Consider the following 56,090-nt stretch of genomic DNA (forward strand, 5'->3'; position numbering starts at 1 on the left):
CCGCCTCGCCGGGGGGGGGGGGGGGGGGCCCCCCCCCCGGGGGGGGGGGGGGGGGGGGGGGGGGCCCCCCCCCCCCCCCCCCCCGGGGGGGGGGGGGGGGCCCCCCCCCCGGGGGGGGGGGGCCCCACGGACGTGAGGCTAGCCCCACTTTAACGCAGTGAACTCGGGGTGGCGTTCACCCCCACCCGCCGCTCCGCGGCGACCTCCCCCCTCAAGGGGGAGGTGGAACTCCCCTCACCCCTCGCCAATCGCAATCAGGCTCGCGTTCCCGCCGGCAGCCGCCGTATTCACCGAGATCACCTGCTCCACCGCAAAGCGGCTGAGATAGGCAGGACCGCCGGCCTTGAAGCCCGTGCCGGACATGCCCGAGCCACCGAAGGGCTGGGTGCCGACGACGGCGCCGATCATGTTGCGGTTGACATAGATATTGCCGGTGTCGAGCGCTTCCGTGACGGTGCGGATCGTGGATTCGATGCGGCTGTGCACGCCGAGCGTCAACCCGTAGCCGGTGGCATCGATCGAGGCGATGACCTGGTCAAGCGCCTTGGCCTTCCAGCGCACGACATGCAGAACGGGGCCAAAGATCTCCTTCGTCAGGGCGTCTGAACGATCGAGCTCGACGATATGCGGGGCGAAGAAGTTGCCGGTCGCGGGCACCTTGCCGGCGTAACGCACCTTCTGGCTCCGCTTCATCTCGGCGATATGAGCCTCCAGCATCACCTTCTGCTTCTCGTCGATGACAGGGCCGATATCGGTGGTGATATCAAGCGGATTGCCGAGATTGAGCTCGCGTGCAGCACCCTCGATCATCTCGAGCATGCCATCGGCAATGTCTTCCTGCAGATAGAGAATGCGCAGCGCCGAGCAGCGCTGGCCGGCAGACCGAAACGCCGAGAGCACGACATCGTCGGCCACCTGTTCGGCAAGCGCGGTCGCATCGACGATCATGGCGTTCAGGCCACCGGTTTCGGCAATCAGCGGCACGATCGGGCCGTCCTTGGCGGCCAGCGTCCGGTTGATCGCCTGGGCTGTCGCCGTCGAGCCGGTAAAGGCGATGCCGGCAAGCTTCGGATGGGCGGCGATCGCAGCCCCAACGTCGCCTGCACCGGGCAGCAGCATCAGCACGTCTTGCGGAACACCCGCCTGGTGGAAGAGCTTGACGGCCTCAAAGGCGATCAGCGGTGTCTGCGGGGCCGGCTTGGCGATCACGGCATTGCCGGCGACGAGGGCGGCGGAGACCTGACCGAGGAAGATTGCCAGCGGAAAATTCCACGGTGAGATGCAGGCAAAGACGCCGCGACCACGCCAGGACAGACGGTTGAGTTCTCCCGTCGGGCCGGGCATCACCTCGGCCTCGCCGAACTGCTTGCGGGCTTGGGTTGCATAATAGCGGCAGAAATCGACGGCCTCGCGGATTTCGGCCACGCCGTCGTCCAGCGTCTTTCCGGCTTCGAGCGCCAGCAGCGACAGGAGCCGGTCGCGATCGGCCTCCATCAGGTCGGCCATCTTGTCGAGGGTTGCGGCACGCTCCTCGATGGGCAGCCGCGACCAGCGGGCAAAGCCCTGGCGACCGGCGGCAAAGGCGCTGTTGACATCGGCGGGCGTCGCGTTGCGCACGGTGCCGACCTTGCGGGAGCGATCGGCCGGCGACAACACGGCCTCCTCGCGCGTCGCACCACTCGCCCCCGGCACCAGCGGATGAGCCGCAATCTCGGCCAGCGGCTGGCCGATACGGGCCATCAGCCTTTCGAGATTGTCACGATGGCCGAATTCGAAGCCGGCGCTGTTTTTGCGGTCGCCGTAGAGACCCGAGGGCATCGGTATCTGGCTGTGGCGGGCGCTCTGGCCATTGCCAAGGCCGAGCTTTTCGGTCGGTCGCTCCAGAAGTGCCGTGACCGGGATATTCTTATCGCCGGCAACGGCGACGAAGGAGGAGTTCGCGCCATTTTCGAGCAGACGACGGACGAGATAGGCAAGCAGGTCGCGGTAGCCACCGACGGGCGCATAGATGCGGCAGGCGATGCGATCATTGCCGGACAGCAACGTATCGTAAAGCGCCTCGCCCATGCCATGCAGGCGCTGGAATTCGAAGCCCGAGCGGTCAGTGCCGGCAAGCTCGATGATCGTCGAGACGGTCAGCGCATTGTGAGTTGCAAATTGCGGGAAGATACGGGCGCGCTTTTCCATCAACTTCGCCGCACAATGCAGGTAGGACAGATCGGTCGCGGGTTTGCGGGTCCAGACCGGGTAGTCGTCGAGACCACGCTCCTGGGCGCGCTTCACTTCCGTATCCCAATAGGCGCCCTTGACCAGACGCACCATCATGCGGCGGCCATATTGCTGGCAGAGGCTGTCGATATAGTCGATCACCTGCGGGGCGCGCTTCTGATAGGCCTGGATGGCGAGACCGAACCCGTCCCAGCCGGCAAGCGACGGATCGGCAAAGACGGCGGCGATCACGTCGAGCGAGAGTTCGAGACGGTCGGCCTCCTCCGCATCGACGGTGAAATTGAGCTGATGCGCTTTGGCCATCTGCGCAAGCTTCAGGAGATCCGGCACCAGTTCACGCATCACCCGGTCACGATGGGTCGCGAGATAACGCGGATGCAGCGCCGAGAGCTTGACCGAGATGCCCATGCGGTTCGGCAGCTGCTGGCTCTTGCCGAACTTGGCCATATGCGCGCCGATCGCCTCGATCGCCATGGCATAGGACTGGAAATAGCGCTTGGCATCTTCGGCGGTGCGGGCGCCCTCGCCCAGCATGTCGAAGGAATGGCGATAGCCCTTCTCTTCGCTTTTGGCCGCACGCGACAGGGCGTCCTTGATGGTTTCACCCAGCACGAAGTGATGGCCGAGGAAACGCATCGCCTGCTTGGTGGCGGAGCGGACGGTGGGCAACCCAAGGCGCTTCACGAGACCACGCATGACGCCTTCAGGCGTCTCGCCCGGACGGATGACGCGGGCAGACAGACCAAGCGCCCAGGCCGAGGCCGAGACGAACCAGCTGTCGCCATGCGCCTCGTGTTCGCTCCAGCCGCCCTCTTTCAGCTTGTCCTCGATCAGGCGGTCCTGGGTCAGCGCATCCGGCACGCGCAGCAGTGCCTCTGCCAGCACCATCAGCGCCAGACCTTCACGGGTCGACAGCCCGTATTCGCGCAAGAAATCCTCAACGCCGCCGATCGAACCCGAGTTGTCTCTGATGGCCTCGATATAGGTGGTGGCGCGGCGGTCGATGGCGCCGTTCTGGCTCTCCGACAGCGTCAGACGTGACGCAAAGTGGCGCATGAACTGGTCGTCGTCGCCGGCATAGGGGGCTTCGAAACGCGGAAAATCTGTCGTGGCTGGCTTGATCATTGTCACCTCCGTGGTATCCGCAACATATCTTCCGGTTTGCAGAATTTCTCGCTATTCTTCATTCAATTTTCTGGCATATTCACTACGGAACTGGAGCTTCGTAGAGAATGAGCAAGGAAATCGACCGCCTCGACCGCAAGATCCTGCGCGCCTTGCAAGCCGAGGGTCGGTTGACCAATATTGAACTCGCCGAACGGGTGAACCTCTCGCCCACGGCGACCGCCGAACGGGTTCGTCGGCTGACGCGGGAAGGCTACATCACCGGCTACATGGCGATGCTCTCACCGCAGAAGCTCGGACGCAATCTGCTGGTCTTTATCGAGGTGAAGCTGGACCGCACCACGGCTGACGTCTTCGATACCTTCGCCGCAGCCGTGAAACGGTCGGATGACGTTATGGAATGCCACATGGTCGCCGGCGGCTTCGACTATCTGGTCAAGGCGCGCGTGGCAGGCATGGAAGCCTACCGGCAATTCCTCTCGGAGGTCATCCTGCCGCTACCCGGCGTGCGTGAAACACACACCTATGCCGTGATGGAAGAAGTGAAGGCCGGCTCTGCTTTGCCGGTGTAAAGATCGCCATAAGAGGCCAACATCATTTTGATCGGCAGCGGTCAGAAATTAGTCATATTAATAGTGACAACGCCCGAAAAATCGCTAGCTTTTCGTCCGGACTGATATATTGGTCATTAACTTCCACTTTGTTATCAACTTTCGAAATTGATAAAATGTTGCCAGAACGACAGACGCTCTTGAGTGAAGACATCGGGAGCTGTCAGAACCGCGCCGATTTGATGGACAGCTGGTCACGGGCGGCACGTGAATACGACCTCCACTACGTCACGCTGGCGACAGCCCCTACAGCACAGGACAGGCTGCTTGGTCCGCTGGTTCGCGAGTCGACGCTGCCGATCGACTACTGCCGTGAGTTCGACCGGCTGGAATTCCTGCGCAATTGCCCGACAGTGCCGCATATCAGCCGCTCCATCATGCACAACGCCTGGACGATCGGGCAGGATGGCAAAAGCGCGTCCTTCGATTGCCCTCCCGAATTTGCAGCACTGATGCACAAGTATCGGCTGATTTCCGGTGTCCTGTTCTCGGTAAATTCTGTCGATGGCAGCCGTTTCGTCGTTCGCTACGACGGCGATCGCGCCTCACTGACCATGCCGGAAATCAACGAATTGTCGATGTTGAGCATTCAGGCATTCGACGTCTTCGACCGGCTGCGTCGCACGGTTGGCAACATCACGGTCCTCTCGGCGCGCGAATTGGAAGTGGTCCGCTGGACCGCCCAGGGCAAGACCTCGCTGGAGATTGGCCAGATCCTGTCGCTCTCGGATCACACGGTGAATGCCTACATGACCAACGCCATCCGCAAGCTGGATTGTGTCAACCGCACCCAGCTGGTCGCCAAGGCGATCCGGATGAAGATCATCAGCTGACAGCGCCAAGCCTCGGAAAGAACGAAAGGCCCGGTCTCGCGACCGGGCCTTTGTCGTCGTGTGCCTGCGCTAGCGCATTTCCGGCGAAAGCGGAGTCGCCTTCAATGCTCTATCTCTTCGTCTCGACGCAACTCCGTTCGCAAAACCGCTCCGTACCTTGGCCGGAATTGCCCTGGTGAAAATCAGCGATCGAGGATCGCCTGGATCTCGACCATGTTGGAGCGCACCCGCAGGATATAAAAGCCCATGGTTGCGAGATGGGTCGGCATGATCCAGCCAGCCTCGCTGCCGTTGGAGATGATCGCCGGCTGGATACGCAAGGCAGCCTGCAACTGAGTTTCCATACCGGCCCAGATCACGGTGAGATTGCGTTCCCGGATCACGCCGCTGAAATCGGCGCGGGTTGCCTGCAACAGAGCATATTGCGCATAGAGCTGCCCATAGGCGAACCAGAAACGGTCGTCGGCACGGGTATCGAACCAGCCGGCGTTGAACTCCTCGGAACGGCGTCGCAGGATATCGGAGGTATTGCCGAGATCGCTCGCCATACCGTCGAGCAGTTGCAGCAGATTGTCGGAGCGCGCGTCGAAGACTGATTCACAGGTGGCAAGCGACGCGTTGAACCGTGTCCAGCTTTCCACCGCCGCCCGATAATAGCTCGGAGTCGGTGTCTTGAAGCCGAAGGGATCCGTGCCGAAATACCAGGTGCTCTCGTCGAACTGGAGATTGCCGCGCGCATCCTGCAGGTCGTTGTTGATACCAGAGGTTCCGCGCACGCGACCGAGATTGTCGGCGAGCTGGATGCCGGTCCGGCGCACAACCTGGTTCACGCCGCGCTGGAACGAGGCCTTATTGTCCATATAGGGCGTGTTGTCCCAATCGAGCCCGAAGAGCCCGAGCTTGTAGAGAAGCGTGGACGAAATCCAGCTGTTCTGGTTGACGTTCTGGTCGGTCAGGGCAGCAGCCGTCGTCACGACAGCCGAATCCTGGCAACGATTGGCCTCGCCGGGCAGCGGCGCCCCCGCAGACACGGTGCGCTCGTCGAACTTGTAGGCCTGAACAAAGGCCGGATCGAAGCCATGCCAGACCTGCGTGCGATAGATGAACTGGCCATAGACGACCACCAAGAGGAAGAGGACCGCAAGGATCGGCCCCTTGATGACCCAGGTCCGATCCCGATACCAGCCATGGGCGGCGAGAAACGGCCAGAGCAGCCAGGCGACCACCATGCCAATGCCGCGACCGATCGCGGCGAAGACGCGCTGGAAAAACGCGATGATCGGGTCAAGCATGGTCATCTCCTAGTCCGTAGAGGCGTTTGCGGAAAGCAGCCTTGTCCTTCAGATAAGTGTCGGACAAGCGGGATACAACATAGTCGCGATAGGGTTCAGGGTATTGCTCGTAAGTGCGGTAGAAGCCCTGCTTGTCGAAGACGAAACGCGAGACGAAATCCTCTGCCGTCAGATGCGCGATCAGCCGGTTGGTCAGCCACTGGTCCGGATGATCGGGCAGGGAGCGCACCAGCCAGAGCCGCAGCTTCGGATCGACATCCGCCATCCTCAGCGCGCCGGTGCGCGATAGCGTCCTTGAGGCCTCCTGGAGCAGCGGATAGACGCCTCGCTCGTTGATCACCTTCGCATTGCGGTGCAGGAAGGTCTGCATCCAGACCGCGTCGATACGGCTCAGATCCGGCACCGGATCAAGCGAGGCAGCAACGGAGAGCAGCGCCATCTCGGCACGATGCGCAAAGAGCCCGGAGCTTTCGACCCAGCTCGCCCGCGGCAGTTCGAGCCGGTTGGTGCGTGCGAGGAATTCGGCCACCTGCGCCGTGTCTCGGATCGAGATGTAGCTGACCTGCCACGGCCGCGATCGACGGAAGCCCGGGGCCTCCGGATCGCAGATAACAGTGGTCAGCTTTTCGTCGACGAAGACGAAGACCCCGCCGAAATGATCCGCCCAGAAGGCGTCGTGGCGGAAGACGAGTTTATCAGGCACCAGCGTGTTCTGGCGGATGTCGCCGGTCTCTTTCGCAAGCGACACCATGCGCTCCAGCATCGTATCATCCCGCCAGGCATCGGGGCTCGTGATCAGCGCATCGCAGAGCTGCCGAAGCTGGCCCGCCTTGCCGAGCAGATCTTCCGCCGAGAGCACCTTGAACTTCACCTCGTTGATCGACAGTAGATCGTCGAGCGTCTTCACCTCGGAGACGCTGTCCTCGATCTCGCCATAGAGCGTGTCCTTCAGCGTGATCGCATGGATCGCCCGCGCATTGGCCGAATAGAACTCGTGCATCAGGCCGGCTGTGTTGGAAAAGCTCGTATGCACCACCGGCAGGCTGTCCTGCTCCGGGGTGAGAATGATGAAGCGCCGGTTGACCTTCAGCGGGTCGAGATAGTCGGGATCGCCGAGCTCAGCCGCCACCTGCGGCGAAAAACCGGTGATGTCGATGTTGAATTCGGTGAGCTTGGTAGGCGGCAGCCCGAAGGCGACGAGCGCCTTGTTGTAGCGCGCGACGAGATGCGGCTCGCGGATGGGAAGTAGGCGGCCATAGATGAGTTCGGCTTCGAGGAGGCGGTTCATGCCAGTCGCTCCGCCGGAAGGTAGACAAGGTCGCGGCTGAGAACAGCTTCGCCAACCCTGCCATCGAGGATGGCGATCAAGGTGTCGAGCACGGCTGTGCGTTCTCGCAGCACCTCTGCATTCCAGAACCTGACCACTGACCACCCATTGGCATTCATAAATGCATTCCGTTTCGCATCATATTCACTGTCAGCATGCTGACTGCCATCAACTTCCACGACCAAGAGAGCCTCGCGGCAGGCAAAGTCAGCGAAGTACGGTCCGATCGGAAGCTGGCGCACGAATTTGTGCCCCGCCCGACGCCGTGCCCGCAATTCGCTCCACAATGCGGCTTCGGCATCATTCTCGACCTTTTCTAAGACTTCTCGCCCTTGCTGTCCTTTTCTGGTTCGCACCCCGCATCTGTGCCCCCTTGACCACATCGCGATCTGCAAATGCCCCTCACCCTACCCTCTCCCCGCAAGCGGGGAGAGGGGGAGCGCGACGCTAGCGGCGAGGCCTTCTCCCCGTTTACGGGGAGAAGGTGCCCGAAGGGCGGATGAGGGGCAAGCGCAGCGCTCAATCACCAATTCCCCTCCCCCTTCATCCGCTCGATCTCGCCGATCGCCCGCTCGCGCTGGCGCTCACGTCGGATGATCTCCGTCACAGCCGCATCATCCGACTTGTCGGCATAGCGGAATTCCGAGTCGGCGTAGCGGTTGATCTCCTGCAGGATCATCTCCATCGTCACGGGGCCGCGCAGCTCCGATATCATCGCCTTCTTCTCGTCGTAGCTCTTGTGGACGAAAGCATCAGGCTTTTCGAACCAGGCGTCGGGCAGTTCGACATCCATCGCCCGCATCTTGATTGCATCGGTGATGTTTTTGATGGCGCGGCCCGTGAAGCGCGGTTCGGCGAGCTTGATCGCGTGCAGATAGGCGCCGACATCGGCCAGCGTCTCGATCTTGCCTTCGCTTTTCTCATAGCGTTCCCACACGGCGACCAGCCCATCCTCCTTCGGACGATCATGCTCACCATAGGAGCGGCTGACGGCCTTCTGGATCTCCTGGCCGGCGAACAAGGCGTGCTCGCCCTGCGGGATCTGATGGTTCTTGCCGACGAGCAGCGAGAAGATGTCGATATAGTCCTCGCGCGTCTGCGGCCCATCGACCAGCCAGCGGGCGCCGGCGCGCTGACGCAGCGCATCGTCGACATTCTCAGGGTAGTTGGAGAACATGCCGAAGGTCGCATTGCCGCGCACCACGGTCGAGGCACCAGCAAAGCTTTCCATCAGGACGGCTGTCACCTCATGCTGGCCGGCAGAGGCACGGTCGTCGGAGCGCTTGGCGGTGACCTGGTCGACATCGTCGATCGTGCCGAAGCCGATGACGCGCGGGTTGAGCACGTTGTTGACGAAGCTCTTGCAGTTCTGGCCCGACTTGCCCTGATAGGACGAGATCTGGTCGACACCGAAATTCTCGTAATGGAAGGCATAACCCGCCATCTTGCAGTAGTCGTTGAGCAGCCCTGCCAGCATCTGGATCAGGATCGTCTTGCCCGTGCCCGGCATGCCGTCGCCGATGAAAGTGAAGAGGAAGCCGCCGAGATCGACGAAGGGGTTCATCTGCCGATCGAAGTCATAGGCCATCAGCATCTTGGCGAGCTTCAGCGCCTGATACTTGGCAATGTGGTTGCCGATGATCTCTTCGGGCTTCTTGAAGCTCATCGAAAGCGGCTTCGACTTAACGCCCGGCACGCCGTCGAAACCGTCGAGGGTAAAATCGTCCTGATCGACGCGGATAAGGGCGTTTTCGAAGACGCCGAGATGCTCGAAGCGCGCCTTACGGGTGAGAAGCCCGTCGAGCGCAAGATCGGCGAGGCCACGGACCCGGCCGATCAGCGTCGCGTCATCACCCGCCCCCTTCACCGCCGTATCGATGCCGGCGACCATGCTTTTGAGCGCATCCTGGGCGGTGTCGAAGAGGAAATCCGGCTCGCGGATGCCGTCGAGCTGTTCGCCCTCGCCCGCGACCGTGGACTTGAGGTAAGCAGCAAAGGCAAAGGCCGCGACATAGGCCTGCGAGGCGAGCAGCGCCTTGAAGCGCGCAGCCTCCTCGCCCTGCAGGGGTGCAGAGATATTCCGGGCCTGCAAAGGCTCCAGCTCGCTCTGCCGGGCAAAGACATCCGATATGGCCAGCGCCACCTGCGCGCCGCGCCTGACACGATAAAGCACGGTGTGCTGGGCAGGAGTCAGAAGCGGATCGGCAGAACCGGTCGCCTGGATGGTCTTCGAAAGCTCGACCTCGCGGGTCCGGCGCACCGAGCCGGTCGAGACCGTCGAGACAAATCGCCGTCCGGTGCCGGCGATTGGGGCACCCGAGGCGCCCTCGCCCTGGTCGAGCACCACGACACGTGTGACCAGCCCCTGGGCGACAGCCAGATGCTTGGCGATGTCTTCTTCTCTGAGCGTGGTCAGGCCTGCAGTCAGTTCGCTCATGTTCAGACCTCGCTCACAATCTGGTTGCCGGAAATCACATGCACCTTGAAATTGCCGAAGATCGCCTTGACCTCGTTCGCCGCATAAAGCGCCTGATAGGCGTCATGCGGCACCAGCGCGTGCTTCTCATAGGTCGAGACACCCATGCGCGCGGCTTCGAGATCATGCGTCTCTATGTGGAATTCCTGGGAAGCGGGCGTCGACGAGAAGAAGCCCTTCACCGCCGGCTGCTCGCGCTTGGAAAACACCTCCTGCACGGTCCAGGTCATCACCCAGGCTTTCTCAGGCTTGCGCACCCGGTCGAGGATCTCGGTGACCCGGCCGGAATTCTGGGTAAGCCCCGTCGAATAAAGCGGGCCGAGCACGACGCGGCGCACCGATTTAGGATGCAGCGTCGGAAAATCGCGGTCCATATTGGTTGCGATCGTCGCCGGCGTCAGCGAATAGGCCGAATTCCTGGCGCAGAAATCGTCGAATGTGCGGGCGAGTTCCGGATTGAGCAGTCCGCCGACCGGAAGCGGGATCTCCACCTCTTCATTCAGTCTGCCGTCCTCGGTCACCAGGACCTTGGTGACGTTTTCCGAGGAATCCTCGATCGTCGCCAGATAGATCATCGGCAGCGTGCTCACGCCGTCGAAGGCAGCCCAGCTGACGAGATAGGACGGCCGGCGTGACTGCGGATTGACGCTGACGGCAACAGTGGTCGGCAGGACGAAGGGCGAGAAGATTTCACCGGCCTGAACCTGTTCGAGATAGAGCCGCTCGGCGATCTGCTGCTGCAAGGCGGTCGGAAATTCCTTCTGCCGCAGGATGAAATCAACCATTTCCGTGCGCAGCTTGCCGACATCAGGGATGGTGGAAAGCCTGGATGCGGCTCCCGCCCGGTCGTTTTCCAGCTCCAGCACGTTCTGGAAGATCGGAAACCCGCTCTCCGCCTGCGCGATCTTGAACTGGCCGGTAAAGCCGATGCGGTTCTGCCACGAGGTAAAGGAGTTCCGCAGGCGATCAAGATAGGGCAGCAGATGCAGTGTCGGCGGTCCCGTCTCGCCGAAGCGGCGATCGGACTGGCCGAAGAACTGCTCGAGGCCTGAAAGCGCCGAAGCCATGGTGGTGAAATAGTGCGTGACTGCACTGTTGCGATCGACGACGTTCATGCCCCTCCCCCCATCGACACGACCGCGCACCGCAAGAGCGGCACGCGACCGGATGGCCGCGTCCACGTCATGGGCATGATCAAGGCTTCACGTAGTTGGCCGCATTGTGCTTGTCGAGAACCGACTGGAAGCGCCGGGCGAAAGCGTCGTCGGCGAGCTTCTTGCGGCGCTGGATATCCTGCGTCGAGAGCATGTTCTTCTCGTGCAGTTCCAAGAGATCGCCGATATGCCGCTGGGCAGCCGCGCCAATGCCGGCCATCGTCTCTTCGGCCGCCGTATCGACTTGGCTGCCGAGGGTGTTGATCCGGTGCGCGACATCCTGCTGGGCAGCCGTCTTCAGCGAATCTTCGAGCGCCTTGTAGAGGACGATGCGCTGTTCGGTGTCGATGGTCAGCTTGTTGATCAACGTGTTCTGCGCCGCGATCTGGTTGTTCAAGCTGTCGACAAAGGTCTGGAACATTGAGGTATAGCGTTCCAGCGTCTGGCTCTCGGCCAGCAGCTCCTGCTCGCGGGCCTGCGCCTGATTGTAGTCGGTCGCAAGCTTCGAGCGTTCGGCTTCGAGATCCGTACGTTCCGACGTATCAGTGGAAGCGGCGATCTTGTTTTCAATGTCGAGCAGCGCCGGATTGAGCGTTTCAATGCGCTTCTGCGTCTCTTCCAGATTGGCGATCGTCTGCTTGCGGCGCTCGATCACCTGCACGAGGCTCGCCTCTGACGTCTTGTAGCGCTCTTCGAGAACCGTCTTCTGTTCCTTCAGGATGCCGACAATGCTGTCCGACTTGGCGAGCAGTTCCTGCAGATTGCCGGCGAGCGACATGTTGCGGACGCGCTCGGTGCGCATGCTCTGCGCCTTCTGCTTGGAAAAGATGCCGATGAACTTTTCCATGCCGGAAAGGCTCTTCATGCTTTCGAACTCGGCACCAAAGACATTGGTCGCGTCTTCCAGGCCGATGATCAGGTCGGCGATGTTCGCCTCCATCACCTTCTGCTGGTTGAGCACATCTGAGATCCGGGCGTTTTCGATATCGAAATCCTGGCCGGTGAGCTTGGAATCGCTCTTGGCAAACGTGTCCAGCACCACGCCGGACTGCTCGATCTTGCCGCGCATCTCCGACACGATCTTGCGCGTCTTCTCGATTTCGCTGTCGAAGGATTGCAAAGTCGCCATGTTGTCTCCCTGTCCCCTTGCCGGCGACGCGCCGGATTCGTTGCCTACCACCATAGCGCGTTTCCCGGTGCGGGAAAGTATCGCAGCGCACAGGAGCAATCGCCATCATCCGATATGGATGGTCGCGAGCCCCACACAAGAGGCGCTATCAGAGAAATGCGACAGCCCTGAAACGGCTGCCGCATCGGGGAGTTGTGTCGGGATCACTGGCCGCCGGCAGCGGGATCCTTGAGATAGGCGATGATGTTGGCGAGATCATCATCCTTCTTGACGCCGGCATAAGCCATCTTGGTTCCCTTCACGACGGCCTTGGGTGCCTTCAGATAGGCAGAGAGGGTTGCGTCGTCCCAGACCTTGCCCTGACCATATTCGACCATCGCGGGGGAGTATTTGTATTCGGCGATCGAGGCGACCGGGCGGCCGACGATGCCCTGCAAATGCGGGCCGACCTTGTTCTTGGCCTCGGTCGCGACATGACAGGCCTGACAGGCCTTGAAAGCCTTGGCGCCGGCGACCGGATCACCATCGGCGAAGGCTGGGAGCGGTGCGAGAGCGACCGCGAGCAGCATGAGCATGGAAGACGTTTTCATCGGAACTCCTGTATCGATCAATTCGGCGCGCTTGCGCCGCAGTGCCATCGGATCATCTGTTGGCATGACGGGCAAGTCGATGCTTTGACGGTTATCAAGCCTCGAATATTTTTCCAATGCCCCCCGCTCCCTGAGAAGAAAGGCGAGCAGGTCGCAAACAGGGGCGCTGCTGCGACGCAAACGCACGGGCATCCTTGCAATTCTCCGGTATTGAATGTTGACTTGGGAACATTAAAAAAACCGGGAGCCTGCCAATGACGTACTCTTCCATCTCTCGCCGCACACTCGTGGCCGCCGTTTCGCTCATCGCCATCTCGGCGATGCCCCTCGCAGCAGCCGCAGCCGAAGCCGAAAGCTGCTCCACCGTGCGTTTCTCGGACGTAGGCTGGACCGACATCACCGCGACCACCGCGACCGCATCCGTCATCCTGAAGGCACTCGGCTATGAGCCGACGACCACCGTGCTCTCTGTCCCGGTCACCTACTCCTCGCTGAAGAACAAGGACATCGACGTCTTCCTCGGCAACTGGATGCCGACCATGGAAGCCGACATCGCGCCTTACCGCGAAGACAAGTCCGTCGAGATCTTCGGACCCAACCTCGAAGGCGCGAAATACACGCTCGCCACGAATGCCAAGGGTGCAGAACTCGGCATCAAGGACTTCGCCGATATTGCCAAGAATGCCGAGGCACTTGAAGGCAAGATCTACGGCATCGAGCCGGGCAATGACGGCAACCGCCTGATCCTCGACATGATCGACGCCGACAAGTTCGGCCTCGGCGCCTTCGAAGTGGTCGAATCCTCCGAGCAGGGCATGCTGGCCCAGGTCGCCCGCGCCGAAAAGGACGGCACGCCGGTCGTCTTCCTCGGCTGGGAGCCGCATCCGATGAACGCCAACTTCAAGCTGACCTACCTGTCGGGTGGCGATGAGGTCTTCGGCCCGAACTTCGGCGGCGCGACGATCTTCACCAACACCCGCGCCGGCTACACGACCGAATGCCCGAATGTCGGCAAGTTCGTCACAAACCTCAAGTTCTCGCTCGCCATGGAGAACGAGATCATGGGCAAGATCCTGAATGACGGCCAGGACGCCGAAGTGGCAGCAAGCGAATGGCTGAAGGCCAATCCGACTGCCGTCGAGCCCTGGCTCGCTGGCGTGACAACCAAGGATGGCGGCGACGGCCTCGGCGCGGTGAAGACGGCCCTCGGCCTCTGATCCCTGTCCATCGATCGTGGAACCGCGCGGCAGGAAGGGGATCCGGCCGCGCGGCCTCCCAGGCATTGAACCTGTGGCCATTCGGGGACAAACATGGATTTTCTGACCGACAACAAGCTGCCCATCGGGCCCTTGTCGAAAAGTTTCGTCGATTGGCTGACGGCCAATGTCGATTTTGTATTCGATTTCATCGCGACCATATTGAGCGCATCCATCAACGCCATGCTCTTTGTGCTGCAGGCGCCCTTTCTCAAGGGAACTGCACTCGAAGCCTTCTATCCGCTGCTCATGATCGGCGTGTCTTCTCTGGTCGCCTGGGTGATGCGTCGCTCTCTGGGCGTCACCGTCTTCACCTTCCTCGGTTTGCTCCTGATCTATAACCAGGGCTACTGGAAGGAAACGATGGAGACGCTGGCCCTCGTGCTGGCTGCGACCGGTGTCTGCATGGTCATCGGCGTGCCGATCGGCATTGCCTGCGCCCGTCGCCCCTGGCTCTACGCCGCAGTCCGACCGGTGCTCGACCTGATGCAGACGATCCCCACCTTCGTCTATCTCATTCCGGCCCTGATCCTCTTCGGCCTCGGCATGGTGCCCGGCCTGATCGCCACCGTGATCTTTGCGATTGCAGCCCCGATCCGCCTCACCCGCCTCGGCATCATCTCCACACCGCCCTCGCTGGTGGAAGCGGCTGTCGCCTTTGGCGCAACCCCGATGCAGGTGCTGCGCAAGGTCGAACTGCCGTTCGCCACGCCGCAGATCATGGCCGGCCTCACGCAGACGATCATGCTCTCGCTGTCGATGGTCGTGATCGCGGCACTGGTCGGCGCAAGCGGCCTCGGCGTGCCGGTCGTGCGCGCACTCAATACCGTCAACATCGCCCGGGGCTTCGAGGCAGGGCTCTGCATCGTGATCCTCGCCATCATCCTTGACCGGATCTTCCGCATTCCCGGAGAAGACACATGACCGACGCCGTCATCTTCGACAATGTCGACATCGTCTTCGGCGACAACCCGCAGCGGGCGCTTGACATGGTCGACCAAGGCAAGACCCGCGACGAGATCGGAGCCGAAACCGGCCTCGTCCTCGGCGTTGCCAAAGCCTCGCTTGCGGTCAAGGAAGGCGAGATCCTTGTCCTCATGGGCCTTTCCGGCTCCGGCAAGTCGACGCTCCTGCGCGCCGTCAATGCGCTCGCCCCTGTCGTTCGCGGCAATGTCAGCGTTCGCACTGAGACCGGCTATGTCGATCCCTACAAGGCCTCCGCTCAGGTGCTGCGCGACTTGCGCATGCACACCGTCTCCATGGTCTTCCAGCAATTCGGCCTCCTGCCCTGGCGCACGGTTGCCGACAATGTCGGCTTCGGGCTCGAGCTGGCAGGTGTTCCGGAACCCGAGCGCAAGGAACGGGTGGCGGCCCAGCTCGAACTCGTCAATCTGTCGAAATGGGCGGAGCGCCGGGTCAACGAGCTCTCGGGCGGCATGCAGCAACGCGTCGGCCTTGCCCGCGCCTTTGCGACCGGCGCCCCGATCCTTCTGATGGACGAGCCTTTCTCGGCGCTCGACCCACTGATCCGCACACGCCTGCAGGACGAGCTGCTTGAATTCCAGGCGCGGCTGAAGAAGACCATCCTCTTCGTCAGCCACGATCTCGACGAAGCCTTCCGAATCGGCAATCGCATCGCCATCATGGAAGGCGGGCGCATCATCCAGTGCGGCACCCCGCAGGAGATCGTCCAGAACCCGACGAACCAGTATGTCGCGGATTTCGTCCAGAACATGAACCCGATCAACATGCTGATCGCCTCCGACGTGATGCGCGCCGGCGTCTCCGGTGATCAGCATGCGGTGACCGGGACAACTGCCCCGCGCACGCCGCTGGTCGACGTCCTGGATGCCCTGGCGCGGCAGCCCGGAACGATCGGCGTCGTTGACAACGGCGTCATCATCGGCACGATCGACGCCCAGGATGTGGTAAGCGGACTGACCAAGCACCGCCGCAAGGGATGACCTCCCTGCCCGCACCGAAGACAGACGCATGCGGGAGACGGCAATGAACGACAAGCCCCAGGTTATCAGGGACACCGACGACGATGCGCGCCGCCAGGCGCGCATTCTCTTGCGCGGAGCACGCTTCGCCGCGATCGGCGTGATCGATCCGCAGACCGGCTTCCCCTTCGTCAGCCGCGTGCTTCTCGGCATGGACAAGGACGGCGCGCCCGTGATCCTCGTCTCGGCCCTCTCTGCCCACACCACGGCTCTCAACGCCGATGCACGCGCCTCGCTCCTGACCGGCGAACCGGCCAAGGGCGACCCGCTCGCCCATCCGCGACTGACCCTGCAATGCATGGCCGAACGCGTCGCGCGCGACAGCGACACACATGGCCAGCTAAGGGCCCGTTTTCTGGCACGACACCCCAAGTCGCAGCTTTATATCGATTTTCCCGACTTCTGCTTTTTCCGTCTGGTGCCCGAACGGGCAAGCCTGAATGGCGGCTTTGGTCGTGCCTATCATTTGAGCAGCGACGATTTTCATATACCGAAAATGAACGATGATTTGTATGCCGACGAAGACGCAGTACTGCGAGAATTAGGGGGGGCATATCCAGACCTGGCCGCGCAGATCGCTGTGAATGTGCATGGCGCCCCGGACGGGGACTGGCGCATCTCGGCGCTCGATTCTCACGGTTTAGACCTTAGTTTCAAAGACTTACTGATTCGCCACGAATTTGTGACGCCAATCACACATTATAAAGAATTGCTATTAGAGTTACCTAATTCAGTATACACAGTACCTTAAATTTAGGCATATACAATTTTGACGACGCTGGTAGAGTTTGGCTTCCAGTTAAGTCATGGATTTTTCAACGACTGCCACTCCCCCCAAGGGCACTCGACCAAGGAAAGTTGAACTGAGATGAAAACAAAAGCTTTGTCCGAACAATCGACTGTCGCTGCCGGTTTGCTTTCCGCCATGGCAAATCCCAAGCGACTGATGATCCTCTGCAGCCTCGTCGAGGGCGAGGTTCCCGTCGGTGTTCTGGCGACCCAGGTAGGCCTGAGCCAGTCGGCTCTGTCGCAGCACCTGTCAAAGCTGCGTGCGCAGAAGCTCGTCAAGACCCGCCGCGACGCCCAGACGATCTACTACTCCTCGACATCCGAATCGGTGATCAAGATTCTGTCGACGCTGGAAAGCATCTACTGCCCGCCCGTTGCAGCGAGCAAAACTGCTGCTTGATGACAGCGCTGCCAGGATAGCGCTGGTTTAGGTGGGAGGAGATCGGCGCATCACCCGTTCAATCGGGTGACATCCTCGGCAACTGAGATTTCGAAGCCCCGGACGGCATCTGCCGCCGGGGCTTTTTCTATGTTCGGCCCCGACTGCGGCCACACAGATGCAGCCGGTTCGCAGACAGGCTTCCGGCAGGCGCCTTCCATCACCCGAATTCAGCGATCCATGACCTTTGTTGATGCCCTCGGGACAGTGGCTTGACGGTGTCTCGCCGCCTGCTAACGTGCTGGCGCAATCAACAGATTTCGGCGTTTCGCCGACAGCCGGGCCAGTGGCCGCCCATGAACAAGAAGGCCATGGAGAACATTATGTCTAACCGCCTGAATTCCACGCCGAACGACCTGCGCGCCTTCTGGATGCCGTTCACCGCGAACCGCCAGTACAAGAAGGAGCCGCGCCTTTTCGTCGGCGCCAAGGACATGCACTACACCACCCATGACGGCCGCCAGGTGCTCGACGGCACCGCCGGTCTCTGGTGTGTGAACGCCGGCCACTGCCGCCCGCTGATTACCGAAGCGATCCGCGAACAGGCCGGCGAGCTCGATTATGCCCCGGCCTTCCAGCTCGGCCATCCCAAGGCGTTTGAACTCGCCAACCGCCTGATCGACATCGCGCCTGATAACATGGCCCATGTGCTCTACACCAATTCCGGCTCGGAATCGGTTGAGACGGCGCTGAAGGTGGCGCTCGCTTACCAGCGCGTGAAGGGTCAGGGGTCCCGCACCCGCCTGATCGGTCGCGAGCGCGGCTATCACGGCGTCAATTTCGGCGGCATCTCGGTCGGCGGCATCGTCTCCAACCGCAAGATGTTCGGCACGCTGCTGACCGGCGTCGATCACATGCCGCACACCCATCTGCCGGCCAAGAACGCCTTCACCAAAGGCATGCCCGAGCATGGCGGCGATCTGGCCGACGAGCTGGAACGCATTGTTACCCTGCATGACGCATCCACCATCGCCGCCGTCATCGTCGAACCGGTCTCCGGCTCCACCGGCGTTCTGATCCCGCCGAAGGGCTATCTGCAGCGCCTGCGCGAGATCTGCACCAAGCACGGCATCCTGTTGATCTTCGATGAAGTCATCACCGGTTTCGGCCGCCTCGGCGCGCCCTTCGCCTCGCAGTATTTCGATGTGAAGCCCGACATCATGGTCACCGCCAAGGGCCTGACCAATGGCGTCATCCCGATGGGTGCGGTCTTCGTTACCGCCGAGATCCACGACGCCTTCATGCAGGGACCCGAGCACATGATCGAGTTCTTCCATGGCTACACCTATTCCGGCAACCCGATAGCCTCTGCCGCCGCACTCGGCACCCTCGACACCTATCGTGACGAGAACCTGCTGACGCGTGCGGCCGAAATCGCGCCCTACTGGGAAGAGAAGCTTCACTCTCTGCGCGATTGCCCTAATGTCATCGACATCCGCAATCTCGGCCTGATCGGCGCGATCGAACTGAAACCGATCGACGGCGAACCGACCAAGCGCGCCTTCAACGCCTTCCTCGAGGCCTATAATGACGGTCTCTTGATCCGCACGACGGGCGATATCATCGCGCTCTCGCCGCCGCTGATCATCACGACCGAGCAGATCGACGAACTCTTCGACAAGCTGCGCAAGGTGCTCGAGCGCAACATCTGAGGCAGACCTCGGATCGACATCGAAAAGCGGCCCGTGGGGCCGCTTTTTTTGTGGCTTGTCTGGGGCTGACCTCGCGACCGCCCTCCTCCTTGTCGGTCGCGAAGCCATCCCGTATTGTCATGAGAATCGCACGTTCGATCCCGACGCAGATGATAGCGACACGGACGACCGACGACAGCAGCATCCCCGGGATCTTCATCGCCGACATCAGGTCGGGGGTGACCGTGCCGGGCCAGGTCCCGGGAGGCTATCCGTGGTCGACCTCTTCAAGCGCATGTTCGGTAAAGACGCGTCCCCCGCAATCGCACCTCAACCATCCGCAGAGCCGGCAGCAAACGCCGCCGTCCGCGCCGACGAGGCTCGGCTCGCTGCACGCCGCGCCCAGATCAGCAACGATCTCTTCGAACTGCAGCAGATCGCCATGGCGGAACTTGCCCTGCGTCGAGAGCAGGATGCCGCCGCAGCCAAGGCCGGCTTCGAGGCGGAAGATGGCGGCAGCGGACGCGTGCTGACCGTCTGATCCCGGCTTCGGCAACCGGCTTTCACCTCCTGCCCCGGACAAAGCTGTGGCGTCTTCGCACACCACGGCTTCAGATCTTTTGTCACCCATCGTTTTTGTCTAAAGCGATCATGGGGAGCAACAAAAGAACCCGAATGGCGCTGAAACCGACAGAGATCGGTCGCGCCGACCCAAGGAGCAGGACATGAAATTTCAACTTCTCGCCAGTGCGGCCCTTGCAGCACTGATCGCCACAGCACCAGCTGCCCGTGCCGAAATCGTGCTCGGCCTGATGGCGCCGCTGACCGGCCCGCTGGCCGCCGTCGGCGCGCAGATCAAGAATGGCGCCGAAACCGCCGTTGAAGAAATCAACAAGAAGGGTGGCATCAACGGCGAACAGGTGAGCCTGAAGATCGCCGATGACGCAGGCGAACCGAAGCAGGGCGTTTCCGCCGCCAACCAGCTCGTCGGTGAAGGCGTGCGCTTCGTCGTCGGCCCGGTCACCTCGGGCGTTGCCGTCCCCGCCTCCAGCGTTTTCGCCGAAAACGGCGTGCTGATGGTGACCCCGACCGCGACGGCCCCCGATCTCACCGCCCGCGGCCTGACGACCGTGCTGCGCACCTGCGGCCGCGACGACCAGCAGGCCGATGTGGCCGCCAAGTTCGTGCTGGCGACATACAAGGACAAGAAGATCGCCATCCTTGACGACAAGGGCCAGTACGGCAAGGGTCTCGCGGACGCCTTCAAGGCAGCCCTCAACGCCGGCGGCGTCACCGAAGTCTTCAAGGATTCGCTGACCGCAGGCGAAAAGGATTTTGGCGCGCTCGTCACCCGCCTGAAGGCTGATGGCGTGGACGTGATCTATTTTGGCGGCTACCACCCGGAAGCCGGCCTTCTGGTGCGCCAGATGCAGGATGCTGGCCTCAAGGCTCAAGTGATCGCCGGTGATGGCCTGTCGAACAACGAATACGTGACGATCGGTGGTGAAGCCGCCGAAGGCACAATCTTCACCAACGCTGCCGATGCGCTGAAAAACGAAGACAGCAAGGCCGCTGTCGATGCACTCGCCGCAAAGTCCATTCCGGCGGAAGCCTTCACGCTGAACACCTATGCCGCTGTCGAAGTTATCGCTGCCGGCATTGCCAAGGCCGGGAGCGTCGACGACGCCGAAGCGGTTGCCGCGAGCCTCAAGGACGGCTCCGAAATCCCGACCGCCATCGGCAAACTGACCTATGGCGAAACCGGCGACCTCACCTCCCAGAGCTTCGCCGTCTACAAGTGGGAAGCCGGCAAGACGGTGGCTGCCGAGTAAGGCTTCAATCGCTCCGGAACAGGAAGGCGGCTCGCAAGGGCCGCCTTTTTTGGTGGAGGTATCAAAGAGTGCGAGGGTCAGTCCTCATCCTGAGGCGGGAGCGAAGCGACCCTCGAAGGACGAGGACGGGTGGCTTTGGCTGCGGCCTCGATCCTTCGAGGCATGCTCCCGCATGCACCTCAGGATGAGGGGGAAGGTTTCGTGCGCGACCTCGCGTCCAAGCGGAGGTTGGCCGTAGCCGTTTTACCGCGTGGCACCCCCCTCTGTCGGCTGCGCCGACATCTCCCCCACACGGGGGGAGAGTGGGCCACCGGCGCTGCGGCGCGGCTTCGCAACAGCCGATATATGAACGAGAGGTCGGCGGTTTTACGCTCTCCCCCCGTGTGAGGGAGATGTCACGCAGTTACAGAGGGGGGTAACCACACGACAGGCATCAGCCGAAGTCCGCCCTCCGCGAAGATACTCCCGCCCACCCCTCACAAAATCCGATCGCGGAACTCCGGTGCCGGCAGCCAGCAGCTGTCGCGCTTGCCGAAGATCCGGTAGCGGTTGCGGGCGATCATCCGGTAGAGTGGGTCGCGAATGAAGCGCGGCACGGCTTTGAAGATAGAAAGCGCCTTCCAGGGCCAGCCGAGCCCGGCATAAATCGCCAGCACCGCATCGCTGTCGCGCAGCATATGATCGCCGTCGACGACGATGATGCTGTCGGGATTGGTGGGATCGATGCCGAAGCGGCGGTAGAGGGCTGCACCCACCGGCCCTTGCATCGAGGCAAGGCGAAAACGCTTCTGGCGGTCGTTCGAGAGCACGAGCTGCGCATTGGCCGAGCACAGTATGCACTCGGCATCAAAGAGGATGATCGGGCCGCCGGCGTCGGTTGTGGTATTCATGACCCTCAAGCTAGGCCAACTCGCCGACGGCGTCCATGCGACAGGAGGTCCTCTGAAACAGGAGGCCGTGACAGGCGCGCCAACGCCGCTAGAATGGCCGCAAGGCGCGAGATCGATGACGCAGCGACGAGGATGACGATGAAGAAGGGTTACAAGGACTTGCTGGCGGAAGCCGGGGCTTTGGTCGAGGCGGTGGATGCATCCGAGGCGGCCCGTCTGCATGGCCGCGACAACGTTGTCTTCGTCGACCTGCGCGATCCCCGCGAGCGTGAACGGGAGGGCACGATCCCGGATGCCTTCGCCTGCCCACGTGGTATGCTGGAATTCTGGATCGATCCGGAAAGCCCCTATCACAAGCCCGTCTTCGCCGAGGACAAGCTCTTCCTCTTCTTCTGCGCCAGCGGCTGGCGCTCGGCGCTAGCGACCAAAACGGCGCTGGAAATGGGCCTGGAAAACGTCTGCCACCTCGAAGGCGGCTTCACCGCCTGGCGGGACAAGGGTTCGCCGGTGGCGGCGGTGGTGGCGAAGGTGAAGGGCTGAGTGGCAGCATTGAGTCGCGACCTGCCCAGCGCCTGTGGTGCCCCCCTCTGCCCTCCTGAGCTTGTCGAAGGGCGGGCATCTCCCCCTCAAGGGGGGAGATTGGCGCGCGGTATCGCGTTGCCCACTAAACCCCGAGGTTAAAACGTCCAACCTGCGGCTGCCTTGAGGAAGCAGATGGCCAAACGGCAATCTCCCCCCTTGAGGGGGAGATGTCGGCGTAGCCGACAGAGGGGGGTATCGGAGCACGAGGGAGAGGCTGCAGCGACAGCGACCCTCGAAGGACGAGGTTCGCAAGCAATGCCCATTTCCTCGTCGCGCTCCCCGCGCGATCGCCCTAAGATGGTCAAGACCATTCAGAGGAGTGCCCATGTCCGAGACGATTCGCATTGCCAATTCAGAGCTTGCCGTCGAGATCTCCTCGCTCGGCGCCGAGATGCAGTCGCTGCAGGCGGCGGATGGCCGGGACTTTCTGTGGAACGGCGATGCCGCCTGGTGGACAGGGCGCTCGCCGATCCTCTTTCCGATCGTCGGCAAGGCGCCCGGCGATGTCTTGGCCGTCAATGGCACGACCTATCCGATGGCACAGCACGGGATTGCGCGCCGCCGCGAATTCGCAATGGTCGAGCAGACGGAAACGGCCTGTCGCCATGAACTGGTCTCCACGCCCGAGACCCGCGCGGTCTATCCCTTCGACTTCCGCCTGACGCTCGAGCATCGCCTTGAGGGCCGAACGCTTTCGGTGACGGCAACAGTGGAAAACACCGGCGGCAAACTGCTCCCCTTCGGCATCGGCTTCCACCCGGCCTTTCTCTGGCCGCTGCCGGGCGCGGACGGCAAACAGCATTCGGTGATCCTCGACAATGGCGCAGAACCCGGCGTCATCCAGCTCGAAGACGGACTGATCGGCAAGACGCTGCCGACCTCGCCCTTCAAGGCAGGCCGGCTCGAACTCGCCCATACGTTGTTTGACAACGACGCCCTGATCTTCCCCGAAGGTGCCGGCACCGGCCTCTCCTTCGCCGCAGACGGCGGGCCATCGCTGCATTTCACCTTCGAAAACCTGCCCAATATCGCGCTGTGGCAAAAGCCAGGCGCCCCCTTCCTCTGCGTGGAACCCTGGCACGGCATGGCGGCCCATGCCGGCGGCACGGCGGAGCTCGTGGAGCGACCCTACACAGTGGCGCTGGCAGCCGGAGACGCCATGCGGTTTGGGTTTACGGTCGAGATCAGAGGCTAAGCGGCCATTTCCCCGCAGGCAGCAAGGCGATAGACTACTGCACTGCACACAGAATCGGAGAGCCCGCATGACCGACCTCGAACGCCGCATCGACCAGGGCACCGGCCGCGAGCCGGCGGACATCGTTCTGAAGGGTGGGCGCTTCTTCGATCTGGTCACCGGCGAACTGGTCGCATCAGACATTGCCATCTGCGGCGAGACCATCATCGGCACCGTCGAGACTTACGAGGGCCGCGAAGTCATCGATATCTCAGGCAAGATCGTCGTGCCCGGCTTCATCGACACCCATCTGCATATCGAGAGTTCGCTGGTCACCCCGCATGAATTCGACCGATGCGTGCTTCCTTATGGCGTAACGACAGTCATCTGCGATCCGCACGAGATTGCCAATGTGCTCGGCACCGAGGGCATCCAGTTCTTCCTTGATTCCGCCGAAGAGACGATCATGGACATCCGTGTCCAGCTCTCCTCCTGCGTGCCGGCCACGCATCTGGAAACCTCCGGCGCGGATCTGCCGATCGAGCGGCTGCTACCGTTCCGCAGCCACCCCAAGGTCATAGGCCTTGCCGAATTCATGAATTTTCCGGGCGTGATCCACAAGGATCCGATCTGTTTGGCGAAGCTCGAGGCCTTCCAGGACGGCCATATCGATGGCCATTCGCCGCTGCTGTCGGGCCGGGACCTGAACGGCTATCTCTCCGCCCGCATCCGCACCGACCATGAATGCACCACAGCCGAAGAGGCGATGGAGAAGATCCGCAAGGGCATGCACATCCTCGTGCGCGAGGGCTCGGTGTCCAAGGACCTGCACGCGCTGATGCCGATCCTGACCGAGCGGCTTTCGCCTTTCCTCGCGCTCTGCACCGACGACCGCAACCCGCTCGACATCGCCGAACAGGGTCATCTCGACTACATGATCCGCGAGGCAATCAGAAATGGCGTCGAGCCGCTGGCCGTCTACCGCGCCGCCTCGATTTCGGCGGCCCGCGCCTTTGGCCTCCGCGACCGCGGCCTTGTCGCCCCCGGCTGGCGCGCCGATCTGGTGGTCGTGGACAGTCTTGAAAACTGCAAGGCCGAGATGGTCTTTGCCGCCGGTCGCCACGTGACCGACGCGCTCTTCGCCACCCGCAAACCCGTCGCCCCCGTCGGGCTCGACAGCGTCAAGGCCAGGGTCGTTAAGGCGGCCGATTTCGGCGTTCCGGTTGCGGAAGGCGAAACGCCCGTGATCGGCGTGATGCCCGGCAAGATCATCACCGAACACCGCCGCTTTCGCCTGCCGACCTCGGGAAACCAGACCTCCGTCGATCTCGCAAACGACGTCATCAAGGTCGCCGTCATCGAGCGGCACGGCAAGAACGGCAACCATGCCAATGGCTTCGTCCAGGGGTTCGGCCTGAAGAAGGGCGCGATCGCCTCAACTGTTGGCCATGACAGCCACAATATCTGCGTTGTCGGCGTCTCCGAAGAGGACATGGCGCTTGCCGCCAACCGGCTGGGCGAAATCAAGGGTGGTTTCGTCGTGGTCGAAGACGGCAAGGTGACCGGCGAGATCCCGCTCCCCGTCGCCGGCCTGATGAGCTTAGAGCCCTATGAGAGCGTCCGCGATACGCTGCATCACCTGAGACAAGCCGCCTATGCGCTCGGCACCACGCTGGAAGAACCCTTCCTCCAGGTCGCCTTCCTGCCGCTGCCGGTCATCCCGCATCTGAAGATTTCAGACAAGGGCATGGTCGATGTCGACAAGTTCTGCCTGATCGGGTGAGGATTGGCAGCGGACGGCAGAAGTCCTATGATCGGGTGGAGGATGAAGCGATGACCCGTCTCGAACGACTTGTGGAAATGGTGCGTGAACTGTCGCCGGAGGAATTCGACACCTTCGCCGCGTCTGTTGAAGACTTGCGTGCCGAGCGCTGGGATCGCGAGATCAAACAGGACACAGCGGAAGGCCGTCTCGACACGCTCATTGAGGGGGCCGTCGAGATCATCAGGCGGGACAAGTCCTCGGCTGTGCTGATGGGCAAGGATGAATATGACAGCCTCATCGAAACCGTCCACCTGCTATCCTCGCCGGCCAATGCGGCACGCCTGCTCAAGGCAAAGGACGACCTTGCAGCGGGTCGCTTCACGGAACGATCTCTGATCGCGGATCTGGACCGCTGAACTATGCGGATCGCCTTCGCGCCGGATGGATGGGCTGACTACATTCACTGGCAAGAAGCCGATCGAAAGATACTGGCACGGATCAACGAACTGATCCGCGACATGGTAAGGCACCCCTTCGAGGGCATCGGCAAACCAGAACCTCTAAAGGGCACGCTGAAGGGTATGTGGTCCCGCCGGATCACTCGGGAACATCGGATTGTCTACGCCGTTGTCGGCATGGGTGAGGATCAGACGCTCGTCATCCTCCAATGCCGCTATCACTATTAACGAGGCTCCATGGCGTCCGATATCGAGAACCGCCAGCCCACTCCCCTCCGCCAGCATCTGGCGCGCCTTTATGACGGCCGCGACACGGCTGCCATCCGCTTCCAGTTCGCGCTGATGGTGATCGATCTCGCGATCATCGGCTTTTTCCTCGCCGGGCCCTATATCCGAGACCGGCCGAGCTATCTCATTCTGGATTACGCCATAGCCGCCTGGATCGCGATCGAGATGCTGGCCCAGTGGGGGGCGTCACGCACGACGCGGGGTTTTCTGCTGCGGCCGATGACCTGGATCGACCTCTTCGTGCTCGGCACGCTGCTCTTCCCGCATCTTCTGTTCAACTTCGCCTTCCTGCGCGTCGCCCGCATCTGGGCTGTCGCCCAACGTCCGGTTTTCAAGCTGATGCTGAACCGGCTGGGGCTGAAGGAACAGACGGATGTCGTTACCGCCTTCCTCAACCTCTTCGTCTTCCTCTTTCTGGTGACCGGCTTCGTCTACACCTTCTTCTTCTATGCCGAGGATGCAGGCAGCGGCTTCATCGACGCGCTCTATTTCACCGTCGCCACGGTCACGACGACGGGTTTCGGCGACATCACGCTTCCCGGCACCTTCGGCAAGCTGACCTCGATCGTCACCATGATCATCGGCATCTCGCTCTTCGTCCGGCTCGCCCAGGCCATCGTCAGGCCCTACAAGGTCACCTTCCCCTGCCCCGAATGCGGATTGCAGCGGCATGATGCGGATGCCGTACACTGCAAGGCCTGCGGCCATGTGCTGAACATTCCCGATGAGGGGATGTGATCACAGCCGCGCGCAGAAGCCATCAAGCGGCCCGAGATGGATTTCCGTCGCGACATGCCGACCGGACAAGCCCGGGACGGCAACCGCCTCCTTGACCTTGATGCCAGCGGGAATGCCAATTTCCTGCGGGCCGCGCCGGAGATTGAAGACGAACAACAGCCGTTCCTCACCCTTGGACCGGGTAAAGGCCAACACATCCTCATTGGTCGCCAGGAACTCCATGTCGCCATCGATCAGCGCCGGATGGCTCTTGCGGAAGGCAAGCGTCGCCCGGTAATGGGCAAGCACCGAAGCCGCGTCGCTTTCCTGCGTATCCACGGCCAGCGCCTGATGTTCCGCCGAGACCGGCAGCCAGGGCTTTGCGGTCGAGAAACCGGCCTGGCTCTTGGTCTTGTCCCAGACCATCGGTGTGCGGCACCCGTCACGGCCCTTGAAAGCCGGCCAGAACCGAATGCCATAGGGGTCGCGCAGATCCTCGAAGGAAAGCTCAGCCTCGGGCAGGCCAAGCTCCTCGCCCTGGTAGAGGCAGATCGAACCGCGCAGCGTGGCGAGCACCGAGGCCGCGATCTTCGCCACCGTCTCACGCTCACCCGCGTCCTGCACGAAACGGCTGACATGCCGCGTCACGTCATGGTTGGAAAAGGCCCAGCAGACCCAGCCGTCCTTCACCTGCTTCTGGAAACTGTCGACGCAGTGGCGGATATGGCTGGGCGTGAAGTCCGGCCCCAGCAGATCGAAGGTGTAGCACATGTGCAGCTTGTCGCCGCCGGAGGTATAGGCAGCCACAGTCTTGAGCGAGCGTGCGCCGTCACCGACTTCGCCCACCGTCGTACGATCCGGATACTGGTCGAGCAGTGCCCGGAAGCGCTTGAGAAACTCGATATTCTCCGGCTGGGTCTTGTCATAGAGATGGCTCTGCATGCCGTAAGGATTGACGTCGGGCGCATCGAGCCCGGCCTCCTCGCTGTCTGGCGCATGGGGCGGATTGTCCCTCAGCTCCTTGTCATGGAAATAGTAGTTGACCGTATCGAGGCGGAAACCGTCGACACCGCGCTCCAGCCAGAACTTCACGGCATCCAGCACCGCGTCCTGGACCTCGCGATTGTGGAAGTTGAGATCCGGCTGCGAGGCGAGGAAGTTGTGCATGTAGTATTGCTTGCGCACCCCATCCCATTCCCAGGCGGGGCCGCCGAAGACGGAGAGCCAGTTGTTCGGTGCCGTGCCATCGGGCTTGGCGGCGGCCCAGACGAACCAGTCCGCCTTGGAATTGTCGCGGCTCGCCCGGCTTTCCTTGAACCAGGGATGTTGATCCGAGGTGTGAGAGATCACCTGGTCGATGATGACCTTCAGCCCGAGCCGCTTTGCCTCCGTCATCATCTGGTCGAAATCGGCGAGCGTGCCGAACATCGGGTCGACATCGCAATAATCCGAGACGTCATAGCCCATGTCGGCCTGCGGCGAGGTGAAGAAGGGCGACAGCCAGATCGCATCCACCCCAAGCGCCGCGATGTAAGGCAGCCGCTCGATGATGCCCTTGATGTCGCCGATGCCATCGCCATCCGTGTCCTGGAAGGAACGCGGATAGACCTGATAGATCACGGCCCCGCGCCACCAGTCGGCAGAATGGGAACGGGCGGTCTTGGCGGGAGACTTGGTCATGGGCAGGTCCTTCGGCGGGAATCGACGGGTCGCCCCTCAAGCAATCGGGTTCGGCGCCCAATGTCAAACGACCCGTCTCAGGGCTGACATCAAGCTGTAATGTTCCCCTCCCATAAGGCGTGGCAGAGCTTGTGAAGCAGAATCGCCGCTTTCGCGGCCGTTCGGATGAGGGCGGGCGCGCCATGCCGAAACTGACCATCGTGACCGATGCCTGGCACCCGCAGGTGAACGGGGTCGTCCGATCCATCGAGACCACCAATCGCGAGCTGAAGAAGCTGGGCGTCGAGGTCTCGATGATCACGCCCGAGCCCTTCCGCAGCATTCCCATGCCAACCTATCCGGAGATCCGGCTGTCCCTCGCCTCGCCCCGCCGCATCGGCCGCATGATCGAAGCACAGCAGCCGGACTATGTGCATATCGCGACAGAAGGCCCGCTCGGCCTGATGGCGCGCCACTGGTGCATCCGCAACAAGCGTCCCTTCTCGACAACCTATCACACGCGCTTTCCGGAATATGTGGCGGCCCGCCTGCCTGTACCACTCTCCTGGCTCTATGCCTTTGTCCGCTGGTTCCACAATCGCGGCGGCGCCTGCATGGTGGCAACCGAAAGCCTGCGCCGGGAGCTTTCAGCGCGTGGCATCAACAATCTCTGCCTCTGGAGCCGCGGCATCGACACCGCTAATTTCCACCCGCGCGAAAAGTCGGAGAAACCCTTCGGCTTGCCCCGTCCGATCTTCATGACGGTCGGCCGTGTGGCGGTCGAAAAGAACCTGCCGGCCTTTCTCGATCTTGATCTGCCCGGCTCGAAGGTGGTGGTGGGGGATGGTCCGGCTCGTGCCGACCTGCAAGCGCGCTATCCGGATGTGCTGTTCACTGGTGTCAAGCATGGCGAAGATCTCGCCCGCGCCTATGCAGAAGCCGATGTCTTCGTCTTCCCATCGAAAACCGACACTTTCGGCAATACGATCCTGGAAGCACTCGCTTCCGGCGTTCCCGTCGCTGGCTACCCGGTCACTGGGCCGATCGACATCATTCCGGCAGGCTCCAATGCCGGAGTACTCGACCACGATCTGCAGATCGCCTGCATCGCAGCGCTGCAAGCATCGCCGGCGTCGGCCCGCAGGTTGGCCGAAACCTATTCCTGGGAAGCGGCGACCGAGCAGTTCTTCGACAATGTCGTGGAAGCCAAGGAGCAGCGCCGCAAGCGGGGCCTCAGGCAGCGCTTCGGAACTCGCCCGGCAGAGCTGGACGCCCACGGACGTCCTGCCACCGAGTAAGCCGCTGAAATCAGCGGCGTCTCTTGCGACCCTCGAACGGGTTTTCGCCCGCCTTGAAATGGATGCGGATCGGCACGCCCGGCATGTCGAAATCGGCGCGCAGACCATTGGTCAGATAGCGCACATAGCTTTCCGGCAGCGCATCGGGACGCGTGCAAGAAATCATGAAGGCTGGCGGACGGGCCTTGACCTGCGTCATGTATTTCAGCTTCAGGCGACGGCCGGAGACCGCCGGTGGCGGATGCTGGGTCGTGACGGCATCGAGCCAGCGATTGAGCTTGGCAGTCGAGATGCGCTTGTTCCACACCTTATCGGTGTCGATGATGTTCTGCATGAGCTTTTCCAGCCCATAGCCCGTCTGGCCCGACATCGGCACGGCGCGAATCCCGCGCGCCTGCGGCAGCAGCCGTTCGGTCTTCTCGCGGAGTTCCGTCAACAAGGCCTGCGGGTCGTCGACCAGATCCCACTTGTTGAAGGCAAGCACCGCGGCGCGGCCCTCGCGCAGGCAGAGGTCGACAATCTGCAGATCCTGCTTTTCGAAGGGGATGGTCGCATCGAAGACGATGACCACGGTTTCGGCAAAGCGGATAGCACGCAGCGCATCGGCGACGGAGAGCTTTTCGAGCTTCTCCTGCACGCGCGCCTTCTTGCGCATGCCGGCGGTGTCGAACATCTTGATGGTGCGGCCGCGCCAGTCCCACTCGACAGAGATCGAATCGCGCGTGATACCGGCTTCGGGGCCGGTCAGCAGACGATCTTCGCCAAGGAAGCGGTTGATGAGCGTCGACTTGCCGGCATTCGGGCGACCGACGATCGCCACGCGCAGCGGCTTGGTCTCGTCATATTCCGGTTCGGCCTCGTCTTCTTCGCCTTCCAGGTCACCGTCCTCGGGAAGAAGGACATCCGTCTCGGCAACGTCCTCTTCCTCGGGAAAGGCCCGCTCCTCGCCGATGGCCTCGACGATCGCGTCGCGCAGGTCGATCATGCCCTGGCCGTGTTCAGCCGAGATCGGCACCGGCTCGCCAAGACCCAGCGTATAGGCATCGTAAAAGCCGGCATCCGAGCCACGTGCTTCCGACTTGTTGGCGACCAGCACCACAGGCCGGCCACGACGGCGCAGCATTTCGGCAAGCGTCTGATCGACGGGCGTCAGGCCGAACTTGGCGTCGACGACGAAGAGCGTCAGATCCGCCTCGTCGATCGCCATCTCCGTCTGGGCGCGCATGCGGCCCTGCAACGTCTCAGGCCCTGCCTCTTCGAGACCAGCGGTATCGATGATGGTGAAGCGCAGGTCCACGAGCTTGGCATCGCCCGGTCGACGGTCGCGGGTAACCCCCGGGGTATCGTCGACAAGCGCCAGCTTCTTTCCGACCAGACGGTTGAAAAGCGTGGACTTGCCGACATTCGGGCGCCCGACGATGGCGACTGTGAAACTCATGGGAACGCTAGCTTTCCGGCCTTGATGGCCTTGTTGTTACGGAGCCTTGCCGGAGGCCTTGATGTTGTCGAGCAGCATCTGGGCGCGGTTGGCAACATTGCGCGGTGCTTCCGCGTCTTCGACGATCTGCTCGAACCACTCGCGGGCACGGGTCATGTCGCCGGCCTTGTAGGCGGCGAGACCCAGCGCTTCACGGGCGGCATGGCGCATGGCATTAGTCGGCGTCGCCATGGCCTCGACCATGGCAGAAACTTCATCATAGGTGCCGGTATCAACCAGCAGCCATGCGGCGCGCACCTTGGCAGTGTTGCGCACGGCATCCGGGATCGACGCATCATCGCCGATCGTCTTGAACGAGGCAACGGCGCCAGCCGGATCGCCCTTTTCGGCGAGAACCGAGGCCGCACGGAAACGGGCGAGGATGCCATAGGCGCCGTAGCCGTCCTGTTCGAGCGCCTGCAATGCGGCTTCCGCCTCATCGCGCTTGCCCTGATCGGCCAGCGTCAGTGCTGCAAGGAACTTGTCGCCGGCATCCGAGGCCTGGGTGGAGTCCCAATGGGTCCAGAGGCGATGGCCAGCCGTGCCGAGGACGATGACCACGGCAGCACCTATGATGATGCGGCTGTAGCGCTTCCAGGCGTTGCGCACCTGGTCGGAGCGGAGCTCCTCGTTCACTTCGCGGATAAAGCTGTCGTTCTGATCAACCATTCATATCCCCGGACGATGCCGGCCTTTCGATGCAGTCTCATGCGTGAGCGGCCTTCTAGCCGATTTTTGCCCGCTTGTAAGGGGAAAACCGCCAACAGGCTTAAGCCGTCACATGGCAAGCGGTGCAACCCCGATCAACAGTTTGTGCAGCCACATGGTGATGACGGCCCAAACGACGATGCCGCCGACAACGGCAATCGCATCCCAGCGTGCCGATACGAAGGGCTTGAGCACAAGCTCGCCCGCCCGCACACGGCGCTTGTAGCTGATGCGCAGGACCACACCCCAGGCCAGAAGCGCCACGAACAACAGCACCGAGGCGAGGTCGCCATTGGCGAGCAGGTGGGCGGCAGCCCAGATCTTGATCGACAGCACGATCGGATGCTTGGTCTTGGTGGCGATATGCCCGGCCGGCAGGAAGCCGGCGACCAGACAGATCATGGCAAACAGCATCAGCGTCGTCGTCAGATGGTTCATGCCCATGGGCGGGAACCAGAGATTGATGACGGGTGCCGTGGCATAGCCCCAGATCAGGACCACCAGTGACACGAGGCTCATCACCGAATTGATGACCCGCCAGCCGGTCTCGCCGAAGCGGCCGATCATCGAGACCCGAAAACCGGGCGCGACGACGCGGATCAGATGCGTGGCCAGAAACAGGATGATACCAAGAATGAGAAGTGTCATGAGTGAGAACCTTTCGGGTCGAGTTGCCCAAAGCCTTACTGGTCTGACGTTCGAATATCCAGCCTGTTCAAAGCTTCGCCGCATTTGGATGGGAGGCAACACACCGAATTGATTGCCGGGTGTTTGCTGATGTTTCGTTCTTTGATTGCCGTTTCCCTTGCCCTTTCCGCGACGACTGCGACAGCGCAACAGCCCGCTCCTGCGGCAAAAAGCGCTGACGGCACAAAGCCGAGCCAGATCCTGATGATCTCCTTCGACGGTGCGCATGATGTGAGGCTCTGGGCGCGAAGCCGCGCCATCGCCGAGCGTGCAGATGCGCATTTCACCTATTTCCTCTCCTGCACCACCCTGATCCCGCGCGCCCGCGCTAGCGACTACAAGGCGCCGGGCATCAAGGCCGGCCGCTCGAACATCGGTTTCGCGACGGATGCGAACGAGGTTGCGGTCAGGCTCGACCACATCTGGAACGCCAGAAACGAAGGTCACGAAATCGCCAGCCACACCTGCGGACACTTCGACGGCAAGGACTGGACAAAGGCCGAGTGGCTGACGGAATTCGAGACCTTCGATCGGGTTCTCTTGAACGCCTGGAAGGACAATGGCCTTAGCGATCGCGAGCCAAAGGACTGGGCGAACTTCGTGAAAAACGGCATCACAGGCTTTCGCGCGCCTTATCTCTCCGCCCCCGACAGCCTGTTCCAGGCCGAGCGCGAGCATGGCTTCCGCTACGATGCGAGCGTGGTGACCCATGACCCGGTGCTACCGGTCAGGAAAGGCGGACTTGCCCGCTTCGGCCTGCCGCTGATCCCGGAGGGGCCGGAGGCACGACGCATCATCGCCATGGACTACAATCTCTTCATCCGCCATTCCGCCGGCATCGACCATCCATCGAAGGGCGATGAATTCGCCGAGCGCAGCTACAAGGCATTCAAGCAAGCCTTCGAGGCACAATACAACGGCGACCGCATCCCTCTGCAGATCGGCCTGCACTTCGTCACCATGAACGGCGGCGCCTATTGGGCAGCGATGGAGCGGCTGGTGGCGGAAGTCTGCCCCCGCCCCGATGTCGCCTGCGTCACCTATTCGGAAGCGCTCGACATGCTGGAAGACCGGAGTGATGCACCTGCCGGAACGCCCGGCGCGATGTGATCGCATGACGCATTTACTTGAGACCCGCGACACCCGATATGGACGGATAAACCTCGGGGTAATCCATGAAGATCCTTTTCCTCCTCGCCTGCGCCTGCGTGATCGCTGCCACCATCGGCGCCGTTGCCATCGGCCTGTCGCTCTTCACCCAGCCGGAGGCCTATGCCGGTCTACGCAATGCAGGTGAAATACAGATCGTGATGCACGGGCATACCGTATGACCTGACACCGCCCTTCCCGAAACGGTACGGGCTATCTCCATTATCCGGATCAAACAGCAGGGCCGCGCCGGTTACCCCGCGCGGCCTTTGTCGTGCGTGTGATCTGCCGCAACGTCAGTAGGGACGATCGGCTGCGAGTTCACCTTCGGCAGCCTCGCGCTCAAGATAACGCTGGTCGATTGCCGGCAGAGGTTCGCCATCGATGGCGGCCTCGAAGGCAACAAGACGCTTGTGGATCGACAAGAGTTCGATGATCGTCGACCAATTGCTGACCAGATACTGGAAGCTGTCCGTCACCTGACCGAAGGCCGTGGCGATCTGTTGCCAGATCCCCATGGTAATCTTACCCGAAACAAATGTTGGAACAAGAATAAATAGCAGAAAAACAGCATCGAATCTCGAGTATGAGGATGCTGCAAAGTTGAAATATGTATAGTGCCAATACATCCGAAAGTAATTTTTTCTGACGTTAGCAAACAACTCCTTCACGGTAACAGGATTTGCGCGGTCCGCGTGGTCCTCGCCATAGACCAGCTCTTTGCGGAACGCCGCCTCAACACGTTGGTTTCGAAACTGTAAGCCAGGCAGCTTGATGCCGACAACTATCAAAAGCACAGTACCGAAGCTCGACCAACCGACCGCCAACCAAAAGAGTGAGTGAGGAACCGCACCAATTAGGGGTAGTTCGCTTACATGCTCAGACATACGAAACAGGATCGGCAAGAAAACGACCAAGGTCATCACCGAGTTGACTAGGTTGACCCCGAGACCTTCTAAGATGTTTGCGAACCGCATGGTGTCTTCTTGAACACGCTGCGACGCACCTTCAATGTGACGCAGCCTGTCCCACTTAGACAAGTAGAAGTCGTTCATCGCATTGCGCCAGCGAAAAACATAGTGGTTAGTAAAGAACGATGTAACCACCGTCATCACTGCACCTACCATACCGATTTCCAGAAACTGCCGAAGCAGGAGATATAGACCTGCAGCATTCTCTGCGCGGTTGCCTTCACCAGTGATTGCGATCTGCAAAAGGTCGAAAAAGGGTCCCCGCCAGTTATTCACTGCAACCGAAATCTGCACGATGAAGTAAGCGATGAAGACAAGAAATGCTGAGCCCCAGATCGACCACTTGGACCAGGGGTGGTCCTTGGCGATCACCTGCCAGGCCAAGCCAAAGACACCGACGAAGACCGTGAAGTAGAGATAGAACCAGAGATTGTCGGGTGTGAAGAAGAAGGCGAGCCCGACTGGCGGCGTCTGCCCTTCGGCCAGCGGTGGCAAACCGATCGCGGCACCCATCTGCGGGCCGATTGTATACCAGACGATGATGCAGACGAGCGTCCAGACAGCGGCCGAGGTGAAAAACAGCTTGGGGCGGGGGAAGAAGGAATGAAACACGCGGGAAACCTTCGTGTGGGAGAAGTCCTGTAGAACCAGCGGGAACCTAGGGCAGAAGGTTCCGTCCAGCAATGGCATCGCCAAATTGTGGCGGAATTACCCCCGCGAAAATTAAGGGTCTGTAAGGTTAGGTCTAGCGCAGAACGTCGCTCCGAAGCGTGACCGTCACGCAGCCGCTCCCTTGAGAATGAAGTCGGCCTCGATTTCGTCAAAGGGAACGGCAACCCTTCCCGTTTCATCCCTTTCGATGAGCCCCCAATCCATCAAGGTCGACACGTCCTCATGAACCCGCTTCACGTCGCGACCGAGAGCCCGGGCGAGGCCACGAATGGTGGAGGGCCCAAGCCCCTGCAGGCCTTCGATCAGCTCCCAGCGCTTCGGCGAAATGACGGAAAAGAGCTGGGAGGCCGAGGTAAAAATCAGAACGAAAGGCGCGTCAGGCCCCTTGGCACCCTGGTTCCAGACGTCGGCGAAACGCTGGCCCATGGCGCCGATGGCCGCGATCTCATCGGCGTCGCTGCGAATCTGGATGACTGCTCTTCTCATCGATCGAGCCTCAAGAATATCGCTTGTTCGCACCAGCATGTGGCCAACTTCGTCCAGCTGCAAGCCGCTAACTAGCTTATCCTTGCCTCCTGCCCAAAATTCGCTAGGGAAGTCGCAAAGCTTTTTCAGGAGTGCCAAATGAGCGACCTCAGCCTGCAGCAGGCCATCGACAACATCTACACCTCGATCAACAACGACAACGAAGAGATCGACCTCCATATTGCCGCCCTGAAGGCCGCAATGGCGAAGGAAGGCGTGAAGGAAGCCGTGTTCGAGCCTTCAAAGCTCGCCCAGTCGAACCGCCAGGGCCGCAAGATCATGCAGTCCTATTTCAAGAAGAAGGGCGTCGCGGTCGGCTTTTCGAAGGCCGATTAAGACGGAAGAGAAGCCAAGGCGCTCGCCTTAATCGGCGAGCGTCAGCACCAGCGGGCCGTTCTTCGTCACCACGATCGTGTGCTCGAACTGCACGGTCGGCGCCCGCGGCTCGCTGTAGAGCGTCCAGTTGTCCTTGTCGCCGTCCTCTGCCCATTGGCCGCCGAGCGAAAGGAACGGCTCGACGGTAAACACCAGCCCCTCCTCCATCATCCGCGTTTCGTCCGGGTCCGGCCAGGTTGAAAGCTCTGTCGGCTCCTCATGCAGCGAGCGGCCGACGCCGTGGCTGGCGAGATTGGTGATCAGCGTGTAGCGGCTCTTCTTGGCAAAGGCGCCGATCGAATTGCCGATATCGGCCAGCGGCCGGCCGGTCTTGACCTGGTTCAGCCCGACCCAAAGCGCCCGCTTGCCGTCGCGCAGCAGCCTTTCGAGTTTGGCCGTGCCCGGGGGCACGATGAAGGACGAACCGGTATCGCCGAAATAGCCGAGCTTTTCGCCCGACACGTCGATATTGACGAGATCGCCGGCCTTGATCACCCGGTCGCCCGGGATGCCATGGGCAATCTCTTCATTGACCGAGATGCAGGTGGCGCCGGGAAACTGGTAACAGAGTTCCGGCGCCGACTGCGCACCGTTGTCCTCGAGCACTTTCCGCCCGATCAGATCCAGCTCCCGCGTCGTGATGCCGGGCTCAAGCGCCGCCGCCATCGTCTTCACCGCCGTCGCGCAGATGCGCCCGATGTCTTTCAGACGCGTAAGGTCCTCTTCGGTTTCGACGATCATGGCGGTCCTTCAACGGCTTTGCGGCGGGGATGAGCGCTGCCTTAGGCGGCAGACGCCGTCTCCGTCAACGCTTTCCGAACTAGCGGCGCGACTTTTGTGCCGTAGAGCTCGATGCCGCGCATGATCTCGACATGCGGCATCGGGCCGATCGCCATCTGCAACAGGAAGCGGTCGTTCTTGAAAATGCCATGCATGGCGACGATCTTTTCAGCGACCGTTTCCGGATCACCGACGAAGAGCGCACCGCGCGGACCGCGCGAGGCATCGAACTGCGCCCGGTTGGTCGGACCCCAGCCGCGCTCGCGGCCGATCCGGTCCATCACCACGGCCTGCGGCGCATAGAAGATATCAGCCGCCGACTGCGTGGTGTCATGGATGAAGCCATGCACGTTGATGCTGGTCTTCAGCAAGGCGGGATCGACACCGGCCTTGGCGGCACTCTGGCGATAGAGATCGAAGAAGGGCGCAAAGCGATGCGGCTCGCCGCCGATGATGGCGAGCGCCAGCGGCAGGCCGAGATAACCGGCACGCGCCGCCGACTGCGGCGTACCGCCGATCGCGATCCACAGCGGCAGCAGATCCTGCAGCGGACGCGGATAGACACCCCGCGCTTGAATCGGCTTGCGGGTCTGGCCTTCCCAGGTCACCACTTCGTTCTCGCGAATCTCCATCAGCAGCTGCAGCTTTTCGGCAAACAGCAGGTCATAGTCTTCGAGATCATAGCCGAAGAGCGGGAAGCTCTCGATGAAGGAGCCGCGACCGACCATCAGTTCGGTGCGGCCATTCGAAAGCAGATCAACCGTCGCATATTGCTGGAAGACGCGCACCGGATCATCCGAGGAGAGAACCGAAACGGCGCTGGTCAGCCGGATGTTCTTCGTCTGCACGGCAGCAGCCGCCAGGATCGTGGCTGGCGAAGAGGCCATATAGTCAGGCCTGTGATGTTCTCCGAGGCCGAAGACATCGAGACCGACCTCGTCTGCGAGCTTGATCTCGGCCAGAAGCTCGTCCACGCGGCGCTTGGCTTCCGCGCCCTTGTTGGCGGCATTGGGATCGACATCGGCAAAGGTGTAAAGTCCGAGTTCCATGGGTCTCTCTCGCTGTATCGTTGTGCCAGAGATAGAGGGTCGCGTGCGCTCCTGCAAACTGCGCGGGGGTGACGGACTGTTTCGGAGCGGAGAACAAGCGGGGCGCAGCTTGAGACTTTCTCCGTTTCGGCGAAGCAGTCTTGCGCCAAAATCGCGATTGCCAGTGCTCTGCCTTTGGGCATAACCTCGACAAAACTATTGCGTCGCAGCAGGCCTGAGACAAGGGAGAATGAGATGGCAAGAACCGTCGTCGTCACCGGATCGACCAGCGGGATCGGGCTCGGCATCGCGAAAGCCTTTGCCGCCGAGGGTGCGGACCTCGTCATCAACGGCTTCGGGCCGGCTGACGAGATCGAAGCCAACCGCAAGGCGCTAGAGGCCCATGGCGGCAAGGCGATCTATCACGGCGCGGACATGACCAAGCCGACCGAAATCGCCGACCTGATCGCCACAGCGGAAAAGACTTTTGGCGATGTCGACGTGCTCGTCAACAATGCCGGCATCCAGCATGTCTCGCCGGTCGAGGATTTCCCGATCGACAAATGGGACCAGATCATCGCGATCAACCTGACCAGCTCCTTCCATACGATTCGCGCTGCCGTGCCCGGCATGAAGGCGAGGAAGAAGGGCCGCATCATCAATGTCGCCTCAGCGCATGCGCTGGTGGCCTCGCCTTACAAATCGGCCTATGTCGCAGCCAAACACGGGATCATGGGCCTCACCAAGTCGGTCGCCCTGGAACTGGCGGAGTTCGGCATCACGATCAACGCCATCTGCCCCGGTTATGTGCTGACACCGCTGGTCGAAAAGCAGATCCCCGATACGGCCAAGGCCCGTGGCATTTCCGAGGAACAGGTGAAGACGGACGTGATGCTGCGTCTGCAGGCGACGAAGGAATTCGTTGCCATCGAGGAGGTCGCGGCCACCGCCATCTTCCTCGCCAGCGACGCGGCCAGGCAAATCACCGGCACCTCTATTTCGATCGACGGCGGCTGGACCGCGCAGTAACGCGCCCCGCAGGAAAAGGCAGTTCATGACCAGCATTCGTTTCATCCTGAACGGCGAAGATGTCGCCCTTTCCAGCCTCGACCCGACCGAGACGCTGCTCGACTTCCTGCGCCTGAAGCGCCGGCTGACGGGCTCGAAGGAAGGCTGTGCGGAAGGCGATTGCGGCGCCTGCACGGTGCTGGTCGGGCGTCTCGTCGGTGGCAGGCTGAGTTATGAGACGGTCAATGCCTGCATCCGCTTCGTCGGCTCGCTGAACGCCACCCATGTCGTGACCGTGGAGCACTTGGCCGCCAAGGACGGCACGCTGCATCCCGTGCAGCAGGCCATGGTCGACTGTCATGGCTCGCAATGCGGCTTCTGCACGCCGGGCTTCGTCATGTCGCTTTACGGGCTTTGGCTGACCTCGGAAAACCCTGGCCGTGCCGAGATCGAGCGCGCGCTTCAGGGCAATCTCTGTCGCTGCACGGGTTACGAGCCGATCGTCAAGGCCGCCGAACAGGTCGGCCATGTCAGACCGTCGGCCCTCTTCGACCCGCTGGAACGCGAGCGCGCCAACATCATCGCGCGGCTGGAAGAGATCTCGACCCGCGAAACCATCGCGATCACCGGCCCCGATGGCCGCCGCCTCGTTGTGCCCGGCAGCGTCGAAGGTCTGGCCGAAACGCTCTCCGCCCATCCCAAGGCAACCGTTGTCGCCGGTGCGACCGATGTCGGGCTCTGGGTCACGAAGCAGATGCGCGTGCTGGACCCGGTCGTCTTCATCAACCATCTGCAAGAGCTGCAGCAGATCTCGGTGACAGCAGAAGGCATCACGCTCGGCGCCGGCGTCAGCTACACCAATGCCTTCGAAGCGCTCCGCCAGGAAATCCCCGCCTTCGGTCGCCTGATCGAGCGCATCGGCGGCCAGCAGGTGCGCAACATGGGAACGATCGGCGGCAATGTCGCCAACGGCTCGCCGATCGGCGACAGCCCGCCAGCGCTCATCGCGCTGTCAGCCACCGTCACCCTGCGCTCTGCCTCGGGCACCCGCACCATGCCGCTCGAGGACTTCTTCATCGACTACGGCAAGCAGGACCGCCAGCCGGGCGAATTCGTCGAAAGCCTGTTTTTGCCCCGCCCGAAGGCGGATAGCCATGTCGCCGTCTACAAGATCTCCAAGCGCCGCGACGAGGACATCTCGGCGCTCTGCGGCGCCTTCCACCTCGAAACCGATGCGGCCGGTATCGTCACCCATATCCGCATCGCCTTCGGCGGCATGGCGGCCACCCCGAAACGCGCGCGGTCGGTCGAGGCCGCGCTCTACGGCAAGCCGTTCACGCATGCCGCGGTGGAAGCCGCCCGTGACGCCTTCGACCTCGACTACAAGCCGCTCACCGACTGGCGCGCCACGGCGGAATACCGCCAGCTGACGGCGAAGAACCTGCTGACGCGGTTTTTTCTGGAAGTGTCCGGCATGCCGCAAGAATTGCAGCGCTTTGCGGTGGAGGAGGCGTGATGGGGACTGCTTTGCTTTGGTGTTACCCCCCTCTGTCGGCTCCGCCGACATCTCCCCCACAAGGGGGGAGAGTGGCCGCTGGCCGACTGCCCACCTCCCCCTTGAGGGGGGAGGTCGCCGCGAAGCGGCGGGTGGGGGTGATCCGGGCCACGAGTTCTGCCGCATCAATTGATGGAAATGTAACGCACATCACCCCACCCCGGAGCTGCGCTCCGACCCTCCCCCTCAAGGGGAGGGTGAGGCCGAGCGGCATCCCCGCGCCACTCTCCCCCCTTGTGGGGGAGATGCCCGACAGGGCAGAGGGGGGTACCTCGCGCGCTACATTTAGAGACGGAGGCCTTCATGGATAAGGCGACCTACGAGACGACGAAATACATCAAGGGGCCGATGCACCAGTCGCTGCGGCATGATTCAGCGCACAAACATGTCGCCGGAAGTGCCGAATATATCGACGATATTCCCGAACCCGCAGGCCTGTTGCATGGCGCGCTCGGCATGGCGGATCGTGCTCATGCGGAGATCCTGTCGATCGATCTTTCGGCGGTGAAGACCTATCCCGACGTGGTCGATGTCCTGACTGCCGCCGATATCACCGGCGTCAACGACGTCTCCTCCGGCGGTCGCCACGACGAGCCGCTGCTTGCGACCGACAGGGTCGAATTCCACGGCCAGACCATCTTCGCCGTCATCGCCGAAACCCGCGATGCGGCCCGCAAGGCAGCCCGTCTCGCCAAGGTCGAGTATCGCGACCTGCCCTTCTGGACCGATATCGACGGCGCGCTGGAGAATGGCGCGCCCCTCGTCACACCAGGCATGACGCTGAAGCGCGGCACGCCGGAAACCGAACTGGACAAGGCGGCCCACCGCATCAAAAGCGCGATGCGCATCGGCGGCCAGGAGCATTTCTACCTCGAAAGCCATATCGCGCTCGCCATTCCCGGCGAGGACGACGATGTCATCGTCTGGTCCTCGACCCAGCACCCTTCCGAAATCCAGCATATCGTCGGCCATGTGCTCGACATCCCCTCCAACGCCGTGACCGTCAACACGCGGCGCATGGGCGGCGGTTTCGGCGGCAAGGAAACGCAAGGCAACCAGTTTGCAGCACTTGCCGCACTCGCCGCCAAGAAGCTGAAGCGGGCCGTGAAATTCCGCCCCGACCGCGACGAGGACATGGGCGTCACCGGCAAGCGCCACGACTTCAAGATGGACTTCGACGTTGCCTTCGATGACGACGGAAAGATCCATGCCATTGAAGCGAACTTCGCCGCGCGCTGCGGTTATTCCTCGGATCTCTCCGGCCCGGTCACCGACCGCGCCCTCTTCCATGCCGATTCCAGCTATTTCTATCCGCATGTGAAGCTGACCTCGCAGCCGCTCAAAACCCACACCGTCTCCAACACCGCCTATCGTGGTTTCGGCGGCCCGCAGGGCATGCTCGGAGCAGAGCGGGTGATCGAGGAAATCGCCTATGCGCTGGGCAAGGACCCGCTGGAGATCCGCAAGGCCAATTTCTATGGCGAGAAGGGCTCGGGGCGCGATGTGACCCCCTACCACCAGCTGGTGGAAGACAACATCATCCTGAAGGTCGTCGAGGAACTCGAAACCTCCTGCGACTACCAGGCGCGCCGCCAGGCGATCATCGATTTCAACCGCACAAGCCCGGTGATCAAGAAGGGCATCGCGCTGACCCCGGTCAAATTCGGCATTTCCTTCACCATGACCGCCTTCAACCAGGCAGGCGCGCTCATCCATATCTATCAGGACGGCTCCATCCATCTGAACCATGGCGGCACCGAAATGGGCCAGGGCCTTTACACGAAAGTCGCCCAGGTCGTCGCCGATTGTTTCCAGGTCGATGTCGACACGGTGAAGATCACGGCGACGACGACCGGCAAGGTGCCGAACAGTTCGGCCACCGCCGCCTCGTCCGGCTCGGACCTGAACGGCATGGCCGCATGGGATGCCGCCCGGCAGATCAAGGAACGGCTGATCGCCTTCGCCGCCGAGAAGTATGCGGTTCCGGTCTCGGAAGTCGAATTCCTTCCCAACCGGGTGCGCGTTGGCGAGCAGATCTTCTCCTTCGGCGAGTTCGTCAAACAGGCCTATTTCGGTCGCGTGCAGCTTTCGGCGGCCGGTTTCTACAAGACGCCGAAGATCCACTGGGACCGCGCTGCCGGACGCGGTACGCCCTTCTACTACTACGCCTACGGCGCCGCCTGCTCGGAAGTCTCGATCGACACGCTGACCGGCGAGTATCTGATGGACCGGACCGACATTCTCCACGATGTCGGCAAGTCGCTGAACCCGGCCATCGATATCGGCCAGATCGAAGGCGGCTTCGTCCAGGGCATGGGCTGGCTGACGACGGAGGAACTCTGGTGGGACGGCAAGGGCCGCCTGCGCACCCACGCCCCCTCCACCTACAAGATCCCGCTCGCCTCCGACCGGCCGAAGATCTTCAACACGCGGCTGGTGCCCTGGTCGGAAAACACCGAACCCACCATCGGCCGCTCCAAGGCCGTCGGCGAACCACCCTTCATGCTGGCAAACTCGGTGCTGGAGGCACTGTCCATGGCGGTCGCTTCGGTCGCGGATTACCGTGTTTGCCCGAGGCTTGATGCGCCGGCCACGCCGGAACGGGTGCTGATGGCGGTGGAGAGGTTGAAGCGGGCGTGATGGATGGAGCCATGACGCACCACGCCGTTCCGGAAGGCCATCGCAGGAACGCTCGGCGGATGCGCAAAGCGCTGACGGCGGCTGAATTGCGCTTCTGGAATACGGTGAGAGCCCATCGCCTGATGGGATTGGGCTTTCGACGGCAGGTGCCGATCGCCGGCTACATCGTTGACTTCGCCTGCCCTGAGCACAAGCTGGTGGTCGAAATCGATGGCCCGAGCCACACATTCGATCAGAGGATCGAGCGCGATCAAGTTCGAGATCAGATGCTCGCCCATCTGGGATGGACCGCCCTTCGCTTTACAAACGAGGATGTGCTTGAGCATCTCGACGATGTCTGCACCCACATCCTGCGGGTGATCGGAGTGCGACGCTTTGAGTAATGCATTCTCATTTACCCCCCTCTGTCACTCCGTGACATCTCCCCCTCAAGGGGGGAGATTGCCAGCAAGCGCCCTGCCCTCTGGAGGCTTGCATTCGCGTCCTGCCCAACTTTGCGGTCGTTCCTCACCGGGAAGCCTGAGGAGGCCGGGACGTCGGCCCAATGCGATCTCCCCCCCTGAGGGGGAGATGGCCGGCAGGCCAGAGGGGGGCACCTCAAGTGCCAACCTCAGACATCGGACGACCGTGTCACCTGGAATTACCCCCCTCTGTCACTCCGTGACATCTCCCCCTCAAGGGGGGAGATTGCCGGCAACCGCCCTGCCCTTTGAACGCATTCATTTGCGTCCGGACCTACTCTACGGCAACCACCCGCAGGGAGGTCTAAGTAGGTCTGCACGTCTGCCGCATCCGATCTCCCCCCCTGAGGGGGAGATGCCCGGCAGGGCAGAGGGGGGTAACCCACGCCTAAACGAGGCGGAGCAAGCTGCAGCATGACCACCCTCCCCGCCTTCCTCAAAGCCCACCCGAATTCCGTCCTCGTCGAAGTCGCAGAGACCAGGGGCTCCACCCCGCGGGACACCGGCACGATGATGCTGGTGTCGGCAACCACCCTCTGGGGCACGATCGGCGGCGGGCATCTGGAATTCATGGCGATCGGCCATGCGCGCAGGCTGATGTCGGGGGAGACGCTGGAGCCCACGCTCGATGTGCCGCTCGGGCCCGAGATCGGCCAGTGCTGCGGCGGGCGCACGCTGTTGCAGTTCACGAGGCTCGATGACACGACCAAGACCGCCCTCCTGCAGCGACTGGCCGATGAACGCGCAGCCTTTCCCGAAGTCATGGTCTTCGGCGCCGGCCATGTCGGGCTAGCGCTCGCCCAGGCGCTGGCGCCGCTTCCGCTGAATGTCACGCTGATCGACTCGCGTCCCGAAATCGACGGCGACGTGCCCGCTGGCATCACCTTCCGCAGGGTCGCCATGCCCGAGGCGGAGGTGACGAAGCTCAAGCCGGGTGCCGCTGTCGTCATCCTCACCCATGATCATGCATTGGATTTCCTGATCGGCAGGCAAGCGCTCTCCCGCACCGACCTCGCCTATGTCGGCATGATCGGCTCGAAGACCAAGCGCGCCACCTTCGCCTCCTTCCTCGACCGCGAAGGCCCGGGTCGAGCCTCCATGGAGCGGCTGACGCTGCCGATCGGCGGCGGATCGGTGAAGGACAAACGCCCGGCGGTGATTGCAGCCCTTGTTGCAGCGGAACTGTTGGGCGTTCTGCTGAAAGCAGACTGAGTGGCCACCGAAGAGAAAAACGGCTATGCTCTGACGGCAAGGATGAGGACATCATGGCCGCACGATCCAGTCTGACGATCGAACTGAACCAGGACATAGAAGCCAAGCTTTCTGAGCTTGCCGAAGCGACGCAACGCAGTCGTGGCGAAGTCGCCAACGCGGCACTCACCCTCTATGTGGAACGCGAATTCAGGACAATTGAAGCAATACGCCAGGGACTGGTCGATCTCGAAAAGGGCGATCTTGTCGATCATGAGGACGCCATGTCCGAACTCGATGCCGTGATCGAGGCTGCAGAGGCGGCCCGCCTGTGAGCCTTCGCATCCAGTGGTCGCGCCAAGCCCTGGATTACTTGAAATCCCAAATTGCCTTTATCTCGAAAGACAATCCAAAAGCCGCCCGACAAATTGCTAGGCAGCTCCGTCTCTGTGCGGAGCGACTGGCTCAAACTCCATCCGGCCGACCGGGGCGGGTGTTAGGTACGTGGGAAAAATCCGTCGCCGGGCTCCCCTATGTCATGGCATATACGATCAGGATGCAGAAGGCCGCTGAAACCCTCGTGATCCTCCGCGTCATTCACACGGCGCGCGACTGGCAGGCCGGGACATGGCCCGATTGATTTGCCGCCTGAGAAGCGTGAATCGATCTCGCAAAGGCCCCTGCGAAGCATCGACAACCATTGGATTTTTCTAGAGCGGACCGCCACGACTGAGATCAAGCAACCGTCGCTCGAACCGCTCTCTCGCACGCCACCGATTCTCCGCCATCTCCAGCCCGACGTCCCGGCAAAGGTCGTCCGGAAGGTCGTCGACATTAAGCCGGCGGGCACCTTGCCCCGGTGTAACTGACTTACGAAGTCGCTGTAGAATGCCCTCAAAACCGGGCATAAGTCGTCCGATCGCGGATACCATCTGAGCCTCCACGCTACGTGATTTCGTTCTTGTTCGATGCTGCGACTATGCCTGCGGTTGCCGGCGCGATCCAATTCAATTACGCTCCGCATGGATAAAGAGAACTCATCCATGAAACTGTCGCGCCAATTGCCGCTGAATGCCCTTCGCGTCTTTGAGGCGGTCGGGCGGCTCATGAGTTTCACCCGCGCCGGTGAAGAGCTCGGCATGACCCAGACGGCCGTCAGCTATCAGATCAAGCTGCTGGAGGAGCATATCGGCGAGCCGCTGTTCTGGCGCCGCCCGCGCCAGATCGGCCTGACGGAGACGGGAGAGCGGCTGCATCCGAAGGTGGCGGAAGCGCTCGGCATGATGGCGGATGCTGTGGCGGACGCCAGGCAGCAGGCGGACGGCATTCTTGAGATCCGCTCGACGCCGACCTTTGCCAGCCATTGGTTGGCCCGCCATATCGGCGCCTTCCAGCTTCAGCATCCTGGTCTGGCCGTGCGCATTCTCCGCGTCGAGAAGCCGGTGAATTTCCAAGCTGACAATGCCGATGTCGTCATCTGGCGGGGCGAGCGGCCACCGGCGGACGTGGAGGCGCACGAACTGTTCCGGCTGCACTATGCCCCCATGCTGAGCCCGAAGCTGGCCGAGACAATCGGCGGCGTAGCGACCCCGGCGGATCTTCTGAAACTGCCGCTGATCGGCGGCAGCAGCAAATGGTGGGGAATCTGGTTTCAGTCGAACGGCATCGACACACCTCTGCCCGGCACGATCACGATCGACGCCGACGGCGCACTGGATCTGGAAGGCAGTGCCGCGATTGCCGGTCACGGCGTGGCGCTGTTGAGCCCGTTTCTTCACCGCGAGGAACTGGAGGCCGGCCGACTGTTCATGCCCGTCAACATCTTCAAGAAGGACGACCTGAGTTATTGGCTTGTCTATCCGAAAAGCCGTCGCAAATCGGCCAAGGTGCAGGCCTTCCGCCAATGGATGAAAGAAGCGCTGCCAACCTGGATCGCACCTACGGGATCAAGCGATCAATAGGCCATGTCCGGCGCATGGAAGCAGCACAACATGTCCTCGTTGAGATAGAGATAAAGTATGGGAGTAGTCCCTGTTGCAGCGCACTCTCCCCCTTTCCTTCATGGCAAAATTTTCGCAATGTGACTGGTCGGGGAATGTGAAGGAATTCTGGAATGTATGAATACGCAATCGCCTGGGAATGGCTGAACTTTGCCGTCCGCTGGCTGCATGTCATCACCGCGATCGCCTGGATCGGCTCGTCCTTCTATTTCATCGCGCTGGATCTCGGCCTTGTGAAGCGCCCGGGGCTTCCCGTCGGCGCCTATGGCGAGGAATGGCAGGTGCATGGCGGCGGCTTCTATCATATCCAGAAATATCTGGTCGCGCCCGCCTCGATGCCGGAGCATCTGACCTGGTTCAAATGGGAGAGCTATGCCACCTGGCTCTCAGGGTTCGCCCTTCTGGCCGTCGTCTATTACGGCGGCGCCGATCTCTTCCTGATTGATCGCACGGTTCTAGACATCGAGCCATGGCAGGCCATCTGTCTCTCGCTGGCGTCGCTGGCTGTCGGCTGGATCCTCTATGATCTCCTGTGCAAGTCGCCGCTCGGCAAGAACACCTGGGGCCTGATGGTCTTCCTCTACCTGGTGCTGATCGCCATGGCCTGGGGCTATACGCAGATCTTCACCGGCCGCGCCGCCTTCCTGCATCTGGGGGCGTTTACCGCCACCATCATGTCGGCCAATGTCTTCTTCATCATCATCCCGAACCAGAAGATCGTCGTTGCCGACCTGATCGCGGGGCGCACGCCCGATCCGAAATACGGCGTGATCGCCAAGCAGCGCTCGCTGCACAACAACTACCTGACGCTGCCCGTCATCTTCTTCATGCTGTCGAACCACTATCCGCTGGCCTTTGCCACGGAGTTCAACTGGATCATCGCAGCCCTGGTCTTCCTGATGGGCGTCACCATCCGCCACTGGTTCAACACGACGCATGCCCGCAAGGGCAAGCCGACCTGGACCTGGCTGGTCACGGTGCTCCTCTTCATCGTCATCATGTGGCTGTCGACCGTGCCGAAGGTGCTGACCGGCGAGGAAGAGCAAGCGAGCCTGTCTCAGCGTGAACAGACCTTTGTTGCAAACGGCCATTTCGAAGCCGTGCGCGATGTCGTACAGGGCCGCTGTTCGATGTGCCACGCCGCCGAGCCCGTCTGGGAAGGCATTGCGCGGGCACCGAAGAACGTGAAGCTGGAAACGGACGGCGAGATCGCCGCCCATGCCCGTGAAATCTATCTCCAGGCCGGCCGCAGCCATGCCATGCCGCCCGGAAACATCACCGATCTCTCGCCTGAAGAGCGCAAGCTGCTCGTCGCCTGGTACGAGACGACGGTCGAAGGCAAATGATGACAACTGAGACCCTGATCCGCGGCCGCCTCCTCTCTTTCAACCGTGCACCCGAGCATGCCGGCGACAGAGAGAGTTATCTCTACGAAGAGGACGGCGCGCTGCTGGTCCGCGACGGCAGGATTGCGGCCGTCGGCGCCTACGCGGATGTGAAGCCGAAGGCCGGCGCCGATACAACCGAGATCGACCACCGCCCGCACCTGATCCTGCCTGGCCTGATCGATTGCCACGTGCATTTTCCGCAGATGCAGGTGATTGCCTCCTATGCCGCCAATCTGCTCGAATGGCTCAACACCTATACCTTCCCCGAGGAATGCCGCTTCGTCGAAAGCGCGCATGCCGAGCGGATCGCCACGCAGTTCTTCGACGAATTCCTGCGCCAGGGCACGACCACGGCGGTTGCCTATTGCTCGGTGCACAAGGCCTCCGCCGATGCCTTCTTTGCCGAGAGCCTGAAGCGCGGTACGCTGATGATCGGCGGCAAGGTGATGATGGACCGCAATGCGCCGCAGGGTCTGCTCGACACGCCACAGCTGGGTTACGACGAGACCCGCGCCGTCATCGAGCAATGGCATGGCAAGGGCCGCAACCACGTCGCCATCACCCCGCGCTTTGCCATCACGTCCACCCCTGAGCAGATGGCGATGACGCAGAAGCTGGCGGAAGAATTCCCGGATCTGCATATCCAGACGCATCTGTCTGAGAACCACGACGAGATCCGCTACACCTGCGAGCTCTATCCGGATGCCACTGATTATACCGACATCTATGCCCGCTACGGCCTGCTGCGGAAAAAGGCCCTCTTCGGCCATGCGATCCATCTGTCGGATCGCGAGGCGGATGCCATGGCGGAGAGCGGTGCTGTCGCTGTCCACTGCCCGACATCAAACCTCTTTCTCGGCTCCGGCCTCTTTCCGCTGAAGGCCATTCAGCGTCGGGAAAAGCCGGTCACCGTCGCAGTCGCCACCGATATCGGCGGCGGCTCCAGCTATTCCATGCTGAAGACCATGGACGAGGCCTACAAGATCCAGCAGCTGCTCGGCGAGCGGATGAACCCGCTCGAAAGCTTCTACCACATGACGCTCGGCAATGCGGTCGCGCTCGATCTGGCAGACCGCATCGGCACGCTGAACGAAGGCACCGATGCCGATATCGTCGTGCTCAATGCGGCAGCGACCCCGGCCATGCGGCTTCGCATGGAAACGGTGACCTCGCTTTCGGAAGAACTCTTCCTGCTGCAGACGATGGGCGACGACCGCGCCGTGGTGGAAACCTATGTCGCCGGCAAGGCTTCGAAGCCTGCAAACTGAAGCGCATCCGGCACTGGCGACAGGCCCTTATCGGCCTTTCGCCTCTGCCAGGGCTTCGCTCAGTTCCTGATAGGGCTCGCATTGCACACCGCAGATGCGCGCGATCTGCGCGAGTTCTTCCTCGGCCTCCGCGATCCGCCCGAGCATCAGATAGGCCTCGCCAAGATATTCCCGTGCCTCGGCATAATGGGGATCAAGGACCAGCGCGCGCCGATAGAAAACCAGCGAACCCTCGGGATCGCCGAGCTTGCGGGTGACGAAGCCGCGATAGTTGAAATAGCGGGCGGAGTTCTTGTGGCTGACGGCGTCGAGCAGCGCCCGCGCCTCTGCGAAGCGCTCCTCGTCAATCCTGCGTTTGGCATTGGCCATCAGATCGGCATCGCTCACGCGCGCCATATCCGTGGCGCACTGCCCCGCGCCGCTGTCGAACACTTCGCCCGGAGGGCATGTCGGCACCGCGTCGGCTTCGAGAATAACCGCGTTTGATGGTCTTGCAGCCATGGCAAGGCACCAGACGAGCAAAATGACGGTCAGAACGCAATTCCGTGGCAGCCTCAACATCACAATCCTCTCCTCCAGCCGTCATGAGCCTATGGCCGCTCCGCAAAAAACCGATGACAAAGCGCGCATTGACACACCGGCCCGAACCCGACGATGCTCCAATTCGCGTCGCCCCCATGCGGCGCTGAACGATGCCGATGCTGCAAACCTCGGGAAAGATTTGGACCATCATGAGTGACAGCGGCTATTCCGGCACCCCTCTTCCGAAAAAGCTCGGATTGAAGCCGGAGCTTGACGCCCTCTTCGTCAATCTGCCCGACGATCTCACCCATCTTGTCGACGATCTGCCCTTGGTGCACTGCATCGGAAACATTGCCGAGGCTGATTGCAGGGAGCTCGACTATATCCATGTCTTCGAAACGGAACGCGCCCGCCTCGAAGACCACGCGTTACACCTGAAATCCCTGCTGAAACCATCAGGCATGCTGTGGATCTCCTGGCCGAAAAAGGCCTCAAAGGTCCCGACCTCAATCACCGAGGACGTGCTCCGCACCGTCCTCCTGCCAACAGGCCTGGTCGACGTGAAAGTCTGCGCCATCACCGACATCTGGTCGGGCCTGAAATTCATGATCCGCAAGGACCTTCGCTGAACGACAGTCATCCGGAGGAGGATGCATCATGCTGGCCACCAACCTCGCCCTCGGCACACTGATGATCTCGCTGACGGTGGTCATCCACACCTTCGGCCTGATGGGCGTGACCCATGTTATGAGCTGGGTCACCGACCACATTCGCCTGCATGGCCACCGCAGCCGCATGCTGGCGATGAACACCGTCGTCATCGGCGTCTTTGCCGTGCTGACCGCGGAAGTCTGGCTCTGGGCCGCCGCCTATAGCCTGATCGGCGTGGTCGATGATTTCGAGACCGCGCTCTATTTCTCGACCATTACCTTCTCCACCGTCGGCTATGGGGACGTCGTGCCCCATCCCGAATGGCGCATGTTTGCCGCCCTCGAAGGCGTCAACGGCTTCCTGCTGATCGGCTGGTCCACCGCCTATCTGATTGCCGCCGGCATGCGCGTCGGCCCGTTCAAATCCGGAGAACATTTTTGATCATCCGACGACCTCATCTTGATTCGGGCCACGAGCTGACAACGCATGCATAGCGGCCCGGATCGCCGGAACCCGACTCATATCGGGGTGAACCACAAGCCAAACCTCACGCGTCAGCAACGGTAAATTCGTGGGCACGCGCACCAATTTCTCTCTGTCTCGCGTTAGGAAGTCAGGCAATATGGCAATACCAGCCCCTGCCAGCACGGCTTCAAGCTGCATTTCCAGTGACGACGCCTGAAATGCGATCAATCGCCCTGCCGCAAACTGCCGCAACAACCGGGTCTGCGGTGCCGCGTCCATCTCCCGGTCGTAAGAGACGAACTGCCAGTCTTCCTTGGGTAAACCATCAAGATAGGACTCAGCAGCAACGAAACTGAAGCCCACCTCATCAATCTTGCTAATCAAAAGATCGCCAGCAACGGGTCTCGTCATGCGGATGGCAATATCGGCCTCACGACGCGCCAGGGAGGCCTCCCGTTTGTCACCCAGGACGATCAGATTGAGTTTGGGATGATCGCGCCTAAGTCTCATCAGCTTTGGAAACAAAACGGCCTGTGCATAGGCAGGCGGTGCGCTGATGGTCACCTCGCCCGCAAGGGCTTCCTGCGCACCGGCAGCAGTGCGCAGGACGGTAAGTGCCTCCTCCTCCATACGCTGCGCGATCAACGCAATTCGCTCCCCCTGAGGCGTCATCTGGACCCTGCGACCTCGGCGATCCAGCAACTTCAAACCCAGATCGGCTTCCAGCGCCACGATCCGCCGACCAATCGTTGCATGTTCGACGCCTGCAGCACGACCAGCCGCCGACAGTGTCTGATGACGCGCCAGAAGCGCAAAAATGCGGAGGTTTTCCCAGTCCATATTGTGAATTTTTTCACATCCAATGTGTCGAAATGACGAATTTTTGCACAGAATAAGCCGTGCCATCCTGTTGTCCAGAGCCATCTGATGAGAGCATGACGGGAGACATTCGTGGAAAAGACAATCAGACTTCGTGAAACAGGCGGGCCAGAAGTATTTGACATAGACACGCACGAGATCTCGGCGCCCTCGGCAGGAGAAGTGCTCATTCGCCAACAGGCAGTCGGGTTAAACTATGTCGACATCTATTTCAGATCAGGCCTTTACCCCCTCGCCAACCTTCCAGCCACTCTAGGGGTGGAAGCCGCAGGCATTGTCGAGGCGATCGGCGAGACGGTGATCGGATTGAAACCCGGCGATCGTGTTGCCTATGCATTCGGTCCGGGTGGCGCCTACACAACGGCCCGGACGATCTCGGCCGAACGCACTTTGCTGCTGCCACCAGACCTGTCAACCAATGATGCCGCAGCCTCGCTGTTCAAGGGCCTCACCACCTACATGCTGTTAAAAGAAGTCTATCCCGTCGGGGAAGGGACGACGATTTTCGTCCCGGCTGCGGCAGGCGGGCTCGGCTCGACGCTCGTCCGGTGGGCGAAACACTTTGGCGCAAAGGTCATTGGTGCCGTCAGTTCACCAGAAAAGGCCAAGCGGGTCAAAACACTCGGAGCAGATCATGTTTTGGTCGGTCGCGGCATAGCATGGAGCCGAGAGATTCGTGACCTGACAGACGGTCGTGGCGTTGATGTTGCCTACGAGGGATTGGGCGGCGAAAACACGCTTAGGACACTTGATTGCATTCGCCCATTTGGCATGGCCGTGAATATTGGTCAGATCACGGGTTCACTGCCACAGACATTGATCCGCGAGATCGGAGCCCCCCGCGCAGTTGCATTTTGCCGGCCGAGCGTCATCCACTATATCTCGGATCTGAAACGCTATCGAAGAGCTGCTGACATCGTCCTGGAACTCATGGCAGCGGGCTTGGTCACCGCTCCCCAGCAGACATTTGCCTTCGATGAAGTTGCAAACGCTCACGCAGCGATGGAACGGGGTGAAACCACCGGCTGCTCGATACTCACAGTTTAGAACACGCGCTCAACGTTCGTGGAGGCGCCGTCAACTGTCTCGCGGTTTGATGCTGGTCCACCGCCTATCTGATTGCCGCCAGCATGCGTGTCTGCCCCTTCAATCCGGAGAACATTTTTGATTCCGCTCAACAGGTAAAATTATTTTACCTGTTGAGCGCTGCGCGTGTTCACACCCGCCCTGATGCCATGATATGGCGGTTCTAAGAACCTTTCCGGAGAAGCAGAGCATGGCACCGATCCTCGAAATCGCCGACCTGAAAAAACTGGCACGCAAGCGCGTGCCGAAACTCTTCTTCGATTATGCCGATAGCGGCTCCTATACCGAGAGCACCTACCGGGCGAACGAGAGCGACTTTGCCAGGATCAAGCTGCGCCAGCGCGTGCTTGTCGACATGAGCGACCGCACACTCGAAACCACAATGGTCGGCGAGAAGGTGAAGATGCCCGTGGCGCTGGCGCCGACCGGCCTCACAGGCATGCAGCATGCCGATGGCGAGATGCTCGCAGCCAAGGCTGCCGAAGAATTCGGCGTGCCCTTCACGCTCTCGACCATGAGTATCTGCTCGATCGAGGATGTCGCCTCGGTCACCACCCGCCCCTTCTGGTTCCAGCTCTATGTCATGCGCGACCGCGATTTCGTCGTGAACCTGATCGAGCGCGCCAAGGCGGCCAAATGCTCGGCCCTCGTCTTGACCGCCGACCTCCAGCTGCTCGGCCAGCGCCACAAGGATATCCGCAACAGCCTCGCCGCCCCGCCGAAGCTGACGCCGAAACATCTCTACCAGATGGCGATCCGTCCGCGCTGGTGCTGGAACATGCTGCAGACCAACCGCCGCACCTTCCGCAACATCCACGGCCACGCCAAGAACGTCACCGATCTTTCCTCGCTGCATTCCTGGACGGCAGAGCAGTTCGATCCAAAACTCTCCTGGAAGGATGTCGAGTGGATCAGGAAGCAATGGGGTGGCAAGCTGATCATCAAGGGCATCCTCGACGTCGAAGATGCCCGGATGGCGGCGAAAACCGGGGCTGATGCCATCGTCGTCTCCAACCACGGCGGACGCCAGCTCGACGGCGCGCATTCCTCGATATCCATGCTGCCGAAAATCGTCGAGGCAGTCGGCCACAAGATCGAGATCCATATGGATGGTGGCATCCGCTCCGGCCAGGACGTGCTGAAGGCCGTGGCGCTCGGTGCCAAGGGCACCTATATCGGCCGTCCCTTCCTCTATGGCCTCGGCGCCATGGGCAAGGATGGCGTGACCAAGGCGCTGGAGATCATCGCCAAGGAGATGGACGTGACCATGGCGCTCTGCGGCAAGCGCCAGCTCGCCGACATCGACAAGACGATCATTGCGGAAAGCCCGTTCTGAGCTTGCCTCAGGCGATCCAGCCGCTCGACAGCGCACTGACCCAATCCATCATGCCATGGCGGCGCGCAAGCTCTGCCATGGCATGATTGTCGTAGCGCACCTGCCGAAAGCTCGGCTGCCAGCCACGGACTGTCTTTTCCAGGATTGCGTAGCTCGCAAACGGCGTGCCCGCCTGGGCCTTGTGATAGACAGGCACGTCGTAATCGAAGCCTGGGCAGCCGACACTGCCGGGATTGACGATCAGGCGTCCGTCCGAAAGCTGCACGGCGCGCGGGATATGGCTGTGACCACAGAGGATGAGGGGTGTGTCGATGCCCTCCGCCAAAGCCTCGATCTCGGCAAGCGGCTTCAGATGAAAGATCCCGTCTGCCGACAGCGTCTCGGTCCAGTAGGTATTGTCGTCCTGAGGCGTCGCGTGGCAGAGGAAGACCTCGTCGCCGATGCGCGCCGCTTCCGGAAGGCCACGGATCCAGTCGAGATGGGCCGCCGATAACTGCGGATAGCTCGGCTTCTCCCAGTCGCCCATCGCCTCGAAGGGCCGATCGATCAGAGCCCGGTCGTGATTGCCGCGCACGGTCAGCGCATTGAGCGGCATCAGGAGATCCGCCGTCAGGCCCGCCTCAAGCGGCCCAGAAAAGCTGTCGCCGAGATTGACGATCTGCTCGATCCCCTGCGCCCTGACATCGGCGAGCACCGCCTCAAGCGCCAGATGGTTGCCATGGATGTCGGCGATGGCGGCAAAACGCATGCTCAACTGCCCCGATAGGTCGAATAGCCAAAGGGCGAGAGCAACAGCGGCACGTGATAATGCGCCGTGGTATCGGAAATGCCGAAGCGGATCGGGATCACGTCGAGGAAAGGCGGCTCGGTCAGTGCAAACCCCTTGGCCTTCAGATAGTCTCCGGCATGGAAGAGCAGTTCGTATTGCCCGACCTGAAACTCGTCGCCGATCAGGATCGGCCCGCCGTCGACCCGCCCGTCGTCATTGGTGAAGACGGTCTTGATCAGCTCTGCTTCCTCGCCATTCATCCGCATCAGCTGGATGCGAAGTCCTTGGGCGGGCTTGCCAAAGGCAGTGTCGAGCACATGGGTGGTGAGGCCGGTCATAGGCTTGGCTCCCGAATCATGAAGGGGGTATCGAAGAAGAATTCCTCGAGATTGTTGCCGGGTCCGTCACGATCCACAACCAGGAAATCACTCACCGCACCGATCGCCATCAAGGGATGATGCCAGGTGTTGCGCCGATAGTTCACGCCCTGATGCGGGGCAGCGAGAAACACCTGCGGCTCACCCGGCTTGCCGTCTTCATCGGGCGAAACGGCAACAAGGAACGGCCGGCCCGACAGCGGCGAGAAACTCTGGCTGCCGAAGGGATGGCGCTCCATCATGCCGATCTCATAGGGAAAGGCGCGCGGCTGACCGCGAAAGATATTGACGATCACCCGTGCGCCCTCGCCCGCGATCTCGGGCGAGAACAGCGCATGAAACCGCTCCGTGGTGCCAACATTGATCAGCCGCATGGTCGACGGTTCGGCTTCGATAACCTCGCCGAAAGGCGCGAAACTTTGTGCCGTCAGGGGACGGATGGAGAGTTCGATGGGCAAAGGGGTCATTCTCCCTCGGGATAAATGTGGATTAGGGAGTCGACGACCCTGACCAAGTCAAGCGCCTCATATTTCGCAGTCTGGTACACATAATCGAGATTGATGTCGAAATATCCG

The 56,090-nt window shown here is 61.6% G+C and carries 56 protein-coding genes and 1 pseudogene (1 of these 57 running past the window's edge); 34 read left to right on the forward strand and 23 right to left on the reverse strand.

Annotation, left to right across the window (positions count from 1 at the left end):
- Positions 1–234 precede the first annotated feature (234 nt).
- Entirely contained in the window at positions 235–3,354 is a 3,120-nt protein-coding gene (gene putA, locus J2045_RS14390) for a bifunctional proline dehydrogenase/L-glutamate gamma-semialdehyde dehydrogenase PutA (protein ID WP_307373922.1), read from the reverse strand.
- 107 nt (positions 3,355–3,461) lie between these two features.
- Between putA and J2045_RS14395 the strand changes: the two genes are divergently transcribed.
- Together J2045_RS14395 and J2045_RS14400 are read left to right on the forward strand one after the other, a co-directional pair.
- Positions 3,462–3,926: an Lrp/AsnC ligand binding domain-containing protein gene (locus J2045_RS14395; RefSeq protein WP_307373924.1), complete on the forward strand. Its 465-nt coding sequence runs from the start codon at positions 3,462–3,464 to the stop codon at positions 3,924–3,926.
- A 179-nt stretch (positions 3,927–4,105) separates the two neighbouring features.
- Positions 4,106–4,798 (forward strand): helix-turn-helix transcriptional regulator, encoded by a 693-nt coding sequence (locus J2045_RS14400; RefSeq protein WP_307373926.1) that lies wholly within the window; start codon positions 4,106–4,108, stop codon positions 4,796–4,798.
- Positions 4,799–4,980: 182 nt separating this feature from the next.
- Here the strand turns inward: J2045_RS14400 and J2045_RS14405 are convergent, their stop codons facing one another.
- The 7 genes and pseudogenes from J2045_RS14405 to J2045_RS14435 form a co-directional block, all read right to left on the reverse strand.
- Positions 4,981–6,090 (reverse strand): DUF2333 family protein, encoded by a 1,110-nt coding sequence (locus tag J2045_RS14405; RefSeq protein ID WP_307373928.1) that lies wholly within the window; start codon positions 6,088–6,090, stop codon positions 4,981–4,983.
- Positions 6,083–7,378: a DUF6638 family protein gene (locus tag J2045_RS14410; protein WP_307373930.1), complete on the reverse strand. Its 1,296-nt coding sequence runs from the start codon at positions 7,376–7,378 to the stop codon at positions 6,083–6,085. The genes J2045_RS14405 and J2045_RS14410 overlap by 8 nt, the downstream gene beginning before the upstream one ends.
- A pseudogene (locus J2045_RS14415) lies at positions 7,375–7,780 on the reverse strand (endonuclease domain-containing protein). The gene J2045_RS14410 and the pseudogene J2045_RS14415 overlap by 4 nt, the downstream one beginning before the upstream one ends.
- 160 nt (positions 7,781–7,940) lie before the next feature.
- Positions 7,941–9,854, reverse strand: a complete 1,914-nt coding sequence (locus J2045_RS14420) for an AAA family ATPase (protein WP_307373932.1) — start codon at positions 9,852–9,854, stop codon at positions 7,941–7,943.
- A gap of 2 nt (positions 9,855–9,856) precedes the next feature.
- Entirely contained in the window at positions 9,857–11,008 is a 1,152-nt protein-coding gene (locus J2045_RS14425) for a hypothetical protein (protein ID WP_307373934.1), read from the reverse strand.
- Between the two features lie 79 nt (positions 11,009–11,087).
- Positions 11,088–12,176 carry a coiled-coil domain-containing protein gene (locus tag J2045_RS14430; RefSeq protein WP_307373936.1) on the reverse strand — a complete coding sequence of 363 codons (1,089 nt, stop codon included), beginning with the start codon at positions 12,174–12,176 and terminating at the stop codon, positions 11,088–11,090.
- A gap of 203 nt (positions 12,177–12,379) precedes the next feature.
- Entirely contained in the window at positions 12,380–12,766 is a 387-nt protein-coding gene (locus J2045_RS14435; protein WP_307373938.1) for a c-type cytochrome, read from the reverse strand.
- Positions 12,767–13,086: 320 nt separating this feature from the next.
- Here J2045_RS14435 and J2045_RS14440 point away from each other — a divergent pair, with 320 nt between their 5' ends.
- The 8 genes from J2045_RS14440 (at position 13,087) to J2045_RS14475 (ending at position 20,716) form a co-directional block, all read left to right on the forward strand.
- On the forward strand, positions 13,087–13,983 hold the full coding sequence (locus J2045_RS14440) for a choline ABC transporter substrate-binding protein (RefSeq protein ID WP_370873142.1): 897 nt from the start codon (positions 13,087–13,089) through the stop codon (positions 13,981–13,983).
- A 93-nt stretch (positions 13,984–14,076) separates the two neighbouring features.
- Positions 14,077–14,946 (forward strand): choline ABC transporter permease subunit, encoded by an 870-nt coding sequence (gene choW, locus J2045_RS14445; RefSeq protein ID WP_307373942.1) that lies wholly within the window; start codon positions 14,077–14,079, stop codon positions 14,944–14,946.
- A complete protein-coding gene (gene choV / locus J2045_RS14450; protein WP_307373944.1) occupies positions 14,943–15,986 on the forward strand; it encodes a choline ABC transporter ATP-binding protein in 1,044 nt (347 codons plus the stop codon). The genes choW and choV overlap by 4 nt, the downstream gene beginning before the upstream one ends.
- A gap of 43 nt (positions 15,987–16,029) precedes the next feature.
- Positions 16,030–16,776 (forward strand): HugZ family pyridoxamine 5'-phosphate oxidase, encoded by a 747-nt coding sequence (locus J2045_RS14455; RefSeq protein ID WP_307373946.1) that lies wholly within the window; start codon positions 16,030–16,032, stop codon positions 16,774–16,776.
- A gap of 117 nt (positions 16,777–16,893) precedes the next feature.
- Positions 16,894–17,214 (forward strand): ArsR/SmtB family transcription factor, encoded by a 321-nt coding sequence (locus J2045_RS14460; RefSeq protein WP_166602233.1) that lies wholly within the window; start codon positions 16,894–16,896, stop codon positions 17,212–17,214.
- 362 nt (positions 17,215–17,576) lie between these two features.
- Complete coding sequence (gene aptA, locus J2045_RS14465) at positions 17,577–18,905, forward strand: omega-aminotransferase AptA (RefSeq protein WP_307373948.1); 1,329 nt, start codon at positions 17,577–17,579, stop codon at positions 18,903–18,905.
- 253 nt (positions 18,906–19,158) lie between these two features.
- Positions 19,159–19,425, forward strand: a complete 267-nt coding sequence (locus J2045_RS14470; protein ID WP_307373950.1) for a hypothetical protein — start codon at positions 19,159–19,161, stop codon at positions 19,423–19,425.
- Positions 19,426–19,609: 184 nt separating this feature from the next.
- On the forward strand, positions 19,610–20,716 hold the full coding sequence (locus tag J2045_RS14475; RefSeq protein WP_307373951.1) for a branched-chain amino acid ABC transporter substrate-binding protein: 1,107 nt from the start codon (positions 19,610–19,612) through the stop codon (positions 20,714–20,716).
- Between the two features lie 476 nt (positions 20,717–21,192).
- Here the strand turns inward: J2045_RS14475 and J2045_RS14480 are convergent, their stop codons facing one another.
- Positions 21,193–21,606, reverse strand: coding sequence for a thiol-disulfide oxidoreductase DCC family protein (locus J2045_RS14480; protein WP_307373953.1), 414 nt, complete (start codon positions 21,604–21,606; stop codon positions 21,193–21,195).
- A gap of 138 nt (positions 21,607–21,744) precedes the next feature.
- Here J2045_RS14480 and J2045_RS14485 point away from each other — a divergent pair, with 138 nt between their 5' ends.
- From J2045_RS14485 to J2045_RS14510, 6 genes are all read left to right on the forward strand, one after another.
- Positions 21,745–22,146: a rhodanese-like domain-containing protein gene (locus tag J2045_RS14485; RefSeq protein ID WP_307373955.1), complete on the forward strand. Its 402-nt coding sequence runs from the start codon at positions 21,745–21,747 to the stop codon at positions 22,144–22,146.
- Positions 22,147–22,513: 367 nt separating this feature from the next.
- The gene (locus J2045_RS14490) at positions 22,514–23,383 is read left to right on the forward strand and encodes an aldose 1-epimerase family protein (protein WP_307373957.1); all 870 of its coding nucleotides are present in this window, start codon (positions 22,514–22,516) and stop codon (positions 23,381–23,383) included.
- 67 nt (positions 23,384–23,450) lie between these two features.
- Positions 23,451–25,145, forward strand: a complete 1,695-nt coding sequence (ade, locus tag J2045_RS14495) for an adenine deaminase (RefSeq protein ID WP_307373958.1) — start codon at positions 23,451–23,453, stop codon at positions 25,143–25,145.
- Between the two features lie 50 nt (positions 25,146–25,195).
- Positions 25,196–25,543, forward strand: coding sequence for a type II toxin-antitoxin system Phd/YefM family antitoxin (locus tag J2045_RS14500; RefSeq protein ID WP_307373960.1), 348 nt, complete (start codon positions 25,196–25,198; stop codon positions 25,541–25,543).
- Positions 25,544–25,546: 3 nt separating this feature from the next.
- Positions 25,547–25,813 carry a Txe/YoeB family addiction module toxin gene (locus J2045_RS14505; RefSeq protein WP_307373962.1) on the forward strand — a complete coding sequence of 89 codons (267 nt, stop codon included), beginning with the start codon at positions 25,547–25,549 and terminating at the stop codon, positions 25,811–25,813.
- 9 nt (positions 25,814–25,822) lie between these two features.
- On the forward strand, positions 25,823–26,611 hold the full coding sequence (locus J2045_RS14510; protein WP_307373964.1) for a potassium channel family protein: 789 nt from the start codon (positions 25,823–25,825) through the stop codon (positions 26,609–26,611).
- Here the strand turns inward: J2045_RS14510 and bglA are convergent, their stop codons facing one another.
- The gene (gene bglA / locus J2045_RS14515; RefSeq protein ID WP_307373965.1) at positions 26,612–28,270 is read right to left on the reverse strand and encodes a beta-galactosidase BglA; all 1,659 of its coding nucleotides are present in this window, start codon (positions 28,268–28,270) and stop codon (positions 26,612–26,614) included.
- A gap of 182 nt (positions 28,271–28,452) precedes the next feature.
- On the opposite strand from bglA, the gene J2045_RS14520 reads away from it, so the two are divergent.
- Positions 28,453–29,547, forward strand: a complete 1,095-nt coding sequence (locus J2045_RS14520) for a glycosyltransferase family 4 protein (RefSeq protein ID WP_307373967.1) — start codon at positions 28,453–28,455, stop codon at positions 29,545–29,547.
- Between the two features lie 10 nt (positions 29,548–29,557).
- On the opposite strand, the gene der is transcribed toward J2045_RS14520, so the two are convergent.
- The 3 genes from der to J2045_RS14535 all read right to left on the reverse strand — a co-directional run bounded on the left by der (position 29,558) and on the right by J2045_RS14535 (position 32,380).
- On the reverse strand, positions 29,558–30,985 hold the full coding sequence (gene der, locus J2045_RS14525; RefSeq protein ID WP_307373969.1) for a ribosome biogenesis GTPase Der: 1,428 nt from the start codon (positions 30,983–30,985) through the stop codon (positions 29,558–29,560).
- Between the two features lie 36 nt (positions 30,986–31,021).
- On the reverse strand, positions 31,022–31,693 hold the full coding sequence (locus J2045_RS14530) for a tetratricopeptide repeat protein (protein WP_307373971.1): 672 nt from the start codon (positions 31,691–31,693) through the stop codon (positions 31,022–31,024).
- 108 nt (positions 31,694–31,801) lie between these two features.
- The gene (locus J2045_RS14535; RefSeq protein WP_307373973.1) at positions 31,802–32,380 is read right to left on the reverse strand and encodes an NnrU family protein; all 579 of its coding nucleotides are present in this window, start codon (positions 32,378–32,380) and stop codon (positions 31,802–31,804) included.
- Positions 32,381–32,509: 129 nt separating this feature from the next.
- On the opposite strand from J2045_RS14535, the gene J2045_RS14540 reads away from it, so the two are divergent.
- A complete protein-coding gene (locus J2045_RS14540; protein ID WP_307373975.1) occupies positions 32,510–33,529 on the forward strand; it encodes a polysaccharide deacetylase family protein in 1,020 nt (339 codons plus the stop codon).
- 65 nt (positions 33,530–33,594) lie between these two features.
- Positions 33,595–33,750: a hypothetical protein gene (locus tag J2045_RS14545; protein ID WP_307373977.1), complete on the forward strand. Its 156-nt coding sequence runs from the start codon at positions 33,595–33,597 to the stop codon at positions 33,748–33,750.
- 114 nt (positions 33,751–33,864) lie between these two features.
- On the opposite strand, the gene sbmA is transcribed toward J2045_RS14545, so the two are convergent.
- Positions 33,865–35,151 (reverse strand): peptide antibiotic transporter SbmA, encoded by a 1,287-nt coding sequence (gene sbmA / locus J2045_RS14550; RefSeq protein ID WP_307373979.1) that lies wholly within the window; start codon positions 35,149–35,151, stop codon positions 33,865–33,867.
- A gap of 165 nt (positions 35,152–35,316) precedes the next feature.
- Complete coding sequence (locus tag J2045_RS14555; RefSeq protein WP_307373980.1) at positions 35,317–35,697, reverse strand: HVO_A0114 family putative DNA-binding protein; 381 nt, start codon at positions 35,695–35,697, stop codon at positions 35,317–35,319.
- Between the two features lie 138 nt (positions 35,698–35,835).
- Here J2045_RS14555 and J2045_RS14560 point away from each other — a divergent pair, with 138 nt between their 5' ends.
- Positions 35,836–36,072, forward strand: coding sequence for a hypothetical protein (locus J2045_RS14560; protein WP_166602217.1), 237 nt, complete (start codon positions 35,836–35,838; stop codon positions 36,070–36,072).
- A 27-nt stretch (positions 36,073–36,099) separates the two neighbouring features.
- Here the strand turns inward: J2045_RS14560 and map are convergent, their stop codons facing one another.
- Entirely contained in the window at positions 36,100–36,852 is a 753-nt protein-coding gene (gene map / locus J2045_RS14565) for a type I methionyl aminopeptidase (protein WP_307373983.1), read from the reverse strand.
- Positions 36,853–36,893: 41 nt separating this feature from the next.
- Complete coding sequence (locus tag J2045_RS14570; RefSeq protein WP_307373985.1) at positions 36,894–37,940, reverse strand: LLM class flavin-dependent oxidoreductase; 1,047 nt, start codon at positions 37,938–37,940, stop codon at positions 36,894–36,896.
- A gap of 234 nt (positions 37,941–38,174) precedes the next feature.
- Here J2045_RS14570 and J2045_RS14575 point away from each other — a divergent pair, with 234 nt between their 5' ends.
- From J2045_RS14575 to guaD, 10 genes are all read left to right on the forward strand, one after another.
- Complete coding sequence (locus tag J2045_RS14575) at positions 38,175–38,948, forward strand: 3-hydroxybutyrate dehydrogenase (protein WP_307373987.1); 774 nt, start codon at positions 38,175–38,177, stop codon at positions 38,946–38,948.
- 25 nt (positions 38,949–38,973) lie between these two features.
- Positions 38,974–40,443 (forward strand): xanthine dehydrogenase small subunit, encoded by a 1,470-nt coding sequence (xdhA, locus tag J2045_RS14580; RefSeq protein ID WP_307373989.1) that lies wholly within the window; start codon positions 38,974–38,976, stop codon positions 40,441–40,443.
- A gap of 342 nt (positions 40,444–40,785) precedes the next feature.
- On the forward strand, positions 40,786–43,122 hold the full coding sequence (gene xdhB / locus J2045_RS14585) for a xanthine dehydrogenase molybdopterin binding subunit (RefSeq protein ID WP_307373991.1): 2,337 nt from the start codon (positions 40,786–40,788) through the stop codon (positions 43,120–43,122).
- Between the two features lie 11 nt (positions 43,123–43,133).
- Entirely contained in the window at positions 43,134–43,505 is a 372-nt protein-coding gene (locus J2045_RS14590) for an endonuclease domain-containing protein (RefSeq protein ID WP_307373993.1), read from the forward strand.
- Positions 43,506–43,997: 492 nt separating this feature from the next.
- Positions 43,998–44,795, forward strand: coding sequence for a xanthine dehydrogenase accessory protein XdhC (gene xdhC / locus J2045_RS14595; RefSeq protein ID WP_307373995.1), 798 nt, complete (start codon positions 43,998–44,000; stop codon positions 44,793–44,795).
- A gap of 53 nt (positions 44,796–44,848) precedes the next feature.
- Positions 44,849–45,109: a CopG family ribbon-helix-helix protein gene (locus tag J2045_RS14600; protein WP_307373997.1), complete on the forward strand. Its 261-nt coding sequence runs from the start codon at positions 44,849–44,851 to the stop codon at positions 45,107–45,109.
- Positions 45,106–45,414, forward strand: coding sequence for a type II toxin-antitoxin system RelE/ParE family toxin (locus tag J2045_RS14605; RefSeq protein WP_307373999.1), 309 nt, complete (start codon positions 45,106–45,108; stop codon positions 45,412–45,414). The genes J2045_RS14600 and J2045_RS14605 overlap by 4 nt, the downstream gene beginning before the upstream one ends.
- Before the next feature lie 403 nt (positions 45,415–45,817).
- Positions 45,818–46,735 (forward strand): LysR substrate-binding domain-containing protein, encoded by a 918-nt coding sequence (locus J2045_RS14610; protein ID WP_307374001.1) that lies wholly within the window; start codon positions 45,818–45,820, stop codon positions 46,733–46,735.
- A 152-nt stretch (positions 46,736–46,887) separates the two neighbouring features.
- The gene (gene puuD, locus J2045_RS14615; RefSeq protein WP_307374003.1) at positions 46,888–48,120 is read left to right on the forward strand and encodes a urate hydroxylase PuuD; all 1,233 of its coding nucleotides are present in this window, start codon (positions 46,888–46,890) and stop codon (positions 48,118–48,120) included.
- Entirely contained in the window at positions 48,120–49,430 is a 1,311-nt protein-coding gene (guaD, locus tag J2045_RS14620; protein ID WP_307374005.1) for a guanine deaminase, read from the forward strand. The genes puuD and guaD overlap by 1 nt, the downstream gene beginning before the upstream one ends.
- A 27-nt stretch (positions 49,431–49,457) precedes the next feature.
- Here guaD and J2045_RS14625 read toward each other — a convergent pair whose 3' ends face one another.
- The gene (locus tag J2045_RS14625; RefSeq protein WP_307374007.1) at positions 49,458–49,991 is read right to left on the reverse strand and encodes a tetratricopeptide repeat protein; all 534 of its coding nucleotides are present in this window, start codon (positions 49,989–49,991) and stop codon (positions 49,458–49,460) included.
- Positions 49,992–50,161: 170 nt separating this feature from the next.
- Between J2045_RS14625 and J2045_RS14630 the strand changes: the two genes are divergently transcribed.
- A complete protein-coding gene (locus J2045_RS14630) occupies positions 50,162–50,581 on the forward strand; it encodes a hypothetical protein (RefSeq protein WP_307374009.1) in 420 nt (139 codons plus the stop codon).
- Between the two features lie 28 nt (positions 50,582–50,609).
- The gene (locus J2045_RS14635; protein ID WP_307374010.1) at positions 50,610–51,044 is read left to right on the forward strand and encodes a potassium channel family protein; all 435 of its coding nucleotides are present in this window, start codon (positions 50,610–50,612) and stop codon (positions 51,042–51,044) included.
- On the opposite strand, the gene J2045_RS14640 is transcribed toward J2045_RS14635, so the two are convergent.
- Entirely contained in the window at positions 51,045–51,974 is a 930-nt protein-coding gene (locus J2045_RS14640; RefSeq protein WP_307374012.1) for a LysR family transcriptional regulator, read from the reverse strand.
- A 45-nt stretch (positions 51,975–52,019) separates the two neighbouring features.
- Here J2045_RS14640 and J2045_RS14645 point away from each other — a divergent pair, with 45 nt between their 5' ends.
- Together J2045_RS14645 and J2045_RS14650 are read left to right on the forward strand one after the other, a co-directional pair.
- Positions 52,020–52,994, forward strand: coding sequence for a quinone oxidoreductase family protein (locus J2045_RS14645; RefSeq protein WP_307374013.1), 975 nt, complete (start codon positions 52,020–52,022; stop codon positions 52,992–52,994).
- 229 nt (positions 52,995–53,223) lie between these two features.
- Positions 53,224–54,369 carry an alpha-hydroxy acid oxidase gene (locus tag J2045_RS14650; RefSeq protein WP_307374015.1) on the forward strand — a complete coding sequence of 382 codons (1,146 nt, stop codon included), beginning with the start codon at positions 53,224–53,226 and terminating at the stop codon, positions 54,367–54,369.
- Between the two features lie 7 nt (positions 54,370–54,376).
- On the opposite strand, the gene J2045_RS14655 is transcribed toward J2045_RS14650, so the two are convergent.
- The 4 genes in view from J2045_RS14655 to J2045_RS14670 are tightly spaced (at most 5 nt apart) and all read right to left on the reverse strand, a layout consistent with a single transcriptional unit that may run on beyond the window.
- Positions 54,377–55,117, reverse strand: coding sequence for a metallophosphoesterase family protein (locus J2045_RS14655; protein WP_307374017.1), 741 nt, complete (start codon positions 55,115–55,117; stop codon positions 54,377–54,379).
- Between the two features lie 2 nt (positions 55,118–55,119).
- On the reverse strand, positions 55,120–55,476 hold the full coding sequence (gene uraH / locus J2045_RS14660; RefSeq protein ID WP_307374020.1) for a hydroxyisourate hydrolase: 357 nt from the start codon (positions 55,474–55,476) through the stop codon (positions 55,120–55,122).
- On the reverse strand, positions 55,473–55,973 hold the full coding sequence (locus J2045_RS14665; protein ID WP_307374304.1) for an ureidoglycolate lyase: 501 nt from the start codon (positions 55,971–55,973) through the stop codon (positions 55,473–55,475). Before J2045_RS14665 ends, uraH begins: the two co-directional genes overlap by 4 nt.
- Positions 55,974–55,978: 5 nt before the next feature.
- On the reverse strand, positions 55,979–56,090 hold the 3' portion of the coding sequence (locus tag J2045_RS14670; RefSeq protein ID WP_307374022.1) for a HepT-like ribonuclease domain-containing protein. The gene runs 254 nt beyond the window's last position; 112 of the gene's 366 nt are visible here — the last part of the coding sequence; its start codon lies beyond the right edge, outside the window — the gene reads right to left on this strand; the stop codon is at positions 55,979–55,981.

Source organism: Peteryoungia aggregata LMG 23059 (assembly GCF_030814435.1).
In the GTDB taxonomy this organism is placed as follows: domain Bacteria; phylum Pseudomonadota; class Alphaproteobacteria; order Rhizobiales; family Rhizobiaceae; genus Allorhizobium; species Allorhizobium aggregatum.

Excerpts from the sequence above, each read along its gene's own strand:
- J2045_RS14635 (WP_307374010.1), top strand. The coding sequence starts at position 50,610 with ATGCTGGCCACCAACCTCGCCCTCGGCACACTGATGATCTCGCTGACG.
- J2045_RS14505 (WP_307373962.1), top strand. The coding sequence starts at position 25,547 with ATGCGGATCGCCTTCGCGCCGGATGGATGGGCTGACTACATTCACTGG.
- J2045_RS14530 (WP_307373971.1), bottom strand. The coding sequence starts at position 31,693 with ATGGTTGATCAGAACGACAGCTTTATCCGCGAAGTGAACGAGGAGCTC.
- map (WP_307373983.1), bottom strand. The coding sequence starts at position 36,852 with ATGATCGTCGAAACCGAAGAGGACCTTACGCGTCTGAAAGACATCGGG.
- J2045_RS14490 (WP_307373957.1), top strand. The coding sequence starts at position 22,514 with ATGTCCGAGACGATTCGCATTGCCAATTCAGAGCTTGCCGTCGAGATC.
- J2045_RS14570 (WP_307373985.1), bottom strand. The coding sequence starts at position 37,940 with ATGGAACTCGGACTTTACACCTTTGCCGATGTCGATCCCAATGCCGCC.
- J2045_RS14610 (WP_307374001.1), top strand. The coding sequence starts at position 45,818 with ATGAAACTGTCGCGCCAATTGCCGCTGAATGCCCTTCGCGTCTTTGAG.
- J2045_RS14655 (WP_307374017.1), bottom strand. The coding sequence starts at position 55,117 with ATGCGTTTTGCCGCCATCGCCGACATCCATGGCAACCATCTGGCGCTT.
- J2045_RS14395 (WP_307373924.1), top strand. The coding sequence starts at position 3,462 with ATGAGCAAGGAAATCGACCGCCTCGACCGCAAGATCCTGCGCGCCTTG.
- puuD (WP_307374003.1), top strand. The coding sequence starts at position 46,888 with ATGTATGAATACGCAATCGCCTGGGAATGGCTGAACTTTGCCGTCCGC.
- putA (WP_307373922.1), bottom strand. The coding sequence starts at position 3,354 with ATGATCAAGCCAGCCACGACAGATTTTCCGCGTTTCGAAGCCCCCTAT.
- J2045_RS14435 (WP_307373938.1), bottom strand. The coding sequence starts at position 12,766 with ATGAAAACGTCTTCCATGCTCATGCTGCTCGCGGTCGCTCTCGCACCG.
- J2045_RS14410 (WP_307373930.1), bottom strand. The coding sequence starts at position 7,378 with ATGAACCGCCTCCTCGAAGCCGAACTCATCTATGGCCGCCTACTTCCC.
- J2045_RS14430 (WP_307373936.1), bottom strand. The coding sequence starts at position 12,176 with ATGGCGACTTTGCAATCCTTCGACAGCGAAATCGAGAAGACGCGCAAG.
- J2045_RS14480 (WP_307373953.1), bottom strand. The coding sequence starts at position 21,606 with ATGAATACCACAACCGACGCCGGCGGCCCGATCATCCTCTTTGATGCC.
- J2045_RS14640 (WP_307374012.1), bottom strand. The coding sequence starts at position 51,974 with ATGGCACGGCTTATTCTGTGCAAAAATTCGTCATTTCGACACATTGGA.
- J2045_RS14520 (WP_307373967.1), top strand. The coding sequence starts at position 28,453 with ATGCCGAAACTGACCATCGTGACCGATGCCTGGCACCCGCAGGTGAAC.
- choW (WP_307373942.1), top strand. The coding sequence starts at position 14,077 with ATGGATTTTCTGACCGACAACAAGCTGCCCATCGGGCCCTTGTCGAAA.
- J2045_RS14405 (WP_307373928.1), bottom strand. The coding sequence starts at position 6,090 with ATGCTTGACCCGATCATCGCGTTTTTCCAGCGCGTCTTCGCCGCGATC.
- xdhC (WP_307373995.1), top strand. The coding sequence starts at position 43,998 with ATGACCACCCTCCCCGCCTTCCTCAAAGCCCACCCGAATTCCGTCCTC.
- J2045_RS14600 (WP_307373997.1), top strand. The coding sequence starts at position 44,849 with ATGGCCGCACGATCCAGTCTGACGATCGAACTGAACCAGGACATAGAA.
- J2045_RS14555 (WP_307373980.1), bottom strand. The coding sequence starts at position 35,697 with ATGAGAAGAGCAGTCATCCAGATTCGCAGCGACGCCGATGAGATCGCG.
- guaD (WP_307374005.1), top strand. The coding sequence starts at position 48,120 with ATGACAACTGAGACCCTGATCCGCGGCCGCCTCCTCTCTTTCAACCGT.
- J2045_RS14625 (WP_307374007.1), bottom strand. The coding sequence starts at position 49,991 with ATGTTGAGGCTGCCACGGAATTGCGTTCTGACCGTCATTTTGCTCGTC.
- der (WP_307373969.1), bottom strand. The coding sequence starts at position 30,985 with ATGAGTTTCACAGTCGCCATCGTCGGGCGCCCGAATGTCGGCAAGTCC.
- J2045_RS14420 (WP_307373932.1), bottom strand. The coding sequence starts at position 9,854 with ATGAGCGAACTGACTGCAGGCCTGACCACGCTCAGAGAAGAAGACATC.
- J2045_RS14540 (WP_307373975.1), top strand. The coding sequence starts at position 32,510 with ATGTTTCGTTCTTTGATTGCCGTTTCCCTTGCCCTTTCCGCGACGACT.
- J2045_RS14425 (WP_307373934.1), bottom strand. The coding sequence starts at position 11,008 with ATGAACGTCGTCGATCGCAACAGTGCAGTCACGCACTATTTCACCACC.
- J2045_RS14475 (WP_307373951.1), top strand. The coding sequence starts at position 19,610 with ATGAAATTTCAACTTCTCGCCAGTGCGGCCCTTGCAGCACTGATCGCC.
- aptA (WP_307373948.1), top strand. The coding sequence starts at position 17,577 with ATGTCTAACCGCCTGAATTCCACGCCGAACGACCTGCGCGCCTTCTGG.
- J2045_RS14485 (WP_307373955.1), top strand. The coding sequence starts at position 21,745 with ATGAAGAAGGGTTACAAGGACTTGCTGGCGGAAGCCGGGGCTTTGGTC.
- J2045_RS14500 (WP_307373960.1), top strand. The coding sequence starts at position 25,196 with ATGACCCGTCTCGAACGACTTGTGGAAATGGTGCGTGAACTGTCGCCG.
- J2045_RS14545 (WP_307373977.1), top strand. The coding sequence starts at position 33,595 with ATGAAGATCCTTTTCCTCCTCGCCTGCGCCTGCGTGATCGCTGCCACC.
- ade (WP_307373958.1), top strand. The coding sequence starts at position 23,451 with ATGACCGACCTCGAACGCCGCATCGACCAGGGCACCGGCCGCGAGCCG.
- J2045_RS14630 (WP_307374009.1), top strand. The coding sequence starts at position 50,162 with ATGAGTGACAGCGGCTATTCCGGCACCCCTCTTCCGAAAAAGCTCGGA.
- choV (WP_307373944.1), top strand. The coding sequence starts at position 14,943 with ATGACCGACGCCGTCATCTTCGACAATGTCGACATCGTCTTCGGCGAC.
- J2045_RS14440 (WP_370873142.1), top strand. The coding sequence starts at position 13,087 with ATGCCCCTCGCAGCAGCCGCAGCCGAAGCCGAAAGCTGCTCCACCGTG.
- J2045_RS14535 (WP_307373973.1), bottom strand. The coding sequence starts at position 32,380 with ATGACACTTCTCATTCTTGGTATCATCCTGTTTCTGGCCACGCATCTG.
- uraH (WP_307374020.1), bottom strand. The coding sequence starts at position 55,476 with ATGACCGGCCTCACCACCCATGTGCTCGACACTGCCTTTGGCAAGCCC.
- J2045_RS14590 (WP_307373993.1), top strand. The coding sequence starts at position 43,134 with ATGACGCACCACGCCGTTCCGGAAGGCCATCGCAGGAACGCTCGGCGG.
- xdhB (WP_307373991.1), top strand. The coding sequence starts at position 40,786 with ATGGATAAGGCGACCTACGAGACGACGAAATACATCAAGGGGCCGATG.
- J2045_RS14575 (WP_307373987.1), top strand. The coding sequence starts at position 38,175 with ATGGCAAGAACCGTCGTCGTCACCGGATCGACCAGCGGGATCGGGCTC.
- xdhA (WP_307373989.1), top strand. The coding sequence starts at position 38,974 with ATGACCAGCATTCGTTTCATCCTGAACGGCGAAGATGTCGCCCTTTCC.
- J2045_RS14650 (WP_307374015.1), top strand. The coding sequence starts at position 53,224 with ATGGCACCGATCCTCGAAATCGCCGACCTGAAAAAACTGGCACGCAAG.
- J2045_RS14560 (WP_166602217.1), top strand. The coding sequence starts at position 35,836 with ATGAGCGACCTCAGCCTGCAGCAGGCCATCGACAACATCTACACCTCG.
- J2045_RS14455 (WP_307373946.1), top strand. The coding sequence starts at position 16,030 with ATGAACGACAAGCCCCAGGTTATCAGGGACACCGACGACGATGCGCGC.
- J2045_RS14510 (WP_307373964.1), top strand. The coding sequence starts at position 25,823 with ATGGCGTCCGATATCGAGAACCGCCAGCCCACTCCCCTCCGCCAGCAT.
- J2045_RS14460 (WP_166602233.1), top strand. The coding sequence starts at position 16,894 with ATGAAAACAAAAGCTTTGTCCGAACAATCGACTGTCGCTGCCGGTTTG.
- bglA (WP_307373965.1), bottom strand. The coding sequence starts at position 28,270 with ATGACCAAGTCTCCCGCCAAGACCGCCCGTTCCCATTCTGCCGACTGG.